Source organism: Mesorhizobium tamadayense (assembly GCF_003863365.1).
Taxonomy (GTDB): domain Bacteria; phylum Pseudomonadota; class Alphaproteobacteria; order Rhizobiales; family Rhizobiaceae; genus Mesorhizobium; species Mesorhizobium tamadayense.
Genome location: NZ_RQXT01000011.1, coordinates 55,902 through 110,150 on the forward strand (window position 1 = coordinate 55,902; position 54,249 = coordinate 110,150).

Annotated in this window: 60 protein-coding genes and 1 pseudogene (1 of these 61 cut by a window edge); 41 read left to right on the forward strand and 20 right to left on the reverse strand. The window is 64.9% G+C overall.

Annotated features, from left to right (window positions below; genetic code table 11):
- Positions 1-605: 605 nt before the first annotated feature.
- Positions 606-1,670: a TraB/GumN family protein gene (locus tag EH240_RS11635; RefSeq protein ID WP_124998290.1), complete on the reverse strand. Its 1,065-nt coding sequence runs from the start codon at positions 1,668-1,670 to the stop codon at positions 606-608.
- A gap of 215 nt (positions 1,671-1,885) precedes the next feature.
- Positions 1,886-2,824, reverse strand: a complete 939-nt coding sequence (locus tag EH240_RS11640; protein WP_124998292.1) for a tyrosine recombinase XerC — start codon at positions 2,822-2,824, stop codon at positions 1,886-1,888.
- Positions 2,825-2,921: 97 nt separating this feature from the next.
- Between EH240_RS11640 and rimM the strand changes: the two genes are divergently transcribed.
- Both rimM and trmD read left to right on the forward strand, forming a co-directional pair.
- Complete coding sequence (rimM, locus tag EH240_RS11645; protein WP_124998294.1) at positions 2,922-3,518, forward strand: ribosome maturation factor RimM; 597 nt, start codon at positions 2,922-2,924, stop codon at positions 3,516-3,518.
- The gene (gene trmD, locus EH240_RS11650) at positions 3,515-4,216 is read left to right on the forward strand and encodes a tRNA (guanosine(37)-N1)-methyltransferase TrmD (protein ID WP_124998296.1); all 702 of its coding nucleotides are present in this window, start codon (positions 3,515-3,517) and stop codon (positions 4,214-4,216) included. The genes rimM and trmD overlap by 4 nt, the downstream gene beginning before the upstream one ends.
- A gap of 134 nt (positions 4,217-4,350) precedes the next feature.
- Here the strand turns inward: trmD and EH240_RS11660 are convergent, their stop codons facing one another.
- Positions 4,351-5,103 (reverse strand): sulfite exporter TauE/SafE family protein, encoded by a 753-nt coding sequence (locus tag EH240_RS11660; protein ID WP_124998298.1) that lies wholly within the window; start codon positions 5,101-5,103, stop codon positions 4,351-4,353.
- A 311-nt stretch (positions 5,104-5,414) separates the two neighbouring features.
- Between EH240_RS11660 and rplS the strand changes: the two genes are divergently transcribed.
- The 7 genes from rplS (at position 5,415) to leuC (ending at position 11,898) form a co-directional block, all read left to right on the forward strand.
- Positions 5,415-5,957, forward strand: coding sequence for a 50S ribosomal protein L19 (rplS, locus tag EH240_RS11670; protein ID WP_124998300.1), 543 nt, complete (start codon positions 5,415-5,417; stop codon positions 5,955-5,957).
- Between the two features lie 381 nt (positions 5,958-6,338).
- Positions 6,339-6,773, forward strand: coding sequence for an organic hydroperoxide resistance protein (locus tag EH240_RS11675; RefSeq protein WP_124998302.1), 435 nt, complete (start codon positions 6,339-6,341; stop codon positions 6,771-6,773).
- The gene (locus tag EH240_RS11680; protein WP_124998304.1) at positions 6,770-7,273 is read left to right on the forward strand and encodes a MarR family winged helix-turn-helix transcriptional regulator; all 504 of its coding nucleotides are present in this window, start codon (positions 6,770-6,772) and stop codon (positions 7,271-7,273) included. The genes EH240_RS11675 and EH240_RS11680 overlap by 4 nt, the downstream gene beginning before the upstream one ends.
- Before the next feature lie 174 nt (positions 7,274-7,447).
- Positions 7,448-8,245 (forward strand): transporter substrate-binding domain-containing protein, encoded by a 798-nt coding sequence (locus EH240_RS11685; protein ID WP_124998306.1) that lies wholly within the window; start codon positions 7,448-7,450, stop codon positions 8,243-8,245.
- A 264-nt stretch (positions 8,246-8,509) separates the two neighbouring features.
- The gene (locus tag EH240_RS11695) at positions 8,510-9,319 is read left to right on the forward strand and encodes an amino acid ABC transporter permease (protein ID WP_124998310.1); all 810 of its coding nucleotides are present in this window, start codon (positions 8,510-8,512) and stop codon (positions 9,317-9,319) included.
- Positions 9,320-9,409: 90 nt separating this feature from the next.
- Complete coding sequence (locus EH240_RS11700) at positions 9,410-10,045, forward strand: class I SAM-dependent DNA methyltransferase (RefSeq protein ID WP_124998312.1); 636 nt, start codon at positions 9,410-9,412, stop codon at positions 10,043-10,045.
- A gap of 443 nt (positions 10,046-10,488) precedes the next feature.
- Positions 10,489-11,898 (forward strand): 3-isopropylmalate dehydratase large subunit, encoded by a 1,410-nt coding sequence (gene leuC, locus EH240_RS11710; protein ID WP_124998314.1) that lies wholly within the window; start codon positions 10,489-10,491, stop codon positions 11,896-11,898.
- 70 nt (positions 11,899-11,968) lie between these two features.
- Here the strand turns inward: leuC and EH240_RS11715 are convergent, their stop codons facing one another.
- On the reverse strand, positions 11,969-12,283 hold the full coding sequence (locus tag EH240_RS11715) for a hypothetical protein (RefSeq protein WP_124998316.1): 315 nt from the start codon (positions 12,281-12,283) through the stop codon (positions 11,969-11,971).
- A gap of 157 nt (positions 12,284-12,440) precedes the next feature.
- On the opposite strand from EH240_RS11715, the gene EH240_RS11720 reads away from it, so the two are divergent.
- Positions 12,441-13,637, forward strand: a complete 1,197-nt coding sequence (locus EH240_RS11720; RefSeq protein ID WP_124998318.1) for a GGDEF domain-containing protein — start codon at positions 12,441-12,443, stop codon at positions 13,635-13,637.
- Positions 13,638-13,744: 107 nt separating this feature from the next.
- On the opposite strand, the gene EH240_RS11725 is transcribed toward EH240_RS11720, so the two are convergent.
- Positions 13,745-14,098 (reverse strand): hypothetical protein, encoded by a 354-nt coding sequence (locus EH240_RS11725; RefSeq protein ID WP_124998320.1) that lies wholly within the window; start codon positions 14,096-14,098, stop codon positions 13,745-13,747.
- Between the two features lie 491 nt (positions 14,099-14,589).
- On the opposite strand from EH240_RS11725, the gene EH240_RS39835 reads away from it, so the two are divergent.
- The 7 genes from EH240_RS39835 to EH240_RS11760 all read left to right on the forward strand — a co-directional run bounded on the left by EH240_RS39835 (position 14,590) and on the right by EH240_RS11760 (position 19,746).
- A complete protein-coding gene (locus EH240_RS39835) occupies positions 14,590-14,784 on the forward strand; it encodes a hypothetical protein (RefSeq protein WP_342634078.1) in 195 nt (64 codons plus the stop codon).
- Between the two features lie 223 nt (positions 14,785-15,007).
- Positions 15,008-15,430 carry a succinate dehydrogenase, cytochrome b556 subunit gene (sdhC, locus tag EH240_RS11735; protein ID WP_124998324.1) on the forward strand — a complete coding sequence of 141 codons (423 nt, stop codon included), beginning with the start codon at positions 15,008-15,010 and terminating at the stop codon, positions 15,428-15,430.
- On the forward strand, positions 15,430-15,825 hold the full coding sequence (gene sdhD / locus EH240_RS11740; RefSeq protein ID WP_124998326.1) for a succinate dehydrogenase, hydrophobic membrane anchor protein: 396 nt from the start codon (positions 15,430-15,432) through the stop codon (positions 15,823-15,825). Before sdhC ends, sdhD begins: the two co-directional genes overlap by 1 nt.
- A 4-nt stretch (positions 15,826-15,829) precedes the next feature.
- A complete protein-coding gene (gene sdhA / locus EH240_RS11745; RefSeq protein ID WP_124998328.1) occupies positions 15,830-17,665 on the forward strand; it encodes a succinate dehydrogenase flavoprotein subunit in 1,836 nt (611 codons plus the stop codon).
- Positions 17,666-17,667: 2 nt separating this feature from the next.
- Positions 17,668-18,102, forward strand: a complete 435-nt coding sequence (locus EH240_RS11750; protein ID WP_124998330.1) for a DUF3052 family protein — start codon at positions 17,668-17,670, stop codon at positions 18,100-18,102.
- The gene (locus EH240_RS11755) at positions 18,102-18,881 is read left to right on the forward strand and encodes a succinate dehydrogenase iron-sulfur subunit (protein ID WP_124998332.1); all 780 of its coding nucleotides are present in this window, start codon (positions 18,102-18,104) and stop codon (positions 18,879-18,881) included. Before EH240_RS11750 ends, EH240_RS11755 begins: the two co-directional genes overlap by 1 nt.
- A 238-nt stretch (positions 18,882-19,119) precedes the next feature.
- Positions 19,120-19,746, forward strand: a complete 627-nt coding sequence (locus EH240_RS11760) for a YceH family protein (protein WP_124998334.1) — start codon at positions 19,120-19,122, stop codon at positions 19,744-19,746.
- 29 nt (positions 19,747-19,775) lie between these two features.
- Here the strand turns inward: EH240_RS11760 and EH240_RS11765 are convergent, their stop codons facing one another.
- Positions 19,776-20,201 carry an OsmC family protein gene (locus EH240_RS11765; protein ID WP_124998336.1) on the reverse strand — a complete coding sequence of 142 codons (426 nt, stop codon included), beginning with the start codon at positions 20,199-20,201 and terminating at the stop codon, positions 19,776-19,778.
- A gap of 445 nt (positions 20,202-20,646) precedes the next feature.
- Here EH240_RS11765 and EH240_RS11775 point away from each other — a divergent pair, with 445 nt between their 5' ends.
- Complete coding sequence (locus tag EH240_RS11775; RefSeq protein ID WP_124998340.1) at positions 20,647-21,003, forward strand: YciI family protein; 357 nt, start codon at positions 20,647-20,649, stop codon at positions 21,001-21,003.
- A 119-nt stretch (positions 21,004-21,122) separates the two neighbouring features.
- Complete coding sequence (locus EH240_RS11780; protein WP_124998342.1) at positions 21,123-21,653, forward strand: hypothetical protein; 531 nt, start codon at positions 21,123-21,125, stop codon at positions 21,651-21,653.
- A gap of 268 nt (positions 21,654-21,921) precedes the next feature.
- Here the strand turns inward: EH240_RS11780 and EH240_RS11785 are convergent, their stop codons facing one another.
- Positions 21,922-23,184: a ubiquinone biosynthesis hydroxylase gene (locus tag EH240_RS11785; RefSeq protein ID WP_124998344.1), complete on the reverse strand. Its 1,263-nt coding sequence runs from the start codon at positions 23,182-23,184 to the stop codon at positions 21,922-21,924.
- Positions 23,185-23,292: 108 nt separating this feature from the next.
- On the opposite strand from EH240_RS11785, the gene tesB reads away from it, so the two are divergent.
- The 7 genes from tesB to EH240_RS11820 all read left to right on the forward strand — a co-directional run bounded on the left by tesB (position 23,293) and on the right by EH240_RS11820 (position 31,294).
- Entirely contained in the window at positions 23,293-24,156 is an 864-nt protein-coding gene (gene tesB, locus EH240_RS11790; protein ID WP_124998346.1) for an acyl-CoA thioesterase II, read from the forward strand.
- Between the two features lie 249 nt (positions 24,157-24,405).
- On the forward strand, positions 24,406-24,744 hold the full coding sequence (locus EH240_RS11795) for a P-II family nitrogen regulator (protein ID WP_027169082.1): 339 nt from the start codon (positions 24,406-24,408) through the stop codon (positions 24,742-24,744).
- Positions 24,745-24,794: 50 nt separating this feature from the next.
- Positions 24,795-26,108 (forward strand): ammonium transporter, encoded by a 1,314-nt coding sequence (locus EH240_RS11800; protein WP_425374789.1) that lies wholly within the window; start codon positions 24,795-24,797, stop codon positions 26,106-26,108.
- Between the two features lie 302 nt (positions 26,109-26,410).
- A complete protein-coding gene (locus EH240_RS11805) occupies positions 26,411-26,686 on the forward strand; it encodes a hypothetical protein (protein ID WP_124998350.1) in 276 nt (91 codons plus the stop codon).
- Between the two features lie 211 nt (positions 26,687-26,897).
- Positions 26,898-29,543, forward strand: coding sequence for a DNA translocase FtsK (locus tag EH240_RS11810; RefSeq protein WP_124998352.1), 2,646 nt, complete (start codon positions 26,898-26,900; stop codon positions 29,541-29,543).
- A gap of 148 nt (positions 29,544-29,691) precedes the next feature.
- Positions 29,692-30,360 (forward strand): outer membrane lipoprotein carrier protein LolA, encoded by a 669-nt coding sequence (locus tag EH240_RS11815; protein WP_124998354.1) that lies wholly within the window; start codon positions 29,692-29,694, stop codon positions 30,358-30,360.
- A 127-nt stretch (positions 30,361-30,487) separates the two neighbouring features.
- Positions 30,488-31,294: an exodeoxyribonuclease III gene (locus EH240_RS11820; protein ID WP_124998356.1), complete on the forward strand. Its 807-nt coding sequence runs from the start codon at positions 30,488-30,490 to the stop codon at positions 31,292-31,294.
- Between the two features lie 40 nt (positions 31,295-31,334).
- Here the strand turns inward: EH240_RS11820 and EH240_RS11825 are convergent, their stop codons facing one another.
- Together EH240_RS11825 and EH240_RS11830 are read right to left on the reverse strand one after the other, a co-directional pair.
- The gene (locus EH240_RS11825; RefSeq protein ID WP_124998359.1) at positions 31,335-31,541 is read right to left on the reverse strand and encodes a DUF1737 domain-containing protein; all 207 of its coding nucleotides are present in this window, start codon (positions 31,539-31,541) and stop codon (positions 31,335-31,337) included.
- 29 nt (positions 31,542-31,570) lie between these two features.
- A complete protein-coding gene (locus tag EH240_RS11830; protein ID WP_124998360.1) occupies positions 31,571-32,446 on the reverse strand; it encodes an HpcH/HpaI aldolase/citrate lyase family protein in 876 nt (291 codons plus the stop codon).
- A 718-nt stretch (positions 32,447-33,164) separates the two neighbouring features.
- On the opposite strand from EH240_RS11830, the gene EH240_RS11840 reads away from it, so the two are divergent.
- The 3 genes from EH240_RS11840 to EH240_RS11850 are packed head-to-tail and all read left to right on the forward strand — an operon-like array spanning position 33,165 to position 36,609.
- Entirely contained in the window at positions 33,165-33,860 is a 696-nt protein-coding gene (locus EH240_RS11840; RefSeq protein WP_124998361.1) for a response regulator transcription factor, read from the forward strand.
- Between the two features lie 59 nt (positions 33,861-33,919).
- Positions 33,920-35,419 (forward strand): ATP-binding protein, encoded by a 1,500-nt coding sequence (locus tag EH240_RS11845; RefSeq protein ID WP_425374790.1) that lies wholly within the window; start codon positions 33,920-33,922, stop codon positions 35,417-35,419.
- A 23-nt stretch (positions 35,420-35,442) separates the two neighbouring features.
- The gene (locus EH240_RS11850) at positions 35,443-36,609 is read left to right on the forward strand and encodes an NAD(P)/FAD-dependent oxidoreductase (protein ID WP_124998364.1); all 1,167 of its coding nucleotides are present in this window, start codon (positions 35,443-35,445) and stop codon (positions 36,607-36,609) included.
- Between the two features lie 76 nt (positions 36,610-36,685).
- Here the strand turns inward: EH240_RS11850 and EH240_RS38830 are convergent, their stop codons facing one another.
- From EH240_RS38830 to EH240_RS11865, 4 genes and pseudogenes are all read right to left on the reverse strand, one after another.
- Complete coding sequence (locus EH240_RS38830; RefSeq protein WP_245435951.1) at positions 36,686-36,901, reverse strand: SRPBCC domain-containing protein; 216 nt, start codon at positions 36,899-36,901, stop codon at positions 36,686-36,688.
- Between the two features lie 80 nt (positions 36,902-36,981).
- Positions 36,982-37,173, reverse strand: a pseudogene (locus EH240_RS38835) (SRPBCC family protein); the annotation flags it as partial.
- A gap of 41 nt (positions 37,174-37,214) precedes the next feature.
- On the reverse strand, positions 37,215-37,664 hold the full coding sequence (locus EH240_RS11860) for an SRPBCC family protein (protein WP_124998366.1): 450 nt from the start codon (positions 37,662-37,664) through the stop codon (positions 37,215-37,217).
- Positions 37,661-37,981, reverse strand: coding sequence for an ArsR/SmtB family transcription factor (locus tag EH240_RS11865; protein ID WP_095809696.1), 321 nt, complete (start codon positions 37,979-37,981; stop codon positions 37,661-37,663). Before EH240_RS11865 ends, EH240_RS11860 begins: the two co-directional genes overlap by 4 nt.
- A 149-nt stretch (positions 37,982-38,130) precedes the next feature.
- Here EH240_RS11865 and leuD point away from each other — a divergent pair, with 149 nt between their 5' ends.
- The 6 genes from leuD to EH240_RS11905 all read left to right on the forward strand — a co-directional run bounded on the left by leuD (position 38,131) and on the right by EH240_RS11905 (position 42,762).
- A complete protein-coding gene (gene leuD, locus EH240_RS11870; RefSeq protein ID WP_124998368.1) occupies positions 38,131-38,736 on the forward strand; it encodes a 3-isopropylmalate dehydratase small subunit in 606 nt (201 codons plus the stop codon).
- A gap of 101 nt (positions 38,737-38,837) precedes the next feature.
- Complete coding sequence (locus EH240_RS11875; protein ID WP_124998370.1) at positions 38,838-39,785, forward strand: hypothetical protein; 948 nt, start codon at positions 38,838-38,840, stop codon at positions 39,783-39,785.
- Positions 39,786-40,067: 282 nt separating this feature from the next.
- Positions 40,068-40,451, forward strand: a complete 384-nt coding sequence (locus EH240_RS11885) for a RidA family protein (protein WP_124998372.1) — start codon at positions 40,068-40,070, stop codon at positions 40,449-40,451.
- A gap of 67 nt (positions 40,452-40,518) precedes the next feature.
- Complete coding sequence (locus tag EH240_RS11890) at positions 40,519-40,869, forward strand: VOC family protein (protein WP_124998525.1); 351 nt, start codon at positions 40,519-40,521, stop codon at positions 40,867-40,869.
- A 285-nt stretch (positions 40,870-41,154) separates the two neighbouring features.
- Positions 41,155-42,258 (forward strand): 3-isopropylmalate dehydrogenase, encoded by a 1,104-nt coding sequence (gene leuB / locus EH240_RS11900; protein ID WP_124998373.1) that lies wholly within the window; start codon positions 41,155-41,157, stop codon positions 42,256-42,258.
- Between the two features lie 6 nt (positions 42,259-42,264).
- The gene (locus EH240_RS11905; RefSeq protein ID WP_245435953.1) at positions 42,265-42,762 is read left to right on the forward strand and encodes a GNAT family N-acetyltransferase; all 498 of its coding nucleotides are present in this window, start codon (positions 42,265-42,267) and stop codon (positions 42,760-42,762) included.
- Here the strand turns inward: EH240_RS11905 and EH240_RS11910 are convergent.
- On the reverse strand, positions 42,752-43,456 hold the full coding sequence (locus EH240_RS11910) for a DUF805 domain-containing protein (RefSeq protein ID WP_124998375.1): 705 nt from the start codon (positions 43,454-43,456) through the stop codon (positions 42,752-42,754). The two genes, EH240_RS11905 and EH240_RS11910, sit on opposite strands and share 11 nt — an antisense overlap.
- 462 nt (positions 43,457-43,918) lie before the next feature.
- Entirely contained in the window at positions 43,919-45,760 is a 1,842-nt protein-coding gene (locus EH240_RS11920) for a DEAD/DEAH box helicase (RefSeq protein WP_124998377.1), read from the reverse strand.
- Positions 45,761-46,226: 466 nt separating this feature from the next.
- Here EH240_RS11920 and EH240_RS11925 point away from each other — a divergent pair, with 466 nt between their 5' ends.
- Positions 46,227-47,261, forward strand: a complete 1,035-nt coding sequence (locus EH240_RS11925) for an aspartate-semialdehyde dehydrogenase (RefSeq protein WP_124998379.1) — start codon at positions 46,227-46,229, stop codon at positions 47,259-47,261.
- A 165-nt stretch (positions 47,262-47,426) separates the two neighbouring features.
- Here the strand turns inward: EH240_RS11925 and EH240_RS11930 are convergent, their stop codons facing one another.
- Complete coding sequence (locus EH240_RS11930; RefSeq protein ID WP_124998381.1) at positions 47,427-47,840, reverse strand: ACT domain-containing protein; 414 nt, start codon at positions 47,838-47,840, stop codon at positions 47,427-47,429.
- Positions 47,841-48,098: 258 nt separating this feature from the next.
- Here EH240_RS11930 and EH240_RS11935 point away from each other — a divergent pair, with 258 nt between their 5' ends.
- The 5 genes from EH240_RS11935 (at position 48,099) to EH240_RS11955 (ending at position 50,517) form a co-directional block, all read left to right on the forward strand.
- Positions 48,099-48,446, forward strand: a complete 348-nt coding sequence (locus EH240_RS11935; RefSeq protein ID WP_124998383.1) for an ArsR/SmtB family transcription factor — start codon at positions 48,099-48,101, stop codon at positions 48,444-48,446.
- A gap of 56 nt (positions 48,447-48,502) precedes the next feature.
- Entirely contained in the window at positions 48,503-48,994 is a 492-nt protein-coding gene (locus tag EH240_RS11940; protein WP_167483997.1) for an SRPBCC domain-containing protein, read from the forward strand.
- Between the two features lie 147 nt (positions 48,995-49,141).
- Complete coding sequence (locus EH240_RS11945) at positions 49,142-49,552, forward strand: DoxX family protein (protein WP_124998387.1); 411 nt, start codon at positions 49,142-49,144, stop codon at positions 49,550-49,552.
- Between the two features lie 15 nt (positions 49,553-49,567).
- Entirely contained in the window at positions 49,568-50,107 is a 540-nt protein-coding gene (locus EH240_RS11950; protein WP_124998388.1) for an SRPBCC family protein, read from the forward strand.
- A 146-nt stretch (positions 50,108-50,253) separates the two neighbouring features.
- Positions 50,254-50,517, forward strand: coding sequence for a YMGG-like glycine zipper-containing protein (locus tag EH240_RS11955; RefSeq protein ID WP_124998390.1), 264 nt, complete (start codon positions 50,254-50,256; stop codon positions 50,515-50,517).
- Between the two features lie 68 nt (positions 50,518-50,585).
- Here the strand turns inward: EH240_RS11955 and rpsP are convergent, their stop codons facing one another.
- The 4 genes from rpsP to EH240_RS11975 form a co-directional block, all read right to left on the reverse strand.
- Positions 50,586-50,987 carry a 30S ribosomal protein S16 gene (rpsP, locus tag EH240_RS11960; RefSeq protein WP_124998392.1) on the reverse strand — a complete coding sequence of 134 codons (402 nt, stop codon included), beginning with the start codon at positions 50,985-50,987 and terminating at the stop codon, positions 50,586-50,588.
- Between the two features lie 46 nt (positions 50,988-51,033).
- A complete protein-coding gene (locus EH240_RS11965) occupies positions 51,034-51,360 on the reverse strand; it encodes a chorismate mutase (protein WP_124998394.1) in 327 nt (108 codons plus the stop codon).
- A 7-nt stretch (positions 51,361-51,367) separates the two neighbouring features.
- Positions 51,368-52,954, reverse strand: a complete 1,587-nt coding sequence (ffh, locus tag EH240_RS11970; protein ID WP_124998396.1) for a signal recognition particle protein — start codon at positions 52,952-52,954, stop codon at positions 51,368-51,370.
- Positions 52,955-53,398: 444 nt separating this feature from the next.
- A protein-coding gene (locus EH240_RS11975) for a glycosyltransferase (protein WP_124998398.1) crosses the window boundary here: on the reverse strand, positions 53,399-54,249 show its 3' portion. 91 nt of this gene lie beyond the right edge of the window; 851 of the gene's 942 nt are visible here — the last part of the coding sequence; its start codon lies off the right edge, out of view; it ends in the stop codon at positions 53,399-53,401.

Genomic DNA, 54,249 nt, shown 5'->3' on the forward strand with positions numbered 1-54,249 from the left:
GTTGCGGCGGTTCAGAATTCTGCTCCGTTTGCACCCCGTGGCCGCGGTCACGGCATGGATCCTCGGGTCAAGCCCGAGGATGACGAAGGCGTGGTTGCCCCAAACAAAACGGCCCGCCTCTTGGCGGGCCATTCGTCGTTGATAGCCTGATTACTGAGCCGGCGCTGGTGCCGGAGCAGGCGCGGGCGCCGGCGCGGGTGCCGGTTCGGGAGCTGGTGCAGGCGCGGGCGCAGGAGCCGGAGCCGGAGCGGGCGTTGCAGGCGCTGGTTCAGCCGGAGCAGGTGCCGGGGCCGGCGTGGTGGCGGCCGGCGGCTCGGCGGGCGCCGGAGCCTTTTCGCCGCCTGTTCTACCAAAAACATAATACGCAACAATGGCCAGGATAACGACAACAAGGGCGATCAGCCACCCGCTGCCGCCACCGCCCGACGAGGGAGGCGTGCTCGGAGGGGTGAAGGGGTCGTTAGGGTTCGCCATGAAACGTGTCCTCCTTGAAATGAAAGGCTTCAATCAACAGCCATCAACGCGCGACCCCGCAATCGGTTTCACGCAGGCGGACGGAAAGCGCTGAAAAACCGGCGTTTTCCGCTCCCCAGCCGCCAGACGACTCACTTGACGGCGGTAACAATATACCCCGCCTTGCGGAAATCTTCGACCAGTCCGTCAGGGCCGGGCAGATGCAGCGCGCCGACCGCCATGAAAGCATTGCCCTTGGCCAAAATTGGCTCGGCATGTTCGACCATCACCTTGTTGCGGCTGGTGATCATGGTTTGCTCGAATGCGGCATAACCGGCCTGGTCGTCCGCGGCGGCGGGCAGCACGGTGCGGAACAGCGGCCAGAACATGCCGACCTCGCCGCGCTGGTAGAGCACGATCATGGTTTCGTTGACGTCGTTCACCCTGTCGCCGAGCTTCAGCGTCTCGACCAGCCCCTTCATGTGGTAGGCAAGCGGCAGCGAGGCCATGGCGCGCAACTGGTCGGCGGCGGTTTCCAGCCCCTCGACGTCCTTTCCGGACGCTTTGGCGTCGGAGGCCAGCTTGACATCCAGCACCGGCGCGCCGGCGCTCTGTCGTGCCACCTCGCAGGCCGGCAGTGCCACCATGGCCGACAGGATCCACGGCTTCATCTTGGCGACCGTCAGGGGCGGAATGCCGCGTGCGTCGAGGCCCTTGTTCAGCACCGCCGCGTCTTCCGGTGACAGCAGCGAGGACAGCGTCGTGTTGTCGGTGAACATCATCAGGCCAGGCTCGGCCGCCATGGCGGCCATCAGCTTGGCCTTGTCGAGGGCGTCGGTGGTTTCGATGATGATGGTGTCGGCGCCGTCATAGGCTTTTTGGGCCGCGGCCGGCAGCGTGGTGACGCGCGCGTCGGTGATATGCATGGTGCCGAACAGGTATGACGGCTTTTCGCCTGATTTCTGCAGCTTCCACAGCAGGCCCTTGCCGTTTGGAACGGCGGCCGCCTCGGTCTCGACCTTCTTGAAGGCGGCGGGATCGCTCTTTGCGAGACCTGCCAGCAGATCGCTGCCGGCGCAGGCAGGCGCTTCGGCATGCGCCCTGCCGGCCAGCAGCAGGACCATGAGGAACGACAGGAAAAACAGCACGTTGAGCGCTGCGAGCAGCTTCAACGAGACGAGAGCCGCGCGGTCGGCGATGGCGATGACGCGTTTCATAAGGAGCTTCTTAACCGCCAAAAGCGGCAAAACCGTTAACCGGGAGAAATTGTTTCCGATGCGGTGAGTTTCGACAATTTCGCTTGAGCTGTCGATGGAATGTCTTGATGGTTAGTTGAAACGCCTATCGTGTCGTCATCCTATGGTCAGCGCCGCGTCGCTTCGCTCCTGCTTCGCCCTAGTATGACGAACTCCAAAGGCTTCGCCAGTTGCTTTCACGCCCTCGGATGCGCCTGCTCGTAGATTTCGAGCAGCCTTGCCGTGTCGACGCCGGTATAGACCTGCGTGGTCGACAGGCTGGCGTGGCCAAGCAACTCCTGGATGGTGCGCAGGTCGCCGCCGCGCCCGAGCAGATGCGTGGCGAAGGAATGGCGCAAGGCATGCGGCGTGGCGGTGACCGGCAGGTTCAGCGCCGAGCGCAGCTTTGCCATCTCGCGCTGGACGATCGCCGGGTTCAGCGGTCCGCCGCGCACCCCGCGGAACAGCAGGCCCTTCGGATCGATATTGAAGGGGCAGAGCCGCCGGTATTCGGCAACCGCCCTGAGCGCCACCGGCAGCACCGGCACCAGCCTTGTCTTGCCGCCCTTGCCGGTGATGCGCAGCACGGTGTCTGTCTCCGTGGCAAGATCGGTGCCGGTGAGCCCCAGCGCTTCCGAGATGCGCAGGCCGGAGCCGTAGAGCAGCGTCAGCACCGCGGCGTTGCGGGCGGCGATCCAGGGTTCTTCCGCGAGCTGCCCTTCCACGGCCACGACCTGTTTCGCGTCGCTCGCCGTCAGCGGCTTGGGCAGCGATTTCGGCTGGCGCGGCGCGCGCAGCGCTGCCGCACCCGCGGCGTTGACGAGGCCGCGCCGCTCGAGAAAGCGCAGCAGCGAGCGGATGCCGGCCAAGCCGCGGCCAAGCGTGCGGGCGCCGGCCCCGGCGGCGCGGCGCGCGGCGAGGAAGCCGCGCAGATCGGCCGGCCGCAGATCGGCTATATCGGAGATGCCGGGCGATCCGCCGCAATGTCCGGTGAGGAAATGCAGGAACTGGCGTGTGTCGCGCTCATAGGCTTCGACCGTTTCGGGCGACAGCCGGCGCTCGCGTGCCAGCGTCTTCAGCCAGGTCTCGCGTGCAGCCTGGAGGTCGGGTTTTGCCGGGATAAGGAATTCCTGCATGCTTGCAGTTTCGGGCATGCGGGTTAGGAAGCGGTGAAGAGCCCGTCATTGAAATGGCGGCTGGAGGGCGTTAGAGCAAGGCAAAGGAAGTGCCGCCATGTCCAAGCTCCAGAACCCCGTACAGATGGCCGTGATCGGCGCCGCGCACGGCATCAAGGGCGAATTGCGGGTTAAGACCTTCACCGGCGATCCGCTGGCGCTCGCCGATTACGGGCCGCTCCATACCAAGGACGGCCGCACCTTCCAGATCCTCGACATCAGGCCGGCCGGCACGGTGGTGGTGGTGCGCTTCAAGGGCATCAACGACCGCAACGCCGCCGAGGCGTTGGCCGGCACGGAGCTGTTCGTCGACCGTTCGGTGCTGCCGGACGACGGCGAGGAAGACGAGTTCTACCATGCCGACCTCGTCGGCCTGGAGGTCAGGGACGACACCGGCGCCATCGGCAGGGTTGTCGCCGTGCACAATTTCGGCGGCGGCGACATACTCGACGTCACGCTCGCCGGCCGCAAGGGCGTGCTGATCCCGTTCACCCAGGCCGCGGTGCCGCATGTGTCGATCGCCGACGGTTTCGTTCAGGTCGATCCGCTGGCGGCAGGGCTGGTAGACGACGAGGAGAGCGAAGCGCCGGCCGGTTCCGGGTTCGACCCCAAGGGCCGGCCGCGCGGACCGAAGGACGCCGGGGGCAACCGGTGAGCTTTGCCGCTTCGGTGCTGACGCTCTATCCCGAGATGTTTCCGGGGGCGCTCGGCCTGTCGCTCGCCGGCCGGGCACTCGAAGCCGGCACCTGGTCGCTGGAGGCGATCCAGATCCGCGATTTCGCCACCGACAGGCACCGCACCGTCGACGACACGCCGGCCGGCGGCGGCGCCGGCATGGTGATGCGCGCGGATGTGCTGGCCAAGGCCATCGACCATGCCTCGCCGGCCGGCGATCCGCGCCCGCGCCTCTTGATGAGCCCGCGCGGAAAACCGCTCACCCAGGCCCGCGTGCGCGAGCTCGCCGCCGGGCCGGGGGCGGTCATCCTTTGCGGCCGCTTTGAGGGCGTCGACCAGCGGCTGATAGAGGCACGAGAATTAGAGGAAGTCTCGATCGGCGATTTCATCCTGTCGGGCGGCGAGCCGGCCGCGCTCGTGCTGCTCGACGCCGTGGTGCGGCTCCTGCCCGACGTCATGGGCAATGTTGTCTCGGGCGAGGAAGAAAGCTTTGAGAACGGCCTGCTCGAGCATCCGCACTACACGCGGCCTCAGGAATTCGAGGGCCGATCGATCCCCGAGGTGCTGATTTCCGGCAACCACAAGAAGATCGCTGAGTGGCGGCGCGCGGAGGCGCAGAAGCTGACCAGGGAACGGCGGCCGGACCTGTTGCAGGACGCCAAAATCAGACAAGGCTGAAGCCCTTCGAAAGCACGGCGTGGCTTGGATTCTATCCGGGCATCCGGTCGAACCTGGGCAAGGAGGGGTCCATCCTGTCCCAGGCATGACCGCGTATGGTGTATGTGACCTTTTGTGGGTTGAATTGGCCGGGATCAGCCCTTGGCGAAGTAGTAGAAGGCGAGAAACAGCCCGACGGCGACGACGAAGCCGCGCACGACGCCCTGCGGCACGCGCCTGGCGATCCACACCCCGGCATAGCCGCCCAGCGCGCCGCCGGGGATCATGACGATCGCCTGCGGCCAGGCGACGACGCCGCCCGAAACGAAGACCAGGATAGCGATGGCCGCGATGACCACGGCCAGCAGGTTCTTCAGCGCATTGAGCTTGTGGTAGTCGCCGGCCTGCGTCAGGCCGAGGGTGGCCAGCATCATCACGCCCATGCCGGCGCCGAAGAAGCCGCCATAGACCGATGTCAGGAATTGCGCCAGCGACCCGGCTAGCGAGCCGACCGAGGCCTGGTGGTCTGGTCCGGCCGCCGGCTTCAGCCACGGCCCGGCGGCGAACAGGGCGGTCGCGGCGATCAGCAGCCAGGGAACAAGCGCGCGGAAGGACGGATTGGACAGCGCCAGCAGGATGAGCGATCCGGCCAGCGCGCCGAAGGCCGATATCACGCAGAGCACAAGCGCCTGGCGCCAGAAATGCCTGATGTCGTCGAGATAAGCGAGCGTCGAGGTGATGTAGCCCGGAAACTGCGTCACCGAGGAGGTTGCGTTGGCGACGATCGGCGGCAGGCCGACCAGCGTCATGGCGCCGAAGGTGACGAAGGTGCCGCCGCCGGCGACGGCGTTCACCGCGCCGGAAGCAAAGCCCGCGAGGAAGAGCAGGACTGCATCGAAGAATGTCATTGAGGAGAGGCCTGGGAAATACGCTTTTCCCGGCTTAGGAAGCTTGCGGGGCTCGCGCAACCCGGCACGGCGGCAATACGATGGTGCCATAGGCGGCAAAAAATACGCCGCAAAGACGTGACAAAGCGCCGAAATAGCTGTATGTCGCCGCCCGAACCGGAAGAACGATCTTTCGGAACCCGTCAACAATGGCGGTGTAGCCGTCCCTGTCCGATGCTTATGGCAAAGGGCATAGCCGAGCGGTCATTGGAACTGCAAGGCGAGGTGAGGACGCTCTGGCTGTCGGAAGAACAAGAAGTGGATTTTTTAAGATGGATCTCATCCGTCAGCTCGAGGCCGAGCAGGCCGCCAGGATCGAAGCCAAGCGCAAGCTGCCCGAATTCCAGCCCGGCGACACCGTGCGCGTCCAGGTGCGCGTCACCGAAGGCACCCGCACCCGCATCCAGGCCTATGAGGGCGTCGTCATCGCCCGCTCCGGTTCCGGCTTCCAGGAGAATTTCACCGTCCGCAAGATTTCCTACGGCGAAGGCGTCGAGCGCGTTTTCCCGGTCTACTCGCCGATGGTCGAGGGCGTCGAGATCGTGCGCCGCGGCAAGGTGCGCCGCGCCAAGCTCTATTACCTGCGTGACCGTCGCGGCAAGTCGGCCCGCATTTCGGAAAACACCGGCGTGCGCGCCCGCAAGCTGAACGACGAGGAGCGCGATTTGATGAACGCCGAGAAGGCGCGCATCGAAGCCGAGAAGGTCGCCGCCGCCGAGGCGCTGGCCGCCGAGAAGGCCGCCCAGGAAGCCGCCGAGAAGGCGGCGCAGGAAGAGGCCGAGAAGAAGGCAACCGAGTCCGCGTCCGCTGAATAAGGCTTTTTGACAGGCTGGTTATGAAAGGCGGCTTCGGCCGCCTTTTCTTTTGGCGAAACAGCCAGCGCTTTCGGCGAAGGACCCTCTCCTTGCCAAGCCGGATCGTGCGGGCGTTGGCCTCTCGCTTCTCAAACAATCCTGGGGCGGAGCAAGGAGCGCAGCGACGCGCGCAGACCCCAGGATCCCCTCGGCCTCCTTCCCACTTCAACCATACACCGGAACCAACACACAGGATCCTTGGGTCTTCGCTCCGCTTCGCGTCGCTACGCCCAAGGATGACGACGTTGGGAGGGCTTCGGCAATCCCCAGCGCCAACGCCCTTGACATCCATTTGTCTTGTACACTAACTAATCGCGCACAAGACAAATGGAGACCAAAAAGATGTCAGCACTCTACACCACCCAGGCCCGCGTCGTTGGTGGCCGTGCGGGCCATGTCGAGACCAGCGACGGTCTGCTGAAACTCGATCTGGCGATGCCGAAGGAACTCGGCGGACAGGGTGGCGCGACCAATCCCGAGCAGCTTTTCGCCGCCGGCTATGGTGCCTGCTTCGAAAGCGCTATCCGCTTCGTCGCGCGCAAGCAGAAGCTGCCGCTCGAGGACGCGGCGGTGACGGCGACCGTCAGCCTCTACCCCAACGACCAGGGCGGCTTCAGGCTGGGCGTGGCGCTGGCGGCGGAGATCAAGGGTCTTGATCAGACGGCCGCGGAAGCGCTTGTATCGGAGGCGCACCAGATCTGCCCCTATTCCAACGCCGTCCGGGGCAATATCGACGTGGCGCTTTCCACGGTGGCGCTTGCGGCAAAGGCGGCATGACGACTGAAACCGAAATTCGAGCGAGCGACGTCCCGGCGGATGATGCCGGGACGATTGCCGTTCCGCGCCTCGACCAGCAGCTCTGCTTCGCGCTTTATTCGGCAAGCGGACTGATGACCAAGCTCTACCGGCCGCTGCTCGACCCGCTCGGCCTCACCTACCCGCAATATCTGGCGATGCTGGCGCTGTGGCAGCGCTCGCCCATGACCGTCGGCGCGCTCGGCGAGGCGCTGGGTCTGGACTCAGCGACGCTGACGCCGCTGATCAAGCGGATGGAAGCCGGCGGCCTGGTCACCCGCCGGCGCGATGCCGCCGACGAGCGCCGGGTGCTGGTCGAGCCAACCGCCAAGGGCCAAGCTCTGCGGGCGAACATGAAGGATGTCCAGGCGGCTCTCGCTTGCAGCATGCCGCTGGAGCGAGCCGAGCTGAAAGCCCTGCACGGCACGCTTACCCGCATGGTCGCCGGATTGCGCGAGGCGGTTGCGGAAGCCGCGGAATAATCGCCCTCCCGGCTGCGTTCGGAAACCGTGCCGATCCAGAGCATCGAAATCCGCTTTGGCGCTCATCCGTGCAGCGGATCGGCTTGCAAGGCGCTTGCGGAAAGCTAAAGTCGGCGCCGGCTTTTGTCCTGGCGCGCGAGCATAGCGCGGCCAATCATCTTCGGGGAGTTTGTCATGACCAAGTCGAAACTGCTGCTGGCCGGCCTGCTGGCCTGTCTTCTCACGCCTGTCGCCGCGCTCGCCGACACGCTGCCCGATCTCGGCGGCAAGAAGGTTGTGGTGGTGACGGAAAACGCCTATCCGCCGCTGCAGTTCATCGACAAGAAAACCGGCAAGCAGATCGGCTGGGAATATGACGCGATGGACGAGATCGCCAAGCGGCTGAACTTCAAGGTCGAGTACCAGAACACCTCCTGGGACGCGATGATCCAGGCAGTTTCCGACAACCAGTACAACATCGGCATGACCGGCATCACCATCAAGGACGACCGCAAGCAGAAGGTCGACTTCTCCGATCCCTATATGCGCTCGGAGCAGTTCATGCTGGTGCGCGGCGACGAGACGCGCTTCACCGACGCAAAGACCTTCGGCGCCTTCAAGGACGGGCTGATCGGCGCACAGGCCGGCACGACGCCCTTCTACACGGCGGTCTACAGCGTGCTCGACGGCAACGAGCAGAACCCGCGCATCAAGCTGTTCGAGACGTTCGGCGCGACGGTGCAGGCACTGAAGTCGGGCGATGTCGATGTCGTGCTCACCGACGGCACTGCCGGCAAGGGTTATGTCGATGCGTCCGAAGGCAAGCTCAAGCTGATCGGCGGGCCGCTCGGCACCGAGGATTTCGGTTTCATCTTCCCGAAGGGTTCCGAGCTGGTGAAGCCGGTCAACGCGGCGATCGCCTCGCTCAAGGCCGACGGCACGCTCGATGCGCTGAACAAGAAGTGGTTCCTCGACTACAAGATGGGGCAGTAGGCTCATCTTGGTGCGGGCGGCGCGCAACGGCTACGGGCGGAAAGCCGCGAAAGCCTCATTCCTTCCCACCCCCCTCTGTCCTGCCGGACATCTCCCCCACAAGGGGGGAGATTGGCAGCTCTTGAGAAGGCGCCCGCCTTTCAACGTTGCAGATTGGCGAAAGCAGTCGCGACAAGTGATCTCCCCCCTTGCGGAGGAGATGCCCGGTAGGGCAGAGGGGGGTGTGCCGGAACGCGGCATTCGCAACTATCTTGCCGCCGCCTGATGCCCCCATCCTCCGCCGCCAAATCCGAATTCCCCTGGTGGCTGGCCGCCGCGGCCGTCCTCGCCCTGGCTGCCGCGCTTGCCATCGCCGCGAGCGACCTTTACGCCGAGGTCTTCGCCACCGTCGCCAAGGGCATCGGCATCACCGTCTTCGTCACGGTGGTCGCCTTCGCGCTGGCCTCGGCAATCGGGCTCGGCATCGCGCTGATGGCGCTGTCGGGGTCGCAATGGATGCGCCAGATCGCCCGCTTCTATGTCGAGATCATCCGCGGCGTGCCGATCCTGGTGCTGCTGTTCTGGATCGCCTTCGCCGGGGCGCCGGCCTTCGTCGCGGGCTGGAACGCGCTGACGGCGCCGCTGCAGAGCGCCGGCTTTCTCGGCGAGCTGCTGGTGCGCGACGTCTCGCTTTTGTGGCGCGCCATCATGGCGCTCACCATCGGCTATTCGGCCTTCATCTCCGAGGTCTTCCGCGCCGGCATCCAGGCGGTCGAGAAGGGCCAGATCGAAGCGGCCAAGGCCCTCGGCCTGTCGCGCGTGCAGCGCTTCCGGCTGATCGTCTTCCCGCAGGCGATCCGCACCATCCTGCCGCCGCTCGGCAACGACTTCGTCGCCATGGTCAAGGATTCCTCGCTGGTCTCTGTGCTCGGCGTCGCCGACATCACCCAGATGGGCAAGGTCTACGCCGCCGGCTCCTTCCGCTTCTTCGAGACCTATTCGATCGTCGCCTATATCTATCTCATCCTGACCGTCGGCCTGTCTCTGGCGCTGCGGGCGCTGGAGAAACGGCTGCGCCGGCAACACGGGGAATAGAAGTCCGGCACAGTCGGCGCTACGATCCGTTCGATGCATGCCGCGGTCGCAAACCCAAGCGGTCTGCATCCGGTGCGGAGGAACCGAGCCATGAATTTCGACAAGGCCAATGCCGCGCTGGATTCCGTCTATACGGCAGACTCGCCGGAAGCGCTTGCCAAGGCTTATGCCGACTGGGCGGCGACCTATGACAGCGAGACCGCCTCGCTCGGTTATCTGCTGCCGTTCCTCATCACCGCCTGGCTGGCGCGCCATGTGCCTCCGGGCGAAGGCCCGCTGCTCGACGCCGGCTGCGGCACCGGCCTGTCGGGGCCGTCGCTGAAGGCGCTGGGCTATGGCGATATCACCGGCCTCGACCTCTCCGACGACATGCTGAAGCTCGCCGGCAGCCGCAATGCCTATATCAAGCTGAAGAAGGCCATGCTCGGCGGCCCGCTGCCCTGGCCGGACAGGCATTTCCGCGCCTTCTTCTCGACCGGCGTCTTCACCATCGGCCACGCCCCGGCTGCCGGCCTGCATGAGTTGGTGCGCATCACCAAGAGCGGCGGCCACGCCATCTTCACCGTGCGCGACCAGGTTTTTGAGAGCGGCGGCTTCCAGGCGGTGTTCGATGAGCTGATGCAGGCCGAGAAATGGCGCGCCGTGGAACAAAGCCCGTGGTTCCGCTGCTACGCGATCGGTGACCCGGAAGCGCTGGTGAAAACCTTCGTGTTTCAGGTTCTGTGAGCGTCAATCGCCGATGTCGCCGCCGCCCCTCATCGCCCTGCCGGGCACTTCTCCCCGACGCCGGCTCTCTTCCTCCAACCTCGATAATTGGCGAAATCATCGATTAGAGCGCCCCTCTCCCCGTCACTATACGGGGAGAGGATGCCGGCAGGCAGGTGAGGGGCAGCGCCGACGCTCCATGCCCTATATCGCCAAATCCCGCTAATTGCCGAAAAGCGAAAACATTGATATGAGCAGCGCCATGGAAGAGCTTTTCGGCGATCCGGCCTACAAGGGTTTCGTGCTGCAGGACAGGAAGCGCCTGCCGTCGCGATTTGCCGCGCGCGTCTGCGGCGCGCTCACCAGCCGACTTAGCTAAGGTCGACACCGCATCGTCGCCCTTGCCGGACTTGCATTCTCCGGCGCCGGCTTCTTCTCTTTTTCATATCGACGGATTTACGCACATGAGCGCACTGCGCACCCTCTACGACAAGATCTTCGACGACCACGTCGTCGACCGCCAGGACGACGGCACCTGCCTGCTCTATATCGACCGCCACCTGGTCCACGAAGTCACCAGCCCGCAGGCCTTCGAAGGCCTGCGCATGACCGGCCGCCAGGTCCGCCATCCGGAAAAGACGCTCGCCGTGGTCGACCACAACGTGCCGACCTCGCCCGAGCGCAAGTTCGGCATCAAGAACGAGGAAAGCCGCATCCAGGTCGAGGCGCTGGCCAGGAACGCCAAGGATTTCGGCATCGAATATTATTCCGAGAACGATATCCGCCAGGGCATCGTCCACATCATCGGGCCCGAGCAGGGCTTCACGCTGCCCGGCATGACCATCGTCTGCGGCGACAGCCACACCTCGACGCATGGCGCCTTCGGCGCGCTGGCGCACGGCATCGGCACGTCGGAGGTCGAGCATGTGCTCGCCACCCAGACGCTGATCCAGCGCAAGGCCAAGAACATGCTGGTGCGCGTCGACGGCCAGCTTCCGGAGGGCGTCACCGCCAAGGACATCATCCTGGCCATCATCGGCGAGATCGGCACTGCCGGCGGCACCGGCTACGTCATCGAATATGCCGGCGAGGCGATCCGCTCGCTGTCGATGGAAGGCCGCATGACGATCTGCAACATGTCGATCGAGGGCGGGGCGCGGGCCGGCCTGATCGCGCCCGACGAGATCACCTTCGCCTATGTCAAGGACAAGCCGCGCGCGCCGAAGGGCGCTGCCTGGGACGCCGCGCTCGCCTATTGGAAGACGCTGCATTCCGACGAGGGCGCGCATTTCGACAAAGTGGTCGTGCTCGATGCGCAGAAACTGCCGCCGATCGTCTCCTGGGGCTCCTCGCCCGAGGACGTCGTCTCGGTGCAGGGCATCGTGCCCAATCCGGCCGATATCGCCGACGAGAACAAGCGTTCCTCGAAGCTGCGCGCGCTCGACTATATGGGGCTGACGCCGGGAACCAGGATCACCGACATCGCGCTCGACCGCGTGTTCATCGGCTCCTGCACCAATGGCCGCATCGAGGACCTGCGCGCCGCCGCCAAGGTGGTCGAGGGCAAGAAAGTCAACCCGCGCGTCAACGCCATGATCGTGCCGGGCTCCGGCCTGGTCAAGGAACAGGCGGAAGCCGAGGGGCTCGACAAGATCTTCGTCGCCGCCGGCTTCGACTGGCGCGAGCCCGGCTGCTCGATGTGCCTGGCCATGAACGACGACCGGCTGAAGCCGCATGAGCGCTGCGCCTCGACCTCGAACCGCAATTTCGAAGGCCGGCAAGGTTTTAAAGGCCGCACCCATCTGGTGTCGCCGGCCATGGCGGCGGCCGCCGCGATCGCCGGCCACTTCGTCGACATCCGCGACTGGAAATAACCAGCCTCAAACGCGACAGCAGGCCCGGATCGCAGCGCGGTCCGGGCCTTTAAAGCGCGTCGCGTTGCGCTCAGCGGTCGCCGCGCCGGATGATCTGATGGAACTCCTCGCGCCGGCCGGGCTCGTCGGCGGCGACCACCAGCGCCAGTTTTTGCTCGTCGAAAATCCTGAACCATTCATCCCATTCGACCAACTCGTAGCCGCCGGCGTTGAACGGCCGCTCCGGGCGGTCGTTGTCCTCATAGGCGTTCTGGCCAAAAACCAGGCGCAGCATGGGCTGCGTTCCGGCCTCGGGCGACACGTCGACGACGGCCGGGAAGCCGGCGCGCGCCGCCGCCCAGGAACGGATCGCATCGTGATCGGTCAGAGTGATTGTACCGGCCATCGGCGTTCTCCTGTTTTGCTGAAAACGCTGGTCTGCGGCTGCCGTTCCGTGCCTTGATCCCCCGATTTTCGCCTTGCCCCACGCGATGGCTTAACTGCTTGTTTGTGCTTCCGGACTAGCATCTCTCCTAGGGTAAGTTGGGGAAAGTCACGGTCCGTTGGACACCGGTCTGCTCATAGCGCTGCTCAATCCGACGATAGCGCTGGCGCTTGGCGCTGCGTTCCTCGTGCTGTGGTTTTATCAGCGCCATCGTCCTTATCTGGCGGTGCTGGCGGCAAGCTACTGCCTGTCGGCGTTGGGCTTCCTGCTGCAATATTTCACCCTTCCGCTCGGTGTCGTGGCGACCAAGCTGATCTCCAACATAGGTTTCACCATAGCCGCCTGCTGCCTTTCCGGCGCGATAGTCGCGCGCTACGGTCGGCGCGTGCCCTATTTCGGCATCGGCATCATGACCGGCGGCGGGCTCGCCGCCTTCGCATGGTTCATGTTCGTCCAGCCGGATCTCACCTGGCGCGTGCTCGGCATGAATTTCGGCTTCGGCGGCCTGAGCCTGCTCGTCGCTGCCGAGCTCAGGCCAGTGCGCAACAATGGGCCGACCGAGAAAATCCTGTTCGTGCTGTCGCTGCTTTCCGCGCTGAACTTCACCGCCCGTACCCTGATCGTCATCATCGCGCATGGACCGTTCCCAAGCTATGACGGCTTCTACGGCTCGTCCTATTGGACGACGGCGCTGCTTTCGCATGCGCTTTTGTCGCTGCTCATCGCACTCTGCCTGTTCACGGCGGCCGCGCTCGATGTGCTGAAGGCGCTGAAGGCCGAGACCCACACCGATCCGCTGTCCGGCCTTCTCAACCGCCGCGGCTTCGAGGAACGGGCGGCACTTCTGCTCGATCAATGCGCCAAGGCGAGATTCCCCGTCGCGCTGGTGCTTGCCGACCTCGATCACTTCAAGGCGCTCAACGACCGGCACGGACATGAGGCGGGCGACCGGGTGATTGCCGATTTCGCCGCCAAGCTGCGCTTTGCCACGGGCGCACGGGGCGCTGCCGGCCGCATCGGCGGCGAGGAGTTCGCCGTGCTGTTGCCGCTCAGCGATCTCGCTGCGGCGCGCCTCTTCGCCGAAGCGATCCGCACCTTCTATTCGGCCGGGGCCGTCGACGGCCTGCCGCCCGGCACCAGGGTGACCGCAAGCTTCGGCGTCGCCGCCCGCACCGGCAGCGAGGGGCTGGCGCCGCTGATGCGGCGCGCCGACGAGGCGCTGTACAAGGCCAAGAGGAACGGCCGCGACAGCGTGCGGCTGTCCTATGAGCGGCCGGAAACGATTTTCGTGCCCGAAGCATTCAATGCAGGCTGAGACGAACGGGCTGAGCCGCTCAAACCAACTTTCAGGCCAATAGCCAACACCATTGTTTGGTCCGGAGGACCATCACAGCTTTCGAGGGTGGCCGAAGCCTCGCAACTTCAGCGGCAGGGGCTGAGGTTGGGCATCTCGCCGTCGGAAAGCCCGTACATATAGGAGCGGCCCTTGACGAAGACCGGCGGCTGGTAGCAACCCGGCGCGCCGGCATCGTCGGAGTCGTAGATGACGTCGGGCTGGCCGGCGCCGGTGTAGTCGGAAAGCTTTTTGGCGAGTCTGCCTTCGCCGACGATGATCCGCTTGTAACCGGCGGCGCTGTCGATGACGAGATTGCCGAAGGAATCGGCATAGACGCGGTCGTGGTGGCGCAAACCGGCTTCCGACGGTGTGGCAATTGCGGTGGCGAGTGCCGCCAGCGTGACGGCCGCGAAGCTTGCCCGCACTGAATTCGAACGCATGTCGTTCTCCCTTGGACGGCGCGACCCTTGGGATCGCCCTGCAAAACGTCGTTCGAATCGGAAATTAACTCTTTCTTAACCTTTGTTAAGGGGCAGATGGCGCTCATGGCCGGAACTTAATGAACATGGTTAATTTTCGGCGGCCTGGTTCGACCGATCGCGTCGCCCGGCCCAAGCCTGCTGACTCTGGGTGAGCTTGATCTTGCCGCGCCGCGTGGCTAGCGTGCCGCGCACGAAAGGGGCAGCACATGACGTTTGACCGCACGGTTCGGGTGTCGCTCGTCGTTCCGCTGCTTCTTGCAGCCGCAGGCTGTGTATCGCAGGATAGTGCGCCAAAGGCGGCATCGCCTGCGGTCTCGCCTACTCAGCAGTCCACCGCGGCGTCATCGGGACTTGCAGCGCCTACGGCATCGGCAACCAAGATCACCACCGACCTTACCGTACCGAGATCCGGTATAGGCATGGCCACCTACAGATGCGGCAGTAGCGGCATGATCTCCATCCAAAATCTCGGCACGTCGCTGCGTGTGGCCGGGCCGGATGGCTGGACCGAGGAGTTTACGGCGTCGCCCGCCAACCAGAGCAGCCGCTACCAAGCGGCGGCGACGCATGACGCAGTTGTGATCGACGGACGCGAGGCGCTGCTGATGAAGAAGGGGGCGACGCCGCTCACCTGCAGAAGGTAGCAATCTCCTGCCGCACTGCAGCGACGTTGCGCCGGATTCCGGGTCGCTCGCTAATCGATTGAAGCGGAATTTCCCCATTTTGTCAGACTAAATGACGTTTCCAAAACGATTTTCCGGCTTTGACGCGGTGCAAAAAGCGCATTAGAAACCGGCTATCCGAAGCCACATCGAGGCGGCAAAAGCCGCATCCTTCGCGGCTCTGGAACGCCGAACTGGGGGAGCCATGAGCAAATCACCAGCCACCCGCGCAGTTGCCAAACGTGAACGGCCGCTTTCGCCGCATCTGACGGTCTACCGGCCGCCGATCACGATGACGATGTCGATCATCCATCGCATCACTGGCGGCGCGCTCTATTTCGGAACGCTGCTGGTGGCGGCATGGCTGATCGCGGCTTCGACCTCGCAGGCCGCGTTTGACTGGGTGAACTGGGCCTTCGGCTCCTGGCTCGGCCGGCTGGTCCTGTTCGGCTACACCTGGGCGCTGATGCACCACATGCTGGGCGGGCTGCGCCACCTCGTCTGGGACACCGGCGCAGGGCTCGAAAAACACACCGCCTCGAAGATCGCCTGGGCGACGCTCGCCGGCTCTATCGTGCTGACGCTGCTGATCTGGATCGCCGGCTACATGGCGCGGGGAGCTTTCTGATGAGCACGAAGAACACCGACATGCGCACGCCGCTCAGCAAGGTCCGCGGCCTGGGCTCGGCCCGGGAAGGCACCGGCCATTTCTGGCGCCAGCGGCTGACTGCGATCGCCAACATCCCGCTCATCCTGTTCTTCGTCGGCTTCCTGATCGCGGTCAACGGCCACGGCTATGCCGACGTGCGGGCTTCGCTTGCCAATCCGTTCGTGGCGCTGGTGCTGTCGCTGGTGCTGATCTCCGGCCTCTATCACATGCGGCTCGGCATGCAGGTGATCATCGAGGACTATGTGCATGGCGAGGGCATGAGGCTCGCGCTGATCGCCCTCAACACATTCTTCGCAGTCGCAGTCGGCGTCACCTCGCTCTTCGCCCTGCTCAAACTCGCATTCGGAGGCTGAAGCCTTGGCCAACGCAAATTCAGCCGGCACGGCTTCCGCCTATACTTTTGTCGATCACAAATTCGACGTGATCGTCGTCGGCGCCGGCGGCGCCGGCCTGCGCGCCACGCTCGGCATGGCCGAGCAGGGGTTGCGCACGGCCTGCATCACCAAGGTGTTCCCGACCCGCTCGCACACGGTTGCCGCGCAGGGTGGCATCGCCGCCTCGCTTGCCAATATGGGCCCCGACAACTGGCAGTGGCATCTCTTCGACACCGTCAAGGGCTCGGACTGGCTGGGCGACATCGACGCGCAGGAATACATGGTCCAGCAGGCACCTGCCGCCGTCTACGAACTCGAACATTACGGCGTGCCGTTCTCGCGCACCGAAGACGGCAAGATCTATCAGCGGCCGTTCGGCGGCATGATGATGAACTTCGGCGAAGGGCCGCCGGTGCAGCGCACCTGCGCCGCGGCCGACCGCACCGGCCATGCCATGCTGCACACGCTCTACGGCCAGTCGCTGAAGCACAACGCGCAGTTCTTCATCGAGTATTTCGCGCTCGACCTGATCATGGAGCCGGACGGCACCTGCACCGGGGTTGTGGCCTGGAACCTCGACGACGGCACCATCCATCGCTTCTCGGCCAAGATGGTAGTGCTGGCGACCGGCGGCTATGGCCGCGCCTATTTCTCCGCCACTTCGGCACATACCTGCACCGGGGACGGCGGCGGCATGGCCGCACGTGCCGGCCTGCCGCTTCAGGACATGGAATTCGTGCAGTTCCACCCGACCGGCATCTACGGCGCCGGCTGCCTGATCACCGAGGGCGCGCGCGGCGAGGGCGGCTATCTCGTCAACTCCGAAGGCGAGCGCTTCATGGAGCGCTATGCGCCGTCGGCCAAGGACCTTGCCTCGCGCGACGTGGTCTCGCGCTGCATGACGCTGGAGATCCGCGAGGGCCGCGGCGTCGGGCCGAAGAAGGATCACATCTTCCTGCACCTCGACCATCTCGATCCGGCCGTGCTGCACGAGCGGCTGCCGGGTATTTCGGAATCGGCGAAAATCTTCGCCGGCGTCGACCTGACCAAGGAGCCGATCCCGGTGCTGCCGACGGTGCACTACAATATGGGCGGCGTGCCGACCAACTACTGGGGCGAGGTGCTCAACCCGACGGCGAAGGACCCGGATCGCGTATCGCCTGGCCTGATGGCCGTCGGCGAGGCCGGCTGCGCCTCGGTGCACGGCGCCAACCGGCTGGGCTCGAACTCGCTGATCGACCTCGTCGTGTTCGGCCGCGCGGCGGCGCTCAGGGCCGGCCAGGTCATCGACCGCAACGCAGCGATCCCTTCACCCAATGAAGCCTCGGTCGACAGGATCATGGACCGTTTCGACCGGCTGCGCCATGCCAACGGCTCGGCGCCGACCGCCGTGTTGCGAGAAAAGATGCAGAAGGCGATGCAGGACGACGCGGCGGTGTTCCGCACCCAGGAATCGCTGGACAATGGCTGCAAGCGCATTTCCGCGATCTGGGGCGAGCTCAAGGACGTAAAGGTGTACGACCGCTCGATGATCTGGAATTCCGACCTTGTCGAGACGCTGGAGCTGGAAAACCTGATGGCCAACGCCATCACCACCGTCCATGGCGCGGCGGCGCGCAAGGAGAGCCGCGGCGCGCATGCGCGGGAAGACTTTACCGCGCGCGACGACAAGGCCTGGCGCAAACACACGCTGGCCCGTCTCAACGAGGCCGGCAAGGTGACGCTCAGCTACCGGCCGGTGCATACCGAACTGCGGCTCAAGGAAGCGGACGGCGGTATCAACCCGGCCAAGATCGCGCCGAAGGCCAGGGTGTATTGACCATGGCGCTGGCGGCCGCAGGATATTCCGGCACACCCCTTCCGGCCAAGCTCGGCCTGAAGGACGGCATGGTTGCCGCCTTCATCGCGCTGCCGGCGGAACTCGATGAGTTGGCCGGAGCCGTGGCGTTTGCCGGGGTCGATCGGCTGCCTGAGTGGTCGGCGATTTCCGGTACACAGAAATATGATGCCGTGCATGCCTTCACCCGCCAGCGCGCCGAAATCGAGGATGGTCTTGCCGGCATCGAGACCGCCATCAAGCGCGACGGCATGATCTGGATCTCCTGGCCGAAGAAGGCATCGAAAATGGCGACAGACGTCACCGAGGACGTCATCCGCGCCGAGGCGCTGAAACGCGATCTCGTCGACGTCAAGGTCGCAGCCGTGAATGAAATCTGGTCCGGGCTGAAGCTCGTCATCCGAAAGGACCGCAGGTAATGGTCGAACTCACGCTTCCCAGGAATTCGAAGGTTCAGCAGGGCAAGACCTGGCCGAAGCCGGAAGGCGCCACCAACCTCCGCGAATACCGCATCTACCGCTGGTCGCCAGACGACGACGAAAACCCGCGCATGGACACCTATTTCGTCGACATGGACGATTGCGGGCCGATGGTGCTCGACGCGCTGCTCTGGATCAAGAACAAGATTGACCCGACACTGACGCTGCGCCGCTCCTGCCGCGAGGGCATTTGCGGTTCCTGCGCCATGAACATCGACGGCTCCAACACGCTGGCCTGCACCAAGGGCTGCGACGACATCTCAGGCGCGGTCAAGGTCTATCCGCTGCCGCATATGCCCGTCATCAAGGACCTGGTGCCGGACCTCACCAATTTCTATGCCCAGCACGCCTCGATCGAGCCGTGGCTGAAAACGGTCTCGCCGGAACCCGCCAAGGAATGGCTGCAGAGCCATGAGGAGCGCGAGAAGCTCGACGGACTTTACGAATGCATCCTGTGCGCCTGCTGTTCCACCTCTTGCCCGAGCTACTGGTGGAACGGCGAGCGCTATCTCGGCCCGGCAACGCTGCTGCAGGCCTATCGCTGGCTGATCGATAGCCGCGACGAAGCGACCGGCGAGCGGCTCGACAATCTGGAAGACCCGTTCCGGCTCTATCGCTGCCACACCATCATGAACTGCGCGCAGACCTGTCCCAAGGGGCTCAACCCCGCGAAGGCGATCGCCGAGATCAAGAAGATGATGGTCGAGCGAAGGGTTTAGACCAAGGTTGTTGCCGATGAAATTGTCATCGGTAGCGATCCTTCACACCCCCCTCTGTCCTGCCGGACATCTCCCCCGCAAGGGGGGAGATTGGCCATCATCTCTGCTTTCGCTAATCTTCAACGTTGCAAGAATGGACGAACGGCGCTGAAGATGCCGACCTCCCCCTTGCGGGGGAGATGGCCGGCAGGCCAGAGGGGGGTGCTGTCCCTCCGGACTTAGAAGGATAGCCAATCCAATGACCGACCTCCCCATCCTCTCCGCCATCGAAGCCCGTGTGCTCGGCTGTCTGATCGAGAAGAAGGAGCTGACGCCGGACGTCTATCCGCTGACGCTCAATGGCGCGCATGCCGCCGCCAACCAGAAGACGGCGCGCGAGCCGGTGATGGCGCTGGAGCTCACCGAGATCAGGCGGGCGCTGAGCCAGCTCGAGCAGAAGGGCCTGGTGCGCCAGGTCTTCGCCTCGCGCGTCGAGCGCTACGAGCATCAGATGGCGCAGCGCTTTTCGCTGACCACGCCGCGGATCGCGGTGATCGGGCTCTTGCTTCTACGTGGCGCGCAGACCGCGCATGAGCTGCTCGCGCGCTCGGAACGCATGGCGCGCTTTGGGTCGATCGAGGAGCTTCGCGACAATCTCGACCTTATGATCGGCCGCAGGCCGCCGCTTGTCCAACTGCTCGAACGAGCCCCCGGCCAGCGCGAGGAGCGCTATGTGCATCTGCTCAGCGGACCGGTGGAGGTGTCGGCAGTCGCGGCGTCGTGGCAACCGGCGGCGTCATCGGACACTGACCTCGAAGCCCGCGTGCGGGCACTCGAGGAAGAGGTGGCAGCGCTGCGCGCGAAGATCGAGGCGTTGGGCAGTTAAGGATCGCTGCTGTCCAATAGATAACGCAGCTACCCAAGCCTGGCGTCGAGCGAGACCTTGATGGCGCCGAGCGCTTTCGAGACCGGGCATTCGGCCTTGGCCTTCTCGGCCAGTTCCTTGAACTTCGCCGCGTCGATGCCCGGAACTTTGCCGACCAAGGTGATGGCGCTGCCGGTGATGCCGGTGCCGGGCACCAGCGTCACCACGGCCTTGGCGTCGAGCTCGGCGGCGGGCGTGCCGTTCTCGGCCAGGAAGTGCGACAGCTGCATGGCATAGCAGCCGGCATGCGCCGCGGCGATCAGCTCTTCCGGATTGGTGCCGGATTTGCCGCTCTCATCCTCGAAGCGAGCCTTGAAGGAATAGGGTGTGCCCTTCAACGTTCCGCTCTGTGTGTCCAGCGTGCCGTTGCCTTCCTTCAGATTGCCTTTCCAGACGGCGTTTGCGGTGCGGTCCATGAAGTCCTCCTGGCTTGTCGGGGTTGCGCCGGCGGCGCCGGCGTTCTCCTTGACTATAGCGCGGGCGCGCCGGAAGGCCATCCGTGCTCTTGATGCCGTGGCATCCAGCATCCGCGGCGTGGGCAAAATTTCTAAAAAAATATGCGTGCAAAAATGTCGACTTCCATCCAGCTCGACCGTCCTGCGAGCGGCCACAGGTTTTGTGGCGGATGGAGGTTCAAGATGGATAATTTGTTTTCGCATTGTGGAAGAGGCCGGGCCGAAAGGCTCAACGACGGGAGGATTTCTGGCTGAATCCGCCGGCGTCAGGCTTCGGCCGGTTGCTCGCGGCAATCGCCATTATCGGGGCTGCGGCATGGCTGCTCGACCATTCTGCCGCCGGCAAAGGCGAGGCTGACACCCTTGCCATAGCATCCTATGGTTCATCGCATTATGGGAGTTGGAAATGAAATATGTGCTGCTGGTCTACGGCCAGGAAAAGGACCTCTTCGCGCTTACCCCGCAGGAATCGGCCAAGCTCGACGCCGACTCGCTTGCCTATGACAGGGAGCTGGATCGGCAAGGCAAGCTGATCATCGCCCAGGCGCTGCAACCGGTGAAGATGTCGAAGTCGCTGCGGCGGCGCAAGGGCAAGCGGCTGGTCACCGACGGCCCGTTCGCCGAAACCAAGGAGCAATTGCTGGGCTTCGTCATGGTCGAGGCTGCCGATCTCGACGAGGCGCTGGCGATCGCCGACCGCATTCCGCTCGCCGAACTCGGAACCGTCGAGGTCAGGGCGATCTACAACGTGCCGGGATCGTGATCGCGTCGTATGACGGCTGCGGCAGCTTCTTCAGGTTTTCTAAACTGCCGCAACTGTCGCGTGTTGAAGCGATGCCGCTCTTCTTCTATCGTCGCCGGGATTTTCGGGGGATTTTCGGCATGCCCTTTCTGATTGCCGTACTTGGCTTGCTGGGAGCAGCGGCCATCTGGTGGTACCGGATGAAGGCCATGAACGAGGCCGCACGCGAGGTTGCCGACGTCGTCGGCCGCGTGCAAGGCAATATCCGCCGCAAGAAGCTGCGCAAGCAGGCGGCGCTCTCGCCGCTGACGGCGATCGACGATCTGGTCGTGGCCGCCGCGACGCTGATCACCGCGATCGTCGCCGAGGATGGCCCTATCCTGCCGCGGCGCGAAGCCGTCATTCGTGAAGTGATCTCGCAGATCGCGGCGAGTGCGAAGAAGACCGACGAGGCGGTCGTCTACGCCAAGTGGGCCGCCGCGCAGATCGACGACACGACGATCGTCATCGACAAGCTGGCGCCGTTCCTGCGCGAGCGCCTCGACCCTAGCGAAAGAGACGATCTGCTCAGGATGCTGAACCGCGTGGCGCAGGGCGGCGAGCAGAGTCTGCGGATCGCCGACCAGCGGATGCTGAGGTTGCGGCAGAAGCTGGGTTTTGAGGTGAACTAAACGCTTGGCATCATTGGCAGATCGCATGCCTTCATGAATAACCGAAACGCATCTCGCGTCGTCATCCTATGGCGGAGCAAGGAGCGAAGCGACGCGGCGCAGACCATAGGATCCATGCCGTGACCTCAGAGCGCTACGACGGTGCAGATTCTGCTCCGCTGCATTCCTCGGCTAAGGTCACGGCATGGATCCTTGGGTCTTCGCTCCGCTTCGCGTCGCTACGCCCAAGGATGACGAGGTTGGGAGGCTTCCGCCAATTGTGAGGCAGTCAGATCGCCTCGCCCTTCAATAACCTCGGCGTGTCGCCGGACAGGCCCGAGGCCTGGCGAATGAAGAAATCCTTGAGCTTCGGCATGCGCTCGACAAGACCGAGGCCGATGTCGCGCGCGGCGCGCAGCGGGCCGATGTCGTTGGAGAACAGCCGGTTCAGCACATCGGTGGTGATGCCCATCTGCAGCGTGTCGAAGCGCCGCCATTGCTGGTAGCGCTCAAGCACGTCGAGCGCGCCGATGTCCTGGCCGAGCCGGTCGGCCTCGACCACCACTTCGGCAAGCGCGGCGACATCCTTGAAGCCGAGATTGAGGCCCTGGCCGGCGATCGGGTGGATGCCGTGCGCGGCGTCGCCGGCGAGCGCGATGCGCGGCGCAACGAAGGCGCGGGCAAGGGTAAGGCCGAGCGGCCAGGCGCGCGGCTTGTCGGCGACGCGGATTTCGCCGAGCTTGAGCCCGAAGCGCTGCTCCAGCTCGTGCTCGAAGGCGAACTCGTCGCCCTCGACCAGCGTTTTGGCATCTTGCGCGCGCTCGACCCAGACGATCGAGGAGCGATTTGTGCCGTCCTTGTCGGGCTTCAGCGGCAAGGTGGCGAACGGGCCGGCCGGCAGAAAATGCTCTTCGGCGCGGCCGTTATGAGGACGTTCGTGGGCGACCGTGCAGACGATGCCGGACTGACCGTATTCCCATTTCACCGTCTTGATGCCGGCCATGTCGCGCAGCTTCGAATTGACGCCGTCGGCGGCGATCAGCAGCCGCGCCTTCAGCGCCGCGCCGTCGGCCAGATGCACGGTGATGCCGGCGCCGTTCGTGTCGAAAGCGCTGACGGCCATGCCTTCGATGATGTCGATGCCGAGCTTTTCGGCGCGCCGGCGCAGCGCCCCGTTCAGAACCCGGTTGGCGACCATATGCGCGAACGGCTCGCCGGGCGCCACCTCGCCGTCGAAGGTGAGGAACACCGGACGCACCGGATCGGCGGCGCGCGAATCGGTGATGATCATCTCGGTGATCGCCTGCGCCTCCGGCGCGATCTCGTCCCAGACGCCGAGCTGCTCCAGCATGCGGCTGGCCGCGGCGGCGATCGCCGAGGCGCGGCCGTCCTTCTGCCAGACGCCGGCGGGTGCCGCGTCGACAATGGCGACGGCAAGGCTCGGGCGCGCCTGCTTCAGCGAGACCGCTGCGGTCAGGCCGACATAGCCGGCGCCAGCCACCAGCACATCCAACGAGGCCGCGCCTGCTTCATTCGCCTTGCGGTCGACCATGGCACTCTCCTTTCGCGGCTTCCGGCCTGGGCTGCTGCCGTAGCGGCTTGACTGCCCGCCTGTCCTGTCCGAAACCCGCCATGGCACATCTTTTCAAGGACGTGGAATATGACAGCGGCCATGGACGAGCTTCTCGGCATTCTCGACCTCGAGCAGCTCGAACACAATCTGTATCGTGGTCGCAGCCCCAAGCTCGACTGGCAGCGCGTCTTCGGCGGCCAGACGATCGCCCAGGCGCTGGTCGCGGCGCAGCGCACGGTGGAGCCGGAGCGTCATGTGCATTCGCTGCACGGCTATTTCATGCGGCCCGGCGACACCAAGGTGCCGATCGTCTACGAGGTCGACCGCATCCGCGACGGCGGCTCCTTCACCACGCGCCGGGTGGTGGCGATCCAGCACGGGCAGGCGATCTTCTCGCTGGAGGCGTCCTTCCAGCAGGACGAGGTGGGGCTGGAGCATCAGCTGCCGATGCCGAGCGACGTGCCGGCGCCCGACACGCTTTTGTCGCAGCGCGAGCTGATCGGCAAGTTCGGCGAGGCGGTGCCGGAAGGCATCAGGCGCTACTGGGAGCGCGACCGGCCGATCGAGATGAAGCCGGTGATGCTGAAGCACTACACCAGCCGCGAGAAGTTAGAGCCGGAGCAGAACATCTGGATCCGTACCACCGGCCCGGTGCCGGAGGACCGCGCCACTCAAGCCGCCGTGCTTGCCTATCTCTCCGACATGACGTTGCTCGACACCTCGACCTTCGCGCACGGCCGCGCCATTTTCGACCGCGACATCCACGCGGCCAGCCTCGACCACGCGATGTGGTTCCACCGCAGCCATTCGCTGGACGACTGGATCCTCTACACGCAGGACAGTCCCTCCACGCAAGGCTCGCGCGGTTTCACGCGCGGATCGCTGTTCGCGCGCGACGGAACGCTGATCGCTTCGGTCGCCCAGGAAGGCCTCATCCGGCTGAAACGCTAAGCCGGCGTCGAGTTAACGCCCAGAAAGCAGGCATTTTCCAGATTTTGCCTATTTATTAATCAGGCCCTGTGGCGCCTGCGCGCACGATTGTTGTGCACGGACTGTTCATCCCTTTTGTTTACAACAGGTTAACACCCTGCCTCGGCAATTGGCACGAAGCTTGAATCCTGTCGGGCACTCTCCGGCTCTCCTCGGGATCGGTGAAGGTGTGCAAACGCGGGGGACCGCAACAGCAAAGGGTGAAACCTTATGAAAATCGTGATGGCAATCATCAAGCCGTTCAAGCTCGACGAGGTGCGCGAAGCGCTCACCGCCGTCGGCATCCAGGGCCTGACCGTCACCGAAGTCAAAGGCTACGGGCGTCAAAAGGGACATACGGAAATCTATCGCGGCGCGGAATACGCGGTGAGCTTCCTGCCCAAGATCAAGATCGAAGTCGCCGTCGGCGCCGACATGGTCGACAAGGCCGTCGAAGCCATCACGTCGGCCGCCAAGACCGGCCAGATCGGCGACGGCAAGATCTTCGTCTTCGGCATCGACCAGGCGGTACGCATCCGCACCGGCGAAACAGACACCGACGCGCTGTAAGGCGGCGACCAGCTATTCCAACGGAGAGTTCAATGAATATTCCTTCCACCTTGAAGACGACGGGACGCGCGGCCGCTTCGCTCGCTCTCGTAGCGCTCAGCACCGCCGCCGCCTTCGCGCAGGAGGCCGCGGCTCCGGCCGCGGCGCCGGCGCCCGCGCTCGACACCGGCAACACCGCCTGGATGCTGACCTCGACGGCGCTGGTGCTGATGATGACCATTCCGGGCCTGGCGCTATTCTACGGCGGCATGGTGCGCAAGAAGAACGTGCTCGCCACCATCATGCAGAGCTTCGCCATCACCTGCCTGGTGACGGTGCTGTGGTTCATGTTCGGCTATTCGCTCGCCTTCTCCGACGGCGGCGGCCTCAACAAGTTCGTCGGCGGCTTCTCGAAATTCTTCCACCACGGCATCACCACCGCGACGCTGTGGGCGCCGGGCGTGGCGAACATCCCCGAATTCGTCTTCTCGATGTTCCAGATGACGTTCGCCATCATCACCCCGGCGCTGATCGCCGGCGCCTTCGCCGAGCGCATGAAGTTCTCGGCACTGCTGATCTTCATGGGCCTGTGGCTGGTCTTCGTCTACGCGCCGATCGCCCATTGGGTGTGGGGCGGCGGCTTCCTTGGCGCTGCCGGCGTGCTCGACTTCGCTGGCGGCACGGTCGTCCACATCAATGCCGGCGTCGCCGGCCTCGTCTGCGCGCTCGTTCTCGGCAAGCGCGAGGGCTACGGCACCACCAACATGGCGCCGCATAACCTCGTCTATTCGGTGATCGGCGCCTCGCTGCTGTGGGTCGGCTGGTTCGGCTTCAACGCCGGTTCGGAGCTTGCAGCCGACGGCCTCGCCGGCGCCGCGATGATGAACACGCAAGTCGCCACCGCCGCCGCGGCGCTGGCCTGGATGTTCGCCGAATGGATCGTCGCCAAGAAGCCCTCGGTGCTCGGCATCATCTCGGGCGCCGTCGCCGGCCTGGTCGCGGTGACGCCGGCTTCCGGCTTCGTCAATCCGACCGGCGCCTTCATCATCGGCCTCATCGCCGGCGTCGTCTGCTACCTGTCGGCGGTCAAGCTCAAGCATGCGTTCGGCTATGACGACTCCCTCGATGCCTTCGGCGTTCACGGCGTTGGCGGTGTGGTCGGCGCGCTGCTCACCGGCGCGCTCGCCGATCCGGCGATCAACGCGCTCGGCAAGGACGCCTCGGTCGGCACGCAGGTCTACGGCATCGTCTTCACCATCCTGTGGACGGCGATCGCCACCTTCGTGATCCTCTTCATCGTCAAGGCGCTGGTCGGCCTGCGTCCGAGCAGCCAGGAAGAGGTCGAAGGCCTCGACGTCACCCAGCACGGCGAAGTGGTGCCGTAAGGCCGGGCCTTGCCAAAGGGGCCGGCGGATCCTCCTCCCGCCGGCCCGGATATCACCAAAGCCGCTGAGCGGTTCACTCCCAAGATCCCGTCGTGACGCTCTCAAAAGGGGCTCACGCCTTGAGGCCCGGAAAATTTTCCGGGCCTCTTTTTTTGGAAATCGGGTGCAAACGGGAGGCCATTTCCGACGCGATCACGTTCGCGTGATGCGCAAACGGGAAGAAACATAGGGCTTTCGGGTTCCGTACCGGGACTGCGACCGCCATCCTGGCGCTCGCCAAATATCAGGGAAGGAACCAACTAATGAACTTCAAGAATATCTTCCTGGGAGCAATGGCTCTGTCGATGGTCAGCGGCGTTGCACTTGCTGGCGCTCTCGACGAGCCTGACAATATGGCCCCGTTCTTCACCGATTCCAGCATGAAGACGATGAAGCCCGAGGCCGATTTCAAGGCGGCCTGGGCTGCGACCGCGAAGGACAAGCAGGACATGATGATGAAGGAGTGCCAGGACGCGGCGATGAGCAAGCCCCACGCCGAATTCTGCGCCAGCCTGATGCAGTATGCCGGTCACAAATAATTTGCGGAAGGTCGGGTCCGGACGGGCCTGATCGTTTTCGTCGTTGCCAATCAGGGATGGCGGGCTTCGCGGCCCGCCATTTCCTTTCTGCGAGGCACCTGGTGAAAGGCCATGGTTAATGCGGCCTTAACCTTCCCACCGATAGTCTGGCGTTCGAATCTGCCGGAGTGCGTCATGCGCCCGGCCAGGCAACGACTTACGGGGAAGAAGCATGCGTTCAGGCGCTTCAGCACCGCTCGCGCTGACCGATACGGGGCACGGCATCCAGGCGTTCGCGCGCCGGCAGGTCGGACGGCTGGCCGGCGCCGGCCTTTTCGTGTTCACCGCGTTCGGCGTCGCCAGCCTGGCCACCTGGAACGTCGCCGACCCGAGCTTCTCGCACGCCACCAACAACATCGTCACCAACGCCATGGGCTATGCAGGCGCGGTGTTTTCCGACCTCGCCATGCAGTTCTTCGGCCTTGCCGCGGTCGCCGGCCTGGTGCCGGCGGTGATCTGGGGTTTTCTCCTCTTCTCCGCGCGGGGCGTCGACAGGCTGCCGAAGCGCGGGCTTGCCTGGTTCGGCTTCGCGCTGCTTGCCGCGGCGATCGCCGGCTGCGTCACGCCGCCCAACACCTGGCCGCTGCCGACCGGCCTGGGCGGTGTCTTCGGCGACATGGTGCTGAAGATCCCGGGCATCGCCGTCGGCGGCTATCCGAAGGGTCTTTTCGCCAGCATCATCACCGTTGTGCTTGCAGCACCCGCCCTGTGGCTGTTCGCCTATGGCTCGGCGCTGATCTCGCGCAAGAACGGCTTTGCCGTCATGGATCGCGCCGCCGGGCCTGATCCGCGCGAGCAGGACGAATTGCTGTTCGACGAGGATGAGGACGAGGGCGACGAAGGCATTCTTGCGCTCGGCGCCATCACCCATTGGTGGCTGTCGTTCCGTGCCTGGATGCACCGCCGCGCCGCGCGCCGCAGGCAGGAGCGCGACGAGTTCGAGCCTCAGATGGAGCCGCGCGCCAGCGCCTGGCGACGCGCCGCCGAACGGGTCGAATCGGCCGAGTATGCCGAGGCCAGGATGAGCCCTGGCGGGCGGGCCCGCGTCGAGCCGGAATTCTTTGCCGCCATGGTCAACGACCGCAGCGCTTCGGTCGATCCCGTCGATGACGACGTCTTCGACGACGAAGAGGCCGATTTCGACGACGAGGAGCCTGTCCAGCGCCGCGCCAATGTGCGCAACTTCCGATCCGACGCGGCGACCCGTGTGGCAGCCCCGGCGCCGCGCCCGGTGCAGGGCGCGCGCGTCCAGCGCGAGGCGCAGACCTCGCTGATCGGCTCCGGCACGTTCGAGATGCCGTCGCTGCATTTCCTGTCCGAGCCGAAGAACGTGGCGAAGGACCCGAGCCTGTCGAAGGATGCGCTGGAGCAGAACGCAAGGCTGCTCGAAGGCGTGCTCGAGGACTTCGGCGTCAAGGGCGAGATCATCCATGTCCGCCCGGGTCCGGTCGTCACGCTCTATGAGCTCGAACCCGCGCCCGGTATAAAGTCCTCACGCGTCATCGGCCTCTCCGACGACATCGCCCGCTCGATGAGCGCGATCGCCTGCCGTGTCGCCGTCGTGCCCGGCCGCAACGCCATCGGCATCGAGCTGCCCAATGCCAAGCGCGAGACGGTCTATCTCAGGGAGATCATGGCCAGCCGCGACTTCGAGACGACCAAGGCCAAGCTGGCGCTGGCGCTCGGCAAAACAATCAACGGCGAGGCGGTAATCGTCGACATCGCCAAGATGCCGCACGTGCTGGTGGCCGGCACCACCGGCTCGGGCAAGTCGGTCGCCATCAACACCATGATCCTGTCGCTGCTTTACCGGCTGACGCCGCAGGAATGCCGGCTGATCATGATCGACCCGAAGATGCTCGAGCTCTCGGTCTATGACGGCATCCCACATCTGCTCACGCCCGTCGTCACCGATCCGAAGAAGGCGGTGGTGGCGCTGAAATGGACCGTGCGCGAGATGGAGGACCGCTACCGCAAGATGTCCAAGGTCGGCGTGCGCAACATCGACGGTTTCAACGCGCGCGTCAGCCAAGCCGAGAAGAAGGGCGAAAAAATCTCGCGCACCGTGCAGACCGGCTTCGACCGCCAGACCGGCGAGGCGATCTACGAGACGGAGGATCTCGACCTCGAGCCGATGCCCTATATCGTCGTCATCATCGACGAGATGGCCGACCTGATGATGGTGGCCGGCAAGGACATCGAAGGCGCGGTGCAGCGCCTGGCGCAGATGGCGCGCGCCGCCGGCATCCATGTCATCATGGCGACGCAGCGCCCATCGGTCGATGTCATCACCGGCACGATCAAGGCCAACTTCCCCACCCGCATCTCCTTCCAGGTGACGTCGAAGATCGACAGCCGCACCATTTTGGGCGAGCAGGGTGCCGAGCAGCTACTCGGCATGGGCGACATGCTCTACATGGCCGGCGGCGGCCGCATCCAGCGCGTCCACGGCCCCTTCGTCTCGGACGACGAGGTCGAGCGGATCGTCGGGCATCTCAAGCTGCAGGGCGTGCCCGAATATCTCGACGCCATCACCGAGGACGACGAGGACGACGATGAGGAAGGCGGCTCCTCGGGCAGGAGCTCCGGCGGTGGTGGCGGCAATTTCGAGGATTCCGACGACCCCTACGACCAGGCGGTGGCGGTGGTGCTGCGCGACGGCAAGGCCTCGACCAGCTACATCCAGCGCCGGCTCGGCATCGGCTACAACCGCGCCGCCTCGATCATCGAGAAGATGGAGAAGGAAGGCATCGTCGGCCCGGCCAACCACGCCGGCAAGCGCGAGATCCTCGTTCCCACCGAGGAGGACAAGTTCTAGGGTCTGGTGGCCCGTCGATCCGGCCGGCGGGCAACTTTGAACCTTCCGGCGCGTTCACGCGACGAAGCGCCGAGTGATCTGCCAAACTTAGGCCTAACTGGGGGTCCAGAGACTTCAGACCCAAGACGAACCACAGGAAGTGACCGGCATGAAGACCCTGACAGATTTCGCCCCAGCCCGCCGGCAGGTGCTCGGCCTTGGCCTGGTGCTCGCGGGAGCCGCGGCCATCAACGTCGTGCCCGGCTTCCAGCTCCTGGCCCAGGCGCAGGCCGCGATTCCGCCGGCGGCGCAAAAGATCGCCGACCACTTCTCCTCGGTCAAATCGATGAGCGGCGAGTTCGTGCAGTTCGGCCCGAAGGGCGAGCAGACCGGCGGCAAGTTCTTCCTCGAACGCCCCGGCAAGATCCGCTTCAACTACGACGGATCGTCGAATTTCCGGGTGATCTCCGACGGCAAATCGGTCGTCATCCTCAACAAGAAGCTCAACACCTCAGACCTCTATCCGCTGTCGAAGACGCCTTTGAAGCTGTTGCTCGACGACAGGATCGACCTGTCCGGCGGGCGCGTGAAGGCCGTCAAGGAAGAGGACGACCTCACCACCATCCAGCTGTCCGACAAGTCGGTGTTCGGCAATGCCCGGATCACCATGATGTTCGATCCCAAGAGCTACGAGCTGCGCCAGTGGACGATCACCGACGCGCAGGGCAAGGACACGACGGTGATGATCTTCAACGTCAAGGAAGGCGTCTCAATCCCGCCCGACACCTTCGCCATCGACTATACGGCGAACCGCGAGCTGAATACCAAGACAAGATAGCTTGCTTCGTCTTGGGTAGCCTTGCGAGCGTTGGCGAGCGCTGACCTCGGCAATTGTCGCCCAGCTTGTTTTTACGGCGCGCGGCTGGCAGTAGTTCGGCGACTTACCCCGTCCCGGACCTCGCCGCATGCCTTTCACCGTCGCCACCTGGAACATCAACTCCGTGCGCCTGCGCATGCCGATCGTCGAGCGGCTCTTGAAAGAGCATGCGCCCGACGTGCTCTGCCTGCAGGAGACCAAGGTCCCGGACGAGCTTTTTCCCGAAAAGGCCTTCCGCAAGGCCGGCTACGAGCACATCCTTTTCCACGGCCAGAAGGGCTACCACGGCGTCGCGACAGTGGCGCGCCGCCCGATCGAGCTGGTCGAGAAGCGACGCTTCTGCGAGATCGAAGACAGCCGCCATCTGTCGGTCAAGGTTCAGGCCGGCGACAGGTCGATCCTGCTGCATAATTTCTATGTGCCAGCCGGTGGCGACGAGCCCGATCCCGTCATCAACCGCAAATTCCGGCACAAGCTCGATTTCGTCGCCGAGATGAACGGCGTTCCGGCGAGCCAGGACGAGGTATCCGCCTCGATCCTGGTCGGCGACCTCAACATCGCGCCGCAGGAGCACGACGTCTGGTCGCACAAGCAGCTGCTCAACGTCGTCAGCCACACGCCGGTCGAGACGTTAAATTTCGAGGCGATGCGGCAGGCCGGCGGCTGGGTCGACCTGATGCGGCTCAACATGCCCGCCGAGCAAAAACTCTACACCTGGTGGAGCTATCGCGCGAAGGACTGGGAAGCCTCCGATCGCGGCCGCCGGCTCGACCATGTCTGGTCATCGGCCAATCTGGTGCCGAGCTTTGCCGGCTACGAGATCCTGAAGGTCGCGCGGGGGTGGGAAAAGCCGTCGGACCACGTGCCAGTGATCGCGAAGTTTGATTTGGAGTAGCTTTGCCTTCGTCCCGGGACAAGGAGCGAGCGACGCTTCCCTACCAATCGCTGAGCTTGGTATCCGCGGTATATTCCTGGCCCTCGATATCCTTCACCACGGCCTGGCCGCAGCGCATCGACTTGGTCGTCTTGTCATAGGCATAGGTCGGCGAGCCGAACAGGTGCCAGCCCTTGTTCAGGGCCGCCGTCACCTTGTGGCAGAAGCTGGCATCGTCCGGACCGGACAGAAAGCGGTAGAGTTTCATGTTGCAACCTTGTGGTGAATCCCAGCGCATCATGCGCCGATGATTGCGGCCTTCGCCAGAAGTTTCGCGGCCTCGGCCAGATGCAGCCGCTCGACCATGCGGCCGTCCAGCGCAATGACGCTTTTGCCGGCATTTTCGGGCCGTGAGAACGCCTCCCTGATCGCGCGCGCCCAGGCCAGCGTCTCGGGCGACGGCGCAAAGGCGCGGTTCGCCGGCTCGATCTGCGCGGGATGGATCAGCGACTTGCCGTCAAAACCCATGGCGGCCGCCTCGGTGCATTCGCGGGCAAACCCGTCCAGGTCGCGAAAGTCGTTGGCGACGCCGTCGATCACGTCGAGGCCGCCGGCGCGGGCGGCCAGCACCAGCTGCATCAGCCATGGCATCAGGTAGCGACGGTCGGTCGAGATACCAGTTGCCTTCACCAGATCGTTCGTTCCGGCAACAAAACAAGCAAGGCGTGAAGCCGGATCGCGGCCGAGCTCGGCGATGGCGCCGATGTTGAGCAGGGCCTTGGGCGTCTCGATCATCGCCCACAGTTTTACTGTGTCGAGCGCAAAATTGTCGTCGAGCAGGTCGCCGGCCTCGAGGATGTCGCGCGGCGTGCCAATCTTGGGCAAAAGGATGCCGTCGGGCTCTGCCTTGGCTAAGACTAAAAGGTCGTCAATGCCCCATTCGGATGCGAGCGGATTGACGCGCACCACCATCTCGCGACGCCGTTCGGCGCGCGCGGCCAGAACGCCTGCAAGCTTGTCGCGTGCGGAAACCTTGTCCGCGGGTGCCACGCCATCCTCGAGGTCGATGATGACCGCGTCGCAGGCCAAGGACGGGATCTTGGCGAGCGCCTTGTCGTTCGAAGCCGGCACATAAAGTACCGAGCGGCGCGGGCGGTAAGTTTCGCTGGTCATGGCCGATCTATGCCGGCTGCCGGTGGGGGAGGCAAGTGCGCAGGCAATCGCCCGACTTGCGTTGGAGACCAGCTAATCGCCGAGATCGGCGCCGCCCCTCATCGCCCTGCCGGGCACTCCTCCCCGCATAGTGACTGGGAGAAGGGCTTGCCGCAACCTCGGCGCCCTTGTTGCGACGTAATTAGCGAAACCGGCGATGACAGCACCCCTCTCCCCATCACTATACGGGGAGAGGATGCCGGCAGGCAGGTGAGGGGCAGCGCTAGCCTCAAGCGATTCGCTCCTGCACGAAATCTGCAAATCAATGCGGAAAACCTCCTCCAATCCGCCCCGAGCTTTTCGCGTCCGCCGGTGAAACAGGTGGCATGCGAACACTCGGAAACCACCGCTGGTCCCTGCCGCGCCGGCTGCGCAATGACGGCTGGTGGCTCGTCGAGCCGTATAGGCTGCGCCCCACGGCGAGCATTCTGCCCTTCGTCCCGAGATCGCGGCATGCCGTCCGGACGGCCGTGCGGATGGGAGCCCGGCCATGACGCTCTCCGCCATTCTGCTGCGCGCTCTCGACAAGCGCGGCGCGGTTGCCCGAGCGGTTTGTCGTTTTCACGGAAACGCGGAACCGCTCCATCTCCTTGTTTGACGCAATTCCGGCCCGAAAACCGTTCAAACTTTTCCCGGAATTGCTCTAATCCTGCCGTCACCGAACCGGGCCGCTGATTCCATGCCGCACAACATCCTCGTCGCCGACGACGATCCGCACATTCGCGAGATCATCTGCTTCGCGCTGGAAAAGGCCGGCATGACGACGCTTGCCGTCGCCGACGGCGCCGCCGCCCTGCAGGCGGTCGAGCGCCAGGCGCCCGACCTCATCGTGCTCGACATCGGCATGCCGGAGATGGACGGGCTGGAGGTCTGCCGCAGGCTGCGCCAGCGCTCCGATGTGCCGGTGCTGTTCCTGTCCGCGCGGGATGAGGAAATCGACCGCATCCTGGGTCTGGAAATGGGCGGCGACGACTATGTGACAAAGCCGTTCAGCCCGCGCGAGCTGGTCGCCCGCGTCAATGTCATCCTGCGGCGCGCGCGTCCTGCGCCGGTGCAGGAAGCGAGCGACCGGCAGTTCGCGCATGGCAGGCTCACGCTTGTTCCGGCCAGCCATGCGGCGAGCTTCGACAGCAAGCCGCTGGTGCTGACGGCCATCGAGTTCGCCATCGTCAAGGGCTTTCTCGCCCGCCCGCTTCACGTGCTTGGCCGCGACGCGGTGATGGCCAATGCCTATCAATCGAACATCCATGTCTCCGAGCGCACCGTCGACAGCCACATCCGCAACATCCGCGCCAAGCTCGCGGCCGTCGGCTGCGTGGATGCGATCGAGACCGTGCATGGCGTCGGCTTCCGGCTCGGCCGATGCGGTGGTTGAGCAAGGAAAGATGGCGGCCGCGGCTCGCCACCGTCGTCGTCGCCATCCTGATCGTGGTGATGGCGCTGCCGCTGGTCGGGCTGTTCTTCTTCCGGCTCTATGAGAACCAGCTGATCCGCCAGACCGAGGGCGAGCTCATCGCGCAGGGCGCGGTCGTCGCCGCCGTCTATGCCGAAGCGGTGCGCGCCGCCGGCATTGCCCAGGAAAAGCTGGGGCCGCCGATACCGGCGCAGTCGTCCAACTCCCTCGACTATCCCTACGAGCCGATCGAGCCGCGTCTCGACCTTGCCTCCGAGTCTGTCATGCCGACGCGCCCGAACGCCCTTCCCGCGACGGCCGATCCGGCCTTCGCGGCCATCGGCGCGCGGCTCGACGGGATTCTCGACGAGACGCAGAAGACGACGCTCGCCGGCTTCCGGCTGCTCGACCCGCATGGCGTGGTGATTGCCGGCGGCGGTGAGGTGGGCTTGTCGCTCGGCCAGGTCGAGGAGGTGCGGCGGGCGCTCGCGGGCAGCTACGCAAGCGAGCTCCGCTTAAGGGTCCCCGACCAGCCGCCGCCGCCGCTTTATTCGGTGAGCCGCGGTACCAAGGTGCGTGTCTTCGTGGCCATGCCCGTGGAGGTTGGGGCCAGGGTCGCGGGCGTGGTCTACCTCTCGCGAACACCGAACAACATCGTCAAGCATCTCTATGGCGAGCGCGGCAAGGTCACGCTCGCGGCGATCGCCATTCTCGGCGGCACGCTGCTGATCGCGCTGGTGTTCATCCGCACGGTCAGCCGGCCGATCTATGCGCTGATCGACCGGACAAAACGCATCGCCGCCGGCGATCGCGAGGCGATGCGGCCGCTCGCCCATCACGGCACGCGCGAGATGGCGGCGCTGTCGGCCGCCTTCCTCGACATGGCGCAAAAACTGCAAGCGCGCTCCGACAGCATCCAGACCTTCGCCACCCACGTCTCGCACGAGCTGAAATCGCCTCTGACGGCGATCCAGGGCGCGGCCGAGCTGCTCAGGGATTCCGGCGGGACCATGGACGAGGCCGAGCGGCGGCGCTTCTCCAACAACATCGTCACCGACGCGGGGCGGCTCAATCTACTGGTGCGCCGGCTGCTCGAACTGGCGCGCGCGGAAAACCTGGCGCCGAGCGGCGCAAGCACGACGCTCGGCGCGGCGCTGGCGCTGCTGCCGGTCGACACCAGACTGGAGGTGCGCATCGAGGCCGGCGGCGATATTGGCCTCGGCATCTCCGGCGAGAATCTCGCGATCGTGCTCGCCAATCTCATCGACAATTCGGCGCGGCATGGCGCGAAGCAGGTGACGATCGGCGCCGAAAGGACTGGCGAAAGAGCGGCCATCCATGTCGGCGACGACGGCGACGGCATTTCGGCCAGCAACCGCGCAAAAGTGTTCGAGCCGTTCTTCACCACAAGGCGCGAGGCCGGCGGCACCGGCATGGGGCTCGGCATCGTGCTGGCCCTCCTGAAAGCGCATGATGGCACGATAACGCTGGTTGACTCCGCACGCGGCACGCGCTTCGAGATCAATTTGCCGGTCGCGTGAGGACCGGCGGATCGGAGAGACAAGTGCGCTACGACATCGTCATCATCGGCGGGGCCATCGTCGGTTCCTCGGTCGCCTATTATTTGCGCGAGGAGGGCTTCACCGGCTCGATCGCGCTGATCGAGCGCGATCCGCAATTCTCCCATGCGGCGACGACGCTGTCCTGCGCCTCGATCCGCCAGCAATTCTCTATTCCCGAAAACATCCGCCTGTCGCAGTTCACGCTGAAACTGTTCCGGCGGCTGAAGGAAACTTTTGGCGCCGACGCCGATATCGGCTTCCGCGAGGGCGGCTATCTGATCCTTGCTGGCGAAGCCGGGCTGCCGATCCTCAAGGCCAATCACGAGGCGCAGATCGCCGAAGGCGCCGACATTGTTCTCGAGGACGCCGATCAGCTGACGCGCCGCTTCCCCTGGCTGTCGGCCGAAGGCATCTCAGCCGGCGCCTATGGCCGCACCGGCGAGGGCTGGTTCGACGCGCATGCGATGCTGATGCTGTTCCGCAAGGTGCTGCGCGAGAAGAAGATCGATTTCATCACCGCCTCGGTCACCGGTGTCGCGCGCCAGGGCAACCGCGTCACCGGCGTGAGCCTCGACAACGGCGAGACGCTGGAAGCCGGCATCATCGTCAACGCCGCCGGCCCGAACGCCGGCAAGGTTGCGGCTTTTGCCGGGCTCGAGCTGCCGGTCGAGCCGCGCAAGCGCAACGTCTTCGTCTTCGAGGCGCGCGAGAAATACGCCGACATGCCGCTGCTGGTCGATCCCTCCGGCATCTACGTGCGGCCGGAAGGCTCGGTCTACATCACCGGCGGCGCCGAGCCGGAGGAAGGCGATTGCGCACCCGACCCCAGGGATTTCGAGGTCCACTGGCCACTGTTCGAGGAGGTGATCTGGCCGGTGCTCGCCACCCGCATCCCCGCCTTCGAGGCGATCAAGCCGACGCGCGCCTGGGTCGGGCACTACGACTACAACACGCTCGACCAGAACGCGGTGATAGGCCCGCACCCGGAGGTCGAGAACTTCCTCTTCGCCAACGGCTTTTCCGGTCACGGCCTGCAGCAGGCGCCGGCGGTCGGCAAGGCGCTGTCGGAGCTCATCGTGCATGGCGGCTACCGGACGGTGGATTGCACGGCGTTCGGCTACGGGCGCGTGGCGGAAGGGCGGGCGTTCCGGGAGCTGAATGTGATTTGAGGCAGCTTCGGCGGAACAACGCGTTCTGTCGAGTTCCCGCCCACCTCCCTCTGGCCTGCCGACATCTCTTTATAGCCTAAGCTGCTATCAGCCTTCCTGCATAAGCTTGCAGCCATCCCAGCACGCGCGCCCATCCCTCGGCATGCTCGGCCGCCGCATCCGGGAAGCCGGCGAAGCCGCCATGGCAGACGGTGAGCAGCGTGCCGCTGGTGGTCGGCTCCAGCAGATAGGCGACCGTCGTTTCGTGACGGCCAAGCGTCGGATGGTCCCAGTCATAGCGCCTCGTCTGCACGATCCTTCGCGGCGTCTTGACCTCGAGAACTCTCCCTCCGCCGGCAGCCGCCTGCCGTCGGTAGTCCTCACCGTGACGCTCCAGCGGCCGCCGACGCGAAGATCGACGGTCCAGCCGGTCATGCGATAGGTGTCGGCGGAACCCCACCAGCGCTCGACTTCATCCGTGACGAGCGCGGCGAAGACTTGCTCCGTCGGGGCGAGGATTTCGGCCGAGGCCATAACCGTCTCGCCATTCGTGATGGCCTGCGGCAAGGAATATCCCATCATCATTTCGGGCTCCCCAGTGATTGTTTCGTATCTGAAACGAAGCTTCAGCCCTTTGATGGCGGGCGCTCGAAACCCTTGCCGGTTTCGAGCAGGCTCTTGAGGCTGGACAGCACCAGCGGCCAGCCCTTGGCGACGTTTGCGATCAGCTTGTGCGGGCCATCGGCCTCATGGGTGACGGCAAGTTTCATCATGTCGCCGTCCTGCTCGATCGTGAAGGTGCAGCGCGTGTAGCCGTCTTCCTTGACCTCGGGCATCCACTCGTTGCGCCATTTGATGACCAGGCGCCTTGGCGGGTCGATTTCCAGGATCTCGCCCGAGTCGGCAACGCGCCCGTCGGGCAGGATCAGCTTCCAGCTCGAGCCGACTTTCCAGTCGCTCTCCTGGTAGGAGCAGAGGAAAAACTGCCGGTTGAACTCCGGATCGGTCAGCGCCGTCCAAAGTTTTTCGGGCGTGGTGCGGATGTAGGTAACGTAGACGAAGCTGTTGTCGCTCACGGCTCTTCCCTTTCAAGTCGTTTCTTCAGGTCGCTCAATGCATCCAGCCGATGGCGCTCGAACTTGCCGATCCAGCGCTCGGCGATCTCGTTGATCGGAACGGGATTGAGGTAGTGCTCCTTTTCCCGGCCCCGGCGGACCGTGGTGACGAGGTTCGCCTCCTCGAGAATCGCCAGGTGCTTGGTCACCGCCTGGCGCGTCATGTCCATCCGCTCGCACAGCGCGTTCAGCGTCTGCCCGTTCCTGGCATAGAGGCTGTCCAGCAATTGCCGGCGGGTCGGGTCGGCCAAAGCGCGAAAGACGGCATCCATGCTCATGGCTTTAATATGCAACCATTTGGTTGCATGTCAAGACGCGACTGCGCATTTCCATGGCCCAGACCAAGGCCAGCGGAACAGCCGTCTTTCAATTGCCCGACGCTTTGTGTAAACGGTGCCTCAGCAATCCCCGCAGAACGGGCAGGACCATGGACAAATTCACCAAGCTCACCGGCGTCGCCGCACCCATGCCGATCGTCAATGTCGATACCGACATGATCATCCCGAAGGATTATCTGAAGACGATCAAGCGTACCGGGCTTGGCACCGGCCTGTTCGCCGAGATGCGCTACAAGGACGACGGCTCGGAGAACCCGGATTTTGTGCTCAACAAGCCGGCCTACCGCAAGGCGCAGATCCTGGTCGCCGGCGACAATTTCGGTTGCGGCTCGAGCCGCGAGCATGCGCCCTGGGCGCTGCTCGATTTCGGCATTCGCTGCGTCATCTCGACCTCGTTCGCCGACATTTTCTATAACAACTGCTTCAAGAACGGCATCCTGCCGATCACGGTCAGCCCGGAAGACCTCGACAAGCTGATGGACGATGCCTCACGCGGCTCCAACGCGACCCTGTCGATCGATCTCGAGGCCAAGGAGATCCGCGGCCCGGATGGCGGCGTGGTCACGTTCGACCTCGACGACTTCAAGCGCCACTGCCTGCTGAACGGCCTCGATGACATCGGGCTGACCATGGAGAAGGCCGGCGCCATCGCGTCCTTCGAGAAGAAGAACGCCGAGCTGCGCCCCTGGGCCTGAGCGGTCCGGCCTGCACGGATAGAGCAATTCCAGGAAAAGCGGTAGCAGTTTTCCGTCCGGGATTGCGTAAAATACTTGGCGACTGGAGTGGAGGGACAGTCATGGCACGCTTGCTTCTGGCCGGCGCCTCGGCGGCGATCCTTCTGGCGGTGACCGGCGCCAATGCGCAGACCACCGCGCCTGCTACGCTGCAGGCGCCCGCGGCGTCTGACCAGCCGGCCGCCGACCAGGGCGTGACCGACCAGGGATCGGGCAGCGACGACCAGGCCGCGTCGGACGAGGAAAAGCAGGCGCCGATCCCGTTCGAGGGCGGCCAGCTCACCATCACGCAGCCGGAGCAGGACGGCGAGAAGGTGCTGGCCTATGACGGCAAGCAGCTCGCCAGCAATTACGACGTCTTCTTCGACAAGTTGGTCAAGATCGGCGACGTCAACGTGGCGCTGGTCGATGTCGGCGACGGCGGCAACCAGTGCGGCCCGGCCAAGGTGATCGTCTGGAAGCCGAAGGACGGCGAGATCCAGACCACCGTAGTCGAGCAGGACGAATGCGGCGCGCCGCCGGCGGCTGTCTCCGACAGCGCCATCTATTTCGTGCCCTATCTTCTGCCCGGCGATTCCAAGCCGGCGCTGCAGTGGTCGCCCACCACCGGGCTGACGACTTCTGGAGAGCTCACCTACACGCCCGAACCCGGCACCGATTGGAAGGATGTCGATCCGTCGAAATACGACAACATCGTCGACGCCTTCCACAACGAGGCCGTCTACAAGGCGGCCGAGGCGCTGCTCGGTAAGGGCATGCCCGACATGGCAACCAGCCTGCTGGTCGGCGGCGGCACCGAAAAGACGGCCTCCGGCGCCTTCTACGCCAGCGGCTGCGTGCCGCATGACTGCGGCGGCAATGACGGCTTCATGGCGGTCGACCCGGTCAAGCACAAGGTCTATTTCGCCCGCCGCGGCGACAATGGCGAACCGGATGCTTGGCCGGACGTGAAGAGCTGGCCGGATGACATCAAGAAGGTGCTGGACGAGGCGCAGGGGTCGGGGAATTAGGGTTGCGGGCGGTGAACAAAACTGTTCCGCCGCGATCCTTCCCACCCCCTCTGCCCTACCGGGCATCTCCCCCGCAAGGGGGGAGATCGGTCGTCACGCCGACTTTCGCCAATCTTCAACGTCGCAAGGATGGCAGCCCGCCGAAGCTGCCAATCTCCCCCCTTGCGGGGGAGATGGCCGGCAGGCCAGAGGGGGGTGCTGTCCCGCCGACATCAACCGCTTTGGCCCATGGTCAGCCCTGCCTTTTCCGCGCAAAATGCCGGCAACGACCGCGAGGCCCCCATGCGCACACTCATCTCCACCGGCTCGCCCTTCGAAAAGACCGCCGGCTATTCGCGCGCCGTCGTGCAGGGCGACTGGTGTTTCGTGTCGGGAACGACCGGCTACGACTATGCCACCATGACCATGCCGGAAACGGTCGAGGCGCAGACGCGCAATTGCCTCGCGACCATCGCCAAGGCTTTGGCCGACGGCGGCTTCGAGATGGCCGATGTGGTGCGCGCGCACTATTACATCACCGACCAGGCCTATGTTGACGTTGTCTTTCCGATCCTAGGCGAGACGTTCGGCGACATCCGTCCGGCAGCAACGATGATCGTCTGCCAGCTCAACAAGCCGGAAATGAAGATCGAGATCGAGGTGACGGCGCTCAGGCGAACGGCTTGATGCATGTCGCCCCAAAGTGCGAACTGCTGGGGGACAACAACATGCATAGGTCAAGGATCGGCGCATGGTGAAGGTCGGGCGCATTGTCGCCAACATCGAAACGCCCGACGTCGCGGCGGCGAAACGCTTCTATCAAGACGTCCTCGGCCTCGATCTGCTCATGGATATGGGCTGGATCGCCACTTACGGCTCGCAGAACAAAATGACCATCCAGGTCAGCTTCATGGCGCAGGGCGGTTCGGGCACTCCGGTGCCGGATCTCTCGATCGAGGTCGACGACGTCGACGCGGCGCTCGATGCCATGAAAAGCGCCGGCTTCACCATCGAATACGGCCCCGCCGACGAACCCTGGGGCGTGCGGCGCTTCTTTGTGCGCGACCCGTTCGGCCGGCTGGTCAACATTCTCTCGCATCGGTAGGTGCGCTGCACGTCTCCTTTGAGACGCCGGCGGGACAGCACCCCCTCTGTCCTGCCGGACATCTCCCCCGCAAGGGGGGAGATTGGCAGTTTCGGCGCTGCGCCCAATTCTGCGGCGTTGGAGATTAGCGAAAACGGCGGCGACGTCCGATCTCCCCCCTTGCGGGGGAGATGCCCGGCAGGGCAGAGGGGAGGTGCGAAGGATCTCGGCGCTCGTAACCCTTGCACCCAGCCCGCTTGGCGTTTAGCAAGGCCGCGGTTCACAAACTTTCCCGGGACGTTCTCCATGGCTTCGAAAAATCTCTTCCTGCTCGCCGGCGACGGCATCGGCCCCGAGGCCATGGCCGAGGTGAAGAAGCTGATCGCCGCCATGAACGCCAAGCTCGGCAGCGGCTTTGCCACCGACGAGGGGCTGGTCGGCGGATCAGCCTACGATGCGCATGGCGCGGCGATCTCCGATGCCGACATGGCAAAGGCTGTTGCCGCGGACGCAGTGCTGTTCGGCGCGGTCGGCGGGCCGAAATGGGACAAGGTGCCCTACGAGGTGCGCCCCGAGGCCGGCCTGCTGCGCCTGCGCAAGGATATGGAGCTGTTCGCCAACCTGCGCCCCGCGATCTGCTATCCGGCGCTCGCGGCCTCCTCCTCGCTCAAGCGGGACGTGATCGAAGGCCTCGACATATTGATCGTGCGCGAGCTCACCGGCGGCGTCTATTTCGGCGAGCCGAAAGAGATCATCGATCTCGGCAACGGCCAGAAGCGCGGCATCGACACGCAGGTCTACGACACGTTCGAGATCGAGCGCATCTCGGGCGTCGCCTTCGAGCTCGCGCGGACACGCAAGAACCACGTCACCTCGATGGAAAAGCGCAACGTCATGAAGTCGGGCGTGCTGTGGAACGAGGTGATCACCCAGACCCACAAGGCCAGATACAGCGACGTCAAGCTCGACCACATGCTGGCCGATGCCGGCGGCATGCAGTTGGTGCGCTGGCCAAAACAGTTCGACGTCATCGTCACCGACAATCTGTTCGGCGACATGCTGTCGGATGTTGCGGCGATGCTAACCGGCTCGCTCGGCATGCTACCGTCGGCCTCGCTCGGCGCGCCGGACGCCAAGACCGGCAAGCGCAAGGCACTCTATGAGCCGGTGCATGGCTCGGCGCCCGATATCGCCGGCCAGGGCATCGCCAACCCGATCGCGATGATCGCCTCCTTCGCCATGTGCCTGCGCTATTCCTTCGGCATGGTGGCCGAGGCCGACAAGCTCGAAGGCGCGATCGCCGCGGTGCTCGACGACGGCCTGCGCACCAAGGACATCATGTCCGAGGGCATGACCGAGGTAGGCACGACCGAGATGGGCGACGCCATCATCGCCAAGTTCCTGGGCTGATCCCCAATGGCTGATGAGGTGGCGGTCGACGTCCGCTGGGCGACGACCGACGATGCCGAGGCGCTCGCCACCGTGCTTTGCGACATGGCGGCGCACTACCGACAGGCGCCGCTCGATCACGGCCATGCGACGGCCACAGCGCGCCAGTGGCTCGGCGACGAAAGCCCGGCCTATCCGCATTTCGCGCTGGCCTTTGCGGGGAGCGAGGTGGCCGGCCTGGCATCGGTCGCGATCGCGCATCCCGGCATCGATCTCGAGCGGCTGATGTTTTTGAAAGACCTGTTCGTGCGAAACAGCGCCCGAAACAAGGGCGTCGGCCGAGAGTTGATCGGCTTTCTCGCCAATCATTGCGCCGGTAAGGGCATCGGCCGCATCGATCTGACGACCGAAGATTGGAACGAGAGCGCGCTGCGTTTCTATAATCGTCTCGGCGCCGAGCGCCACGGCCAGAAGATCTTCCTCAGGCTGTCGGGGGCGGCGCTCAAGAAGATCGCTAGAACCTGACGCCTGCCGGCACCGGTCCCCACTTGTTGTCGCCGCCCTGGGTCGGGATCAGCGCGAAGACCAGGGTGGCGAGCCCGCCGACATAGGGCAGGAAGCAGAGGATCGCGAGCCAGCCGGTCAGGCCAAGGTCGTGCAGCCGGCGCACGATGAGCGCGACCCACGGCAGGATCGTGAGCAGGACGTAAAGACCGAAAAGGCCGAACATGACGATCGGCTCGTCGCCACCGCCCTCGACATCGCCTCGCGACAGGTCCACGGACAGCCCGACGCCGATGGCGACGACAAGGCCGATCGTCCAGAACAGGCAAAAGCCCCAGAACTCCTTGCGCCGGGCGCGCCCGGAGAAGTTGACGTAGTTCGTCGTCAGGCCGCGCCGGAAATAGCTCCACAGACCGGTGGATTCCGTTGTCCCGTTTTCGGCGTTGCGGCCGAAATGCGCCGGCGCCGCAGGCGCGCCACCCGCTAATGGAGTGGCGGCCGGGGCAGCACTTTCTGCCGGAGTGCTCATGCCCACGCGGACCGAAAAGACATTGCCGGCACGGTCGCCGTCCGGCTGGAATTCGACCTCGGCGCCCCTGACCAGCGCCATCTCGCGGCGCAGGTCCTCGCGCGCGAAGCTGTAGCGCTTGCCGTCGGCGCCGGTGATGAAACCGAAGCCTTGCTCCTGGTCGTAGTGAAGAACTTCGCCGCGCATTGCCCTGTCCCCCGTTGCCGCGCATGCCCAGACTGTTCAAAGTTGCGGCGAACCACAAGAGGGATGCGGAAATTCAGCGACCGTGCATCGCGGGGCGCAGCAGTCCAGAACCGAGCGCCCTCCGTCGAGTTCCTTCACACCCCCCTCTGGCCTGCCGGACATCTCCCCGCAAGGAGGGAGATTGGATGTCGCGAATGCTTTCGCCAATCTCCGACGTTGAAGAAGAGGCGCCGAGACGGAAGCTGCCGATCTCCCCCTTGCGGGGGGAGATGGCCGGCAGGCCAGAGGGGGGTGCTGTCCCTCCAGCGTTCCGAAGATCCCGCACCGCTCCTGCTTCGCCCTGGGATTTACGAAGGGAGGGATGTCTCCGCTAATCTCGAAGGTTTGCGATTTGCCACGGAGGAAATTGCGACGCTCGCTGTGGATCGACTTCCAACCTGGCAGGGTCACCATGTCGAGGGACTAGCCCGCCCGCCTTTTCGCCTTCTTTTGCTTTGCCGGTCCGGCCTTGTCGAATTTCGGCTTACCCGGTTTCCCGGCCCAGGGCTTTGCCTCGAATGCCTTGGCGGGGCGCTGCTCGGCCGATGGCGACGCGTGCTTGTCGAATTTGGGCGCATTCTGCTTGCCGCGATGCGGCTTCTTCTGCGGCTTGGGCGGCTGATAACCGGCGCGCGACAGGTCCGGCGTGCCATCCAGCCGCTTCACGGCGATGCTACCCTGCAATTTGCGATCGGGGCCGATCGCGGCGAGGAAGCGGTCGGCCCAGTCGGCGGCGATCTGAACGAAGGTCTCCTCCGGCTGCATCTTGATGGCGCCGATCTCGCGCTTGCTGAGGCCACCGGTGCGGCACAGCATCGGGATCAGCCAGCGCGGCTCGGCATTCTGACGGCGACCGACCGACAGCGAAAACCAGACGCTGTCGCCGAAAGCGTCGCGGCGGGCGGGCGCCTCGTCCCGGCGCGCAAACTTCTCGCCCGACGGCGTGAAAGGCGTCACCTCCACGAGCTCCTCGGGCGCCGAGCGGCTCGAGCGGCAGAGCCGCACGAAGGCGGCGGCCACCTGCCCGGCGCCGTGCTTCTCCAGAAGCGCGTCGATGAAGCCGCGCTCCTCCTCGCGCACCGGGTCGTCGAAGGCAGGGTCGGCGAGAATGCGCTCCTCGTCGCGCCTGAGCACCTCGTCGGCCGATGGCGGGCTCGCCCAGGTCGCGGTCAGCTTGGCGCTTTGCAGCAGCCGTTCGGCGCGCCGGCGGGCATTGTTCGGCACGATCAGCGCGCTGACGCCCTTGCGCCCGGCGCGCCCGGTCCGCCCGCTGCGATGCAGCAGCGTCTCCGGGTTGGTCGGCAGGTCGGCATGGACCACTAGGTCCAGGTTGGGCAGGTCGATGCCGCGCGCCGCGACGTCCGTTGCGATGCAGACCCTGGCGCGGCCGTCGCGCATCGCCTGCAACGCATGGCTGCGCTCGTTCTGGCTGAGCTCGCCGGACAGCGCCACAACGGAAAAGTTGCGGTTGTTGAAGCGTGCCGTCAGATGATTGACGGCCGCGCGCGTGTTGCAGAACACCAGCGCGTTCTTGGCTTCGTAGTAGCGCAGCACGTTGATGATGGCGTTCTCGCGGTCGGCCTGGGCAACGCTCAGCGCCCGGTATTCGATGTCGAGATGCTGCTTCTCCTCGCCGGCGGCCGAGATGCGCACGGCATCGCGCTGATAGCCTTTCGCCAGCGCGGCGATGGAGCGCGGCACGGTGGCGGAAAACATCAGCGTGCGCCGCTCGGTGGGCGCGGCGTCGAGGATGAATTCGAGATCCTCGCGGAAGCCGAGATCGAGCATCTCGTCGGCTTCGTCCAGCACCACGGCCCTAAGCGCCGACATGTCGAGCGATTGCCGCGTGATGTGGTCGCGCAGCCGGCCCGGCGTGCCGACGACGATGTGGGCGCCGCGCTCCAGCGCGCGCCTCTCACTGCGCATGTCCATGCCGCCGACGCAGGACGCCACACTCGCGCCGGTGAGCTCGTAGAGCCATTCCAGCTCGCGCCTGACTTGCAGCGCCAGCTCGCGCGTCGGCGCCACGGCCAGCGCCAGCGGTGCCGCGGCATCGGCAAAGCGCTCCGCGCCGCCAAGCAGCGTCGGCGCCATGGCGAGACCGAAGGCGACGGTCTTGCCGGAGCCGGTCTGGGCCGAAACCAGCGCATCGGCCTGGCCGAGCTCCGGGGCGAGAACGGCCTTTTGTACCGACGTCAGCTCGGCATAGCCGCGTTTTTCCAGCGCTTGCGCGAGCGCGGGAACGATCGTTTCGGAACTGGACATCTCACTCTTTCGGAGTTCGGAGCTTGCCTGTCGGGCAGCCAATGCCCGGCTGACGCCACGCCAGCCAGACGATATTGGGCGTTCGTACTTCTTGCGGCCGCCCTTGTACAGGGCAGGCGCCACTGCCTTCCCTTCTCCCCTCACATGAAAAGGGAGAGCAGCGCCTCGCAATTGACTCTTTGCGCAAAGCGCGTAAAAGCCGGCACCGAACGGGATCGTCTTCGATGCGTGGCCTTCTGATGGCTCTTCTTGCATTCGATGCCCCCAGCCACGATGCAGCGTATCGGGCCGGGCGCTTCGGCGCGTCCCCTCGTTCCAGCAAAACTACGGCCAAAAAAACCACCACCAAAACGGTGTGATTCCCTTGGCCTAACCACCCTCTCCCGGGTTCGGCCCGGGGGACGGAACCCGCATGAGGCCGGCGGGTTTGCTCCAACAACCAAGCGGAGAGGGACAGGAGATTTCAATGAGTTTCAAGGTTGCGGTAGTCGGCGCCACGGGCAATGTGGGCCGCGAAATGCTCAACATTCTGGACGAGCGCGGCTTCCCGGTGAGCGAGGTCGTGGCGCTGGCCTCGCGGCGCAGCCAGGGCACCGAAGTGTCCTTCGGCGATCGCACGCTGAAGGTCAGGTCGCTCGACCAGTATGATTTTTCCGATACCGACATCTGCGTCATGTCGGCCGGCGGCAATGTCTCCAAGGAATGGTCGCCCAGGATCGGCAAGCAGGGCTGCGTCGTCATCGATAATTCCTCGGCCTTCCGCTACGACCAGGATGTGCCGCTGATCGTGCCGGAAGTGAACCCGGATGCTATTTCCCTTTTCACGCGCAAGAACATCATCGCCAACCCGAACTGCTCGACGGCGCAGCTCGTCGTGGCGCTGAAGCCGCTGCACGATGTCGCCACCATCAAGCGTGTCGTCGTCGCCACCTACCAGTCGGTCTCCGGCGCCGGCAAGGAAGGCATGGACGAGCTGTTCACGCAGACCCGCGCGGTCTTCGTCGCCGACCAGGTCGACGTCAAGAAGTTCACCAAGCGCATTGCCTTCAACGTCATCCCGCATATCGACGTCTTCCTCGACGACGGCTTCACCAAGGAAGAGTGGAAGATGGTGGCCGAGACCAAGAAGATGCTCGACCCCAAGATCAAGCTGACGGCGACCTGCGTGCGTGTGCCGGTGTTCATCGGCCATTCGGAGGCGGTCAACATCGAGTTCGAGAAGCCGATCACCGCCGACGAGGCGCGCGAGATCCTGCGCGAGGCGCCGGGCTGCCAGGTCTTGGACAAGCGCGAGGACGGCGGCTACATCACGCCGCTCGAGTCGGCCGGCGAGGACGCCACTTTCATCTCGCGCATCCGCGAGGATTCGACCATCGACAACGGCCTGTCGATGTGGGTCGTCTCCGACAATCTGCGCAAGGGCGCGGCCCTCAACGCCGTCCAGATCGCCGAGCTTCTGGTCGAGCGTGGGCTGATCCAGCCGAAGAAGAAGGCGGCTTGATACTCGCTCACGGCCGCACCGCCGCTGACGCGGCTGGCCCTCCGCGGGGGCGCCAGACGACCGGCGGCCCGCGGTCGCGGGCTCGGCCTTCGGCCGGGTAGGCTCTTCTCCCCGTTCGCGGGGAGAAGGTCCCGGCAGGGGGGGATGAGGGGCAGCGCCGGCATTTCAAGTAAGTGACCCGCTCTCCTCCGCCAACTCCGCCAGTATCGCCATCGCCTCTTCGGCCCGCTCCGCCGGCACGAATAGGTGATCGTGGTAGAAGGCCGAGACCGGATTGACGCCCATGCGGGCCGCGGCCAGCCGCGTCGTGATCGCAGCCAGAAAGCCGACTGCCTCCAGCGATGAGTGGATGTCGAGCGTGATCATCCGGCAGCGGAACGTGCCGGGCAGGCCTGCTGTCTTCGCTTGGTCTTCCGCCACGATCAGTGTCAGGCCTTCCCGCTCGCGAAAGCTCATGACCGGATCGAAACCGTCCGGCATAGCCACGCCCGGTGCCAGCGTCGCGAAAACATAGATGCCGGGCAGCAGTTGCGGCGTCATAGACGCCAGCAATTTCCTGAGATCGGTTTCGCCGGTCATGGTCTTCTCGCTCTCAAAGCTGCGGCAATTGCCACGCCCTGTCATTAGGCCGGCTGGCATCGCGCCGGAAGCCCCCACCCCGACGACATGGCGATGTCGTTAGTTGTCGACTCTACCGGCAAGCGTTCCAGCATGGCGATCCTGCTTGCGGGCCGAATGAGCGCTGCCGGCGGATTCGATCCTTGGATCACGCCGCTTGACTCAGTCGTCGGCGCCTCGTATAGAACCAAAAGGTTACATAACTAATTGGTTTAATAGATGACGACCGATAGCCTCAGCCTGACCCTCGCGGCGCTTGCCGACCCAACGCGGCGTGCCATCCTGGCGCGATTGTCGCGCGGCGAGGCCTCGGTGACGGAACTGGCCGAGCCGTTTGCCATGAGCTTTCCAGCGGTGTCGAAGCATCTCAAGGTGCTCGAGCGCGCCGGCCTGGTAGCGCGTGGCCGCGACGCGCAGTTTCGACCGCGCCGCCTGCAGCCGGAGCCATTGCGTGAGATCGACGCGTGGTTGGAGTCGTATCGGGCGCTGTGGGACGGCCGCTTCGACCGGCTTGGAACCTATCTGCAAGCCTTGCAGGCAGGTGATCCGGGCGGAGATCGAAACTGAAGCCGGCTAACCATCATGCCGCCGCGCGCGGCAAGGCAATGGAGAGAGAGGGGAAAATGACAGATCAGACCATCGACATACCATCCGACGACCCGGTGATCGTCATCACCCGGACCTTTGATGCGCCCCGCGCGCTGATGTTCAAGCTGTTCACAGATCCATACCATCTGGTGCGGTTCTGGGGACCGGAAGGGTCGAGCTATCCGGTCTGCGAAATGGATGTGCGGCCTGGCGGGCAGTGGCGTCTGACCATGCGCTTTGCCGACGGCAGCGAGTATCCGACCAATAGCGTCTATCTGGAGATCGCTCCGCCGGAGCGGATCGTCTATCGCGACGCGCCGCTCGACCGCAGCCAATGGCAGGATACCCTGCCGCCGCCGAACATGGTCACGACCATCCTGTTCGAGGATGCCGGCGGCAAGACGCGTATCGTCGCCAACATCCGCGCCAACTCGGTCGCCGCCCGCGACATGGCGGTGAAGATGGGCTTCGGCCAGATGGTCATGGCGAGCTACGCGCGGCTGGATGCCTATCTCAGAACGCTTTGAGCGAGAGCGCCGTTTGGCGCGGCGGGGCTGAACCGCGCGCCTCGGTAAAAAGGATTCCGGAACGTGTCGGACCGTCGACTCGTGCCGCGTCCTTGGTTCGAGCCTGAAAGACGGCCAGCGTTCGATAATTGTCAGGAGGAAACGTCAATGAGCATTTCTCAAACATCGTCCGTCTCGCCGGGCGCCCTGTGGACCGGTCGTGTGCTCAGCGCCATCATCGTGCTGTTCATGATCTTCGACGGTGCCATCAAATTGCCGCCGCTCGACATCGTCACCCAGACGATGGTGCCGCTCGGCTGGCCGGCGGATCCCAATGTCGCGCGCATGCTCGGCATTATCGGGCTGATTTCGACGGCACTCTACGCGCTGCCGCGCACCTCGGTTCTCGGCGCCATCCTGCTCACCGCCTATATGGGCGGCGCCATCGCCACAAAGGTGCGGGTAGATAGCCCGCTCTTCTCGCATACGCTGTTCGGCGTCTATCTCGGTATTATCCTGTGGGGCGGGCTCTATCTGCGCGATGCCAGAGTGCGTGCACTGATCCCGTTCAGCCGCTAAGCGTGGGGGACAAAGATGCTTGCCACCATCCTCATCGTCCTCCTCGTCGTCGTCGCCGCGGCCCTTATCTTTGCCGCGACCCGGCCGAACGATTTCGTCGTCAGCCGTTCCGCCAGCATCAGGGCGCCGGCCGAGGCGATCTTCCCGCTGATCGATGACTTCAAGCATTGGCCGAGCTGGTCGCCCTTCGAAAAGCTCGACTCAAACATGAAACGCACGCTCTCCGGCGCCGAGAGCGGCAAGGGCGCGGCCTATGCCTGGGAGGGCAACAGCAAGGCCGGAAAGGGCCGCATGGAGATCATCAATTCGGTGCCGTCGTCGCTGGTCTCGCTGAGGCTCGATTTCGAAAAGCCGTTGCGGGCCAACAACACCGTCGACTTCACTTTGACGCCGTCGCGCGACGGCACCACTGTCACCTGGGCGATGCGGGGCAGACGGCCGTTCATCGTCAAGCTGATGGGCCTGTTCATGAATTTCGACAGCCTCATCGGCAAGGACTTCGAGGCCGGCCTGGCCAATTTGAGACGCGCAGCCGAGAAACAAGAAAATTCCTGACGCGAAGGCCGTCGCCTCCCTAGGGGGTTCCACTGAGCCGCTTCAGGCCCACCCCAGAACCGCGGCCCATCGTTGGCGGATCAATTCGCGCGTTCGTGCGTTATCGACCCAGGCGTGTGGAGGCGTTCCCTTCCGGGAGGAGACAGATGACAAAGATGATGGTTCTGGCGGCCGTGCTGGTGGCGCTAAGCGCATGCTCGCAGACAGAAAAAGGGGCGGCGATCGGTGGCTTGGGCGGCGCGGCCGTCGGCGCTGCCGTTGCCAACAATCCGACCGAGGGGGCCGTCGTCGGCGGCGCTGTCGGCGCCATAGCAGGCGCGCTGATCGGCCACGCCAGCGAAAGCGGCCAGTGCCGCTATCGCGACCGCTATGGGCGCGTCTACATCGCGCGCTGCCCGGCAGGCTATTGAGGCATCCAACCAAAGGAAAAACGGCGGGCAAGGGGCCCGCCGTTTCCGTAAGTGAAAAAAGGCCGAGATTACTCGGCGGTGGCGGCTTCCGCCTCGGTCGGCGCGGCGGACGCCGCGGCCACGGCAGCGGCGGCGTCTTCCTGGGCTTTCTTCAGCAGGGCGGCGCGCTCCTGCGCCTTCTTGCCGGGCTCGGCCTTCTTCGGGTTGGAGCGGGCCGGACGCGTGGCGATGCCGGCCTCGTCGAGGAAGCGCAGCACGCGGTCGGTCGGCTGGGCGCCATGCGAGAGCCAATGCTTGACGCGGTCGGCATCGACCTTGACGCGCTCGCCGTCCTTCGGCAGCAGCGGGTTCCACGAGCCGAGCGACTCGATGAAACGGCCGTCGCGCGGCGAACGGGCGTCGGCGACGACGACGTGGTAGTAAGGACGCTTCTTCGAGCCCGCGCGGGCCAGTCTGATCTTCAGTGCCATTTTTTTCTCCTAAAGCTCTGAGTTCGTTAATCGGGGCGGTTGGCCTTCAACCGGTTTTCGTCACGCCGTTGTCAGCGGCGATCTGTTCGTGGTGGCGGATTACTTCGCGGACGACGAAGTTCAGGAATTTCTCCGCGAAATCCGGATCCAGATTTGCATCCTTCGCCAGCTGGCGAAGACGGGCGATCTGCTGCTGCTCGCGCGCCGGATCGGCCGGCGGCAGGCCATGCTCGGCCTTCAGCACACCGACCGCCTTGGTGCAGCGGAAGCGCTCGGCCAGCATATGGATAAGGGCGGCGTCGATGTTGTCGATCGAAGCGCGGTAGCCCGCCAGGATGGCGCGTGCGTCGGCCATGTCCTTATCCTCGTTCATGGCGCCCTCACTTCTTCTTTCCAAGACCGGGCAAGCCGCCGCCCAGGCCGGGAAGCTTCACGCCGCCGGGCAGGCCCGGCAGCCCGCCGCCGGGAAGCCCGCCCGGCAAACCTTTGCCGAGGCCGGCAGCCTGGGCCTGCTTCTGCAAGGCCTCGAGCTGCTTGGGATCCATCTTCGAGAGGTCCGGCATGCCGCCGCCCATCATGCCACCGGGGCCGCCGGGCATCATGCCGCCGAGGCCCATTTTCGAGGCCAGGCCGCCCATCATGCCGCGCATCAGGCCGCTGCCTTTGCCCTTGCCGCCCATCGCCTTCATCATGTCGGCCATGCCGCGGTGCATCTTCAAGAGCTTGTTGATCTCGGCCGCGTCGGTGCCGGAGCCGGCGGCGATGCGCTTCTTGCGCGAATGCTTCAGGATATCGGGGTTCGCCCGCTCGGCCTTGGTCATCGAGGAGATGATGGCGAGCTGGCGGCGGAACATCTTGTCGTCGAAGCCTGCCGCCGCGAGCTGGTCCTTCATCTTGCCCATGCCGGGCATCATGCCCATGATGCCGCCCATGCCGCCCATCTTCGACATCTGCTGAAGCTGCGCGGCGAGGTCGTTCAGGTCGAACTTGCCCGACTGTATCTTCTTGGCCATCGACGCCGCCTGTTCGGCGTCGATGGTCTCGGCGGCCTTCTCGACGAGCGAGACGATGTCGCCCATGCCGAGGATGCGGTCGGCGATGCGCTTGGGGTGGAATTCCTCCAGCCCGTCCATCTTTTCGCCGGTGCCGATGACCTTGATCGGCTTGCCGGTGACGGCGCGCACCGAAAGCGCCGCGCCGCCGCGGCCGTCGCCGTCCATGCGGGTGAGCACCAGGCCGGTGATGCCGACGCGCTCGTCGAAGCTCTTGGCGAGGTTCACGGCGTCCTGGCCGGTCAGCGAGTCGGCGACCAGCAGGATCTCGTGCGGCGACGACACCTTCTTGATGTCGGCCATCTCGACCATCAGCGGCTCGTCGACATGGGTGCGGCCGGCAGTGTCGAGGATAACGACGTCATGGCCGCCGAGCTTTGCCGCCTGCACGGCGCGGCGCGCGATGTCGACCGGGTTCTGGCCGGCGATGATCGGCAGCGTCGCCACCTTCACCTGCTCGCCGAGCTGGCGCAGCTGCTCCTGAGCGGCCGGTCGCCGCGTGTCGAGCGAGGCCATCAGGACCTTCTTGTTCTGCCGCTCGGTCAGGCGCTTGGCGATCTTGGCCGAGGTCGTCGTCTTGCCGGAGCCCTGCAGGCCGACCATCATGACGACGACGGGCGCCGGCGCGTTGAGGTCGATGGCCACGCCTTCGGCGCCCAGCATGTCGACCAGCTCGTCATGGACGATCTTGACGACCATCTGTCCGGGCTTGATCGACTTCAGCACCGCGGCGCCGACGGCCTTCTCGCGCACCTTGTCGGTGAAGGAACGCACCACCTCCAGCGCGACGTCGGCCTCGAGCAGCGCGCGGCGCACCTCGCGCAGCGCTGCCGAGACATCCGCCTCCGACAGCGCGCCGCGGCCGGTCAGGCCGTTCAGGATGGAGCCAAGGCGCTCCTGAAGGGATTCAAACATTCTTTTTCCTTTTCTCTGGCACCCTGTGGATGCCCGAGAGGTAGTGCGTTCGCGCCGGGCCGCCAAGCAAAAGCACAAAGCCAAAAAGCACCCGGGGGCGCATCGCGCTGCCGGGTGTTGGCCTCCAGGATCGGTTTACAGCACTCGCCTCGGTGAGGCGTCGGCGTCCTGGTCGGCTTTCGCGGAGGTGTACTCGTCGCGGAATTCGTGCGCGTCTAGACAGGAAATCGGCGGCGGAGTCAAGGTGCTGGGCGATAAGCCTTGCGCAATCGCCGGAAGTTGGCGCCGCCCCTCACCCTTACCCTCTCCCCGTGAAGAACGGGGAGAGGGGGTCATCAGCGCTGGAGCTTGTCCCTTCTCCCCGTTCTTCACGGGGAGAAGATGCCGGCAGGCGGATGAGGGGCGGCGCCGACTTCAACAGTTTGACTGCCGTCTGCAGCCAGTTCACGCCAGCGCCTCGCCGTCCAGGATGCGCGTATAGAGATCGAGATAGCCCCTTGCAGTCTTCGCGATGGGAAACCGATCGGCGGCGGACTCGCGGCATTGTTCGGGCGAAAGCCCTGCGATGTCGGCCAAGGCCTGCGCGAACTCGGTATCGGTTTCGAAGAGGCGTCCGGTGGCGTCGTCGACGATTTCCGGCATCGCGCCGCGCGGCGTCGTCAGCACCGGCGTGCCGCACAGCATCGCCTCGACCGGCGCCATGCCGAACGGCTCTTCCCAGGCGATCGGATTGAGGAAGGCCCTGGCCTCTCCGAGCAGGCGCAGTTTCTCATCGCCGTCGACGGTGCCGTGGTAGCGGAAGCGGCGGCTGAGACTCTTGAAGAAGACCCCCTGGCGGCGAACCTTGGTGCGCTGCAGGAGTTGCCAGCGCGAGCCGCCGGCGATGTCGAGCCGGAAATCGAAGGCCCTGGCGAGATCGACGGCCCGGTTGAGGTTCTTGCCGACGCGGGCGATGCCGGCCAGGAACAGCAGCCGGCTCGTTTTGATGGCGGACAGGCGATAGGCGTAGACCGGAAAACCGTTATAGACGAAGGTTTCCCGTCCGTGGTTGCGCGCATGGCTGGCGCTGACGAAGTTCCAGTTCTGTCCCTTTTGCGGGAATTCCGGGGCAAAGCCGTGCATCGTATAGAGCGCCGGGCGCTGAGCCTCGATGTACCAGCCATTGAAATGCACAATGTCGGCGTCGGCCGGGATCGCGGCGCGGCATTCGGCGGCCGAAGACGCCTGCCGCACCTCGCATAGCGGATGGCTCGAGCCGCGACCCGCAATCAGGACCACCTTGTGGCCGAGGCGCG

Excerpts from the sequence above, each read along its gene's own strand:
- EH240_RS11750 (WP_124998330.1), top strand. The coding sequence starts at position 17,668 with ATGGCGCTGGCGGCCGCAGGATATTCCGGCACACCCCTTCCGGCCAAG.
- EH240_RS11640 (WP_124998292.1), bottom strand. The coding sequence starts at position 2,824 with ATGCAGGAATTCCTTATCCCGGCAAAACCCGACCTCCAGGCTGCACGC.
- EH240_RS11675 (WP_124998302.1), top strand. The coding sequence starts at position 6,339 with ATGTCAGCACTCTACACCACCCAGGCCCGCGTCGTTGGTGGCCGTGCG.
- EH240_RS11755 (WP_124998332.1), top strand. The coding sequence starts at position 18,102 with ATGGTCGAACTCACGCTTCCCAGGAATTCGAAGGTTCAGCAGGGCAAG.
- EH240_RS11830 (WP_124998360.1), bottom strand. The coding sequence starts at position 32,446 with ATGACCAGCGAAACTTACCGCCCGCGCCGCTCGGTACTTTATGTGCCG.
- sdhC (WP_124998324.1), top strand. The coding sequence starts at position 15,008 with ATGAGCAAATCACCAGCCACCCGCGCAGTTGCCAAACGTGAACGGCCG.
- EH240_RS11715 (WP_124998316.1), bottom strand. The coding sequence starts at position 12,283 with ATGGCCGGTACAATCACTCTGACCGATCACGATGCGATCCGTTCCTGG.
- EH240_RS11780 (WP_124998342.1), top strand. The coding sequence starts at position 21,123 with ATGCCCTTTCTGATTGCCGTACTTGGCTTGCTGGGAGCAGCGGCCATC.
- EH240_RS11825 (WP_124998359.1), bottom strand. The coding sequence starts at position 31,541 with ATGAAACTCTACCGCTTTCTGTCCGGTCCGGACGATGCCAGCTTCTGC.
- EH240_RS11680 (WP_124998304.1), top strand. The coding sequence starts at position 6,770 with ATGACGACTGAAACCGAAATTCGAGCGAGCGACGTCCCGGCGGATGAT.
- rpsP (WP_124998392.1), bottom strand. The coding sequence starts at position 50,987 with ATGGCACTGAAGATCAGACTGGCCCGCGCGGGCTCGAAGAAGCGTCCT.
- EH240_RS11660 (WP_124998298.1), bottom strand. The coding sequence starts at position 5,103 with ATGACATTCTTCGATGCAGTCCTGCTCTTCCTCGCGGGCTTTGCTTCC.
- leuC (WP_124998314.1), top strand. The coding sequence starts at position 10,489 with ATGAGCGCACTGCGCACCCTCTACGACAAGATCTTCGACGACCACGTC.
- EH240_RS11785 (WP_124998344.1), bottom strand. The coding sequence starts at position 23,184 with ATGGTCGACCGCAAGGCGAATGAAGCAGGCGCGGCCTCGTTGGATGTG.
- EH240_RS11760 (WP_124998334.1), top strand. The coding sequence starts at position 19,120 with ATGACCGACCTCCCCATCCTCTCCGCCATCGAAGCCCGTGTGCTCGGC.
- EH240_RS11875 (WP_124998370.1), top strand. The coding sequence starts at position 38,838 with ATGGCACGCTTGCTTCTGGCCGGCGCCTCGGCGGCGATCCTTCTGGCG.
- EH240_RS11635 (WP_124998290.1), bottom strand. The coding sequence starts at position 1,670 with ATGAAACGCGTCATCGCCATCGCCGACCGCGCGGCTCTCGTCTCGTTG.
- leuB (WP_124998373.1), top strand. The coding sequence starts at position 41,155 with ATGGCTTCGAAAAATCTCTTCCTGCTCGCCGGCGACGGCATCGGCCCC.
- EH240_RS11965 (WP_124998394.1), bottom strand. The coding sequence starts at position 51,360 with ATGAACGAGGATAAGGACATGGCCGACGCACGCGCCATCCTGGCGGGC.
- EH240_RS11910 (WP_124998375.1), bottom strand. The coding sequence starts at position 43,456 with ATGCGCGGCGAAGTTCTTCACTACGACCAGGAGCAAGGCTTCGGTTTC.
- EH240_RS11920 (WP_124998377.1), bottom strand. The coding sequence starts at position 45,760 with ATGTCCAGTTCCGAAACGATCGTTCCCGCGCTCGCGCAAGCGCTGGAA.
- EH240_RS11955 (WP_124998390.1), top strand. The coding sequence starts at position 50,254 with ATGACAAAGATGATGGTTCTGGCGGCCGTGCTGGTGGCGCTAAGCGCA.
- EH240_RS11775 (WP_124998340.1), top strand. The coding sequence starts at position 20,647 with ATGAAATATGTGCTGCTGGTCTACGGCCAGGAAAAGGACCTCTTCGCG.
- EH240_RS11685 (WP_124998306.1), top strand. The coding sequence starts at position 7,448 with ATGACCAAGTCGAAACTGCTGCTGGCCGGCCTGCTGGCCTGTCTTCTC.
- EH240_RS11815 (WP_124998354.1), top strand. The coding sequence starts at position 29,692 with ATGAAGACCCTGACAGATTTCGCCCCAGCCCGCCGGCAGGTGCTCGGC.
- rimM (WP_124998294.1), top strand. The coding sequence starts at position 2,922 with ATGTCCAAGCTCCAGAACCCCGTACAGATGGCCGTGATCGGCGCCGCG.
- EH240_RS11905 (WP_245435953.1), top strand. The coding sequence starts at position 42,265 with ATGGCTGATGAGGTGGCGGTCGACGTCCGCTGGGCGACGACCGACGAT.
- EH240_RS11945 (WP_124998387.1), top strand. The coding sequence starts at position 49,142 with ATGAGCATTTCTCAAACATCGTCCGTCTCGCCGGGCGCCCTGTGGACC.
- EH240_RS39835 (WP_342634078.1), top strand. The coding sequence starts at position 14,590 with ATGATCTCCATCCAAAATCTCGGCACGTCGCTGCGTGTGGCCGGGCCG.
- EH240_RS11695 (WP_124998310.1), top strand. The coding sequence starts at position 8,510 with ATGCCCCCATCCTCCGCCGCCAAATCCGAATTCCCCTGGTGGCTGGCC.
- EH240_RS11840 (WP_124998361.1), top strand. The coding sequence starts at position 33,165 with ATGCCGCACAACATCCTCGTCGCCGACGACGATCCGCACATTCGCGAG.
- EH240_RS11865 (WP_095809696.1), bottom strand. The coding sequence starts at position 37,981 with ATGAGCATGGATGCCGTCTTTCGCGCTTTGGCCGACCCGACCCGCCGG.
- EH240_RS11765 (WP_124998336.1), bottom strand. The coding sequence starts at position 20,201 with ATGGACCGCACCGCAAACGCCGTCTGGAAAGGCAATCTGAAGGAAGGC.
- leuD (WP_124998368.1), top strand. The coding sequence starts at position 38,131 with ATGGACAAATTCACCAAGCTCACCGGCGTCGCCGCACCCATGCCGATC.
- sdhD (WP_124998326.1), top strand. The coding sequence starts at position 15,430 with ATGAGCACGAAGAACACCGACATGCGCACGCCGCTCAGCAAGGTCCGC.
- EH240_RS11950 (WP_124998388.1), top strand. The coding sequence starts at position 49,568 with ATGCTTGCCACCATCCTCATCGTCCTCCTCGTCGTCGTCGCCGCGGCC.
- tesB (WP_124998346.1), top strand. The coding sequence starts at position 23,293 with ATGACAGCGGCCATGGACGAGCTTCTCGGCATTCTCGACCTCGAGCAG.
- EH240_RS11820 (WP_124998356.1), top strand. The coding sequence starts at position 30,488 with ATGCCTTTCACCGTCGCCACCTGGAACATCAACTCCGTGCGCCTGCGC.
- EH240_RS11925 (WP_124998379.1), top strand. The coding sequence starts at position 46,227 with ATGAGTTTCAAGGTTGCGGTAGTCGGCGCCACGGGCAATGTGGGCCGC.
- EH240_RS11940 (WP_167483997.1), top strand. The coding sequence starts at position 48,503 with ATGACAGATCAGACCATCGACATACCATCCGACGACCCGGTGATCGTC.
- EH240_RS11700 (WP_124998312.1), top strand. The coding sequence starts at position 9,410 with ATGAATTTCGACAAGGCCAATGCCGCGCTGGATTCCGTCTATACGGCA.
- ffh (WP_124998396.1), bottom strand. The coding sequence starts at position 52,954 with ATGTTTGAATCCCTTCAGGAGCGCCTTGGCTCCATCCTGAACGGCCTG.
- EH240_RS11845 (WP_425374790.1), top strand. The coding sequence starts at position 33,920 with ATGGCGCTGCCGCTGGTCGGGCTGTTCTTCTTCCGGCTCTATGAGAAC.
- EH240_RS11935 (WP_124998383.1), top strand. The coding sequence starts at position 48,099 with ATGACGACCGATAGCCTCAGCCTGACCCTCGCGGCGCTTGCCGACCCA.
- EH240_RS11805 (WP_124998350.1), top strand. The coding sequence starts at position 26,411 with ATGAACTTCAAGAATATCTTCCTGGGAGCAATGGCTCTGTCGATGGTC.
- EH240_RS11930 (WP_124998381.1), bottom strand. The coding sequence starts at position 47,840 with ATGACCGGCGAAACCGATCTCAGGAAATTGCTGGCGTCTATGACGCCG.
- EH240_RS11885 (WP_124998372.1), top strand. The coding sequence starts at position 40,068 with ATGCGCACACTCATCTCCACCGGCTCGCCCTTCGAAAAGACCGCCGGC.
- rplS (WP_124998300.1), top strand. The coding sequence starts at position 5,415 with ATGGATCTCATCCGTCAGCTCGAGGCCGAGCAGGCCGCCAGGATCGAA.
- EH240_RS11810 (WP_124998352.1), top strand. The coding sequence starts at position 26,898 with ATGCGTTCAGGCGCTTCAGCACCGCTCGCGCTGACCGATACGGGGCAC.
- EH240_RS11725 (WP_124998320.1), bottom strand. The coding sequence starts at position 14,098 with ATGCGTTCGAATTCAGTGCGGGCAAGCTTCGCGGCCGTCACGCTGGCG.
- EH240_RS11795 (WP_027169082.1), top strand. The coding sequence starts at position 24,406 with ATGAAAATCGTGATGGCAATCATCAAGCCGTTCAAGCTCGACGAGGTG.